Annotated in this window: 50 protein-coding genes and 1 pseudogene (1 of these 51 running past the window's edge); 31 read left to right on the top strand and 20 right to left on the bottom strand. The window is 42.6% G+C overall.

The genetic code is table 11. The features are described from left to right. Positions 1-1,208, top strand: part of the annotated coding region (locus ACED60_RS15265) for a VWA domain-containing protein (RefSeq protein WP_371727904.1) (this coding region is incomplete at its 5' end). 2,817 nt of the annotated region lie to the left of the window's left edge; 1,208 of its 4,025 annotated nt are in view. Positions 1,209-1,302: 94 nt separating this feature from the next. Here ACED60_RS15265 and ACED60_RS15260 read toward each other — a convergent pair. Further along, entirely contained in the window at positions 1,303-2,496 is a 1,194-nt protein-coding gene (locus tag ACED60_RS15260) for a class I SAM-dependent methyltransferase (protein ID WP_371727903.1), read from the bottom strand. 129 nt (positions 2,497-2,625) lie between these two features. After that, positions 2,626-4,029, bottom strand: a complete 1,404-nt coding sequence (locus tag ACED60_RS15255) for a methyl-accepting chemotaxis protein (RefSeq protein WP_009846635.1) — start codon at positions 4,027-4,029, stop codon at positions 2,626-2,628. 88 nt (positions 4,030-4,117) lie between these two features. Between ACED60_RS15255 and yccX the strand changes: the two genes are divergently transcribed. Continuing rightward, positions 4,118-4,405, top strand: coding sequence for an acylphosphatase (yccX, locus tag ACED60_RS15250; protein ID WP_009846636.1), 288 nt, complete (start codon positions 4,118-4,120; stop codon positions 4,403-4,405). Between the two features lie 54 nt (positions 4,406-4,459). Here yccX and ACED60_RS15245 read toward each other — a convergent pair whose 3' ends face one another. The 6 genes from ACED60_RS15245 to ACED60_RS15220 form a co-directional block, all read right to left on the bottom strand. Then, positions 4,460-4,789, bottom strand: coding sequence for a TusE/DsrC/DsvC family sulfur relay protein (locus ACED60_RS15245; protein WP_029225525.1), 330 nt, complete (start codon positions 4,787-4,789; stop codon positions 4,460-4,462). A gap of 159 nt (positions 4,790-4,948) precedes the next feature. Further along, positions 4,949-5,614 carry a Bax inhibitor-1/YccA family protein gene (locus tag ACED60_RS15240; protein ID WP_012603870.1) on the bottom strand — a complete coding sequence of 222 codons (666 nt, stop codon included), beginning with the start codon at positions 5,612-5,614 and terminating at the stop codon, positions 4,949-4,951. 313 nt (positions 5,615-5,927) lie between these two features. After that, positions 5,928-6,692, bottom strand: coding sequence for an amino acid ABC transporter ATP-binding protein (locus ACED60_RS15235; protein WP_009846639.1), 765 nt, complete (start codon positions 6,690-6,692; stop codon positions 5,928-5,930). 22 nt (positions 6,693-6,714) lie between these two features. Continuing rightward, positions 6,715-7,812: an amino acid ABC transporter permease gene (locus ACED60_RS15230; protein ID WP_371727901.1), complete on the bottom strand. Its 1,098-nt coding sequence runs from the start codon at positions 7,810-7,812 to the stop codon at positions 6,715-6,717. Position 7,813: 1 nt separating this feature from the next. Further along, on the bottom strand, positions 7,814-9,019 hold the full coding sequence (locus ACED60_RS15225; protein WP_009846641.1) for an amino acid ABC transporter permease: 1,206 nt from the start codon (positions 9,017-9,019) through the stop codon (positions 7,814-7,816). Between the two features lie 71 nt (positions 9,020-9,090). After that, complete coding sequence (locus tag ACED60_RS15220) at positions 9,091-10,119, bottom strand: amino acid ABC transporter substrate-binding protein (RefSeq protein ID WP_004733634.1); 1,029 nt, start codon at positions 10,117-10,119, stop codon at positions 9,091-9,093. Between the two features lie 492 nt (positions 10,120-10,611). Between ACED60_RS15220 and ACED60_RS15215 the strand changes: the two genes are divergently transcribed. After that, a complete protein-coding gene (locus ACED60_RS15215; RefSeq protein ID WP_009846642.1) occupies positions 10,612-11,553 on the top strand; it encodes a bifunctional precorrin-2 dehydrogenase/sirohydrochlorin ferrochelatase in 942 nt (313 codons plus the stop codon). A gap of 188 nt (positions 11,554-11,741) precedes the next feature. Here the strand turns inward: ACED60_RS15215 and ACED60_RS15210 are convergent, their stop codons facing one another. Together ACED60_RS15210 and ACED60_RS15205 are read right to left on the bottom strand one after the other, a co-directional pair. Beyond that, complete coding sequence (locus ACED60_RS15210) at positions 11,742-12,224, bottom strand: YajQ family cyclic di-GMP-binding protein (protein WP_004733632.1); 483 nt, start codon at positions 12,222-12,224, stop codon at positions 11,742-11,744. A gap of 12 nt (positions 12,225-12,236) precedes the next feature. After that, entirely contained in the window at positions 12,237-13,295 is a 1,059-nt protein-coding gene (locus tag ACED60_RS15205) for a 3-deoxy-7-phosphoheptulonate synthase (RefSeq protein ID WP_009846643.1), read from the bottom strand. Positions 13,296-13,502: 207 nt separating this feature from the next. On the opposite strand from ACED60_RS15205, the gene ACED60_RS15200 reads away from it, so the two are divergent. After that, positions 13,503-14,390 carry a putative PEP-binding protein gene (locus ACED60_RS15200; protein WP_122047524.1) on the top strand — a complete coding sequence of 296 codons (888 nt, stop codon included), beginning with the start codon at positions 13,503-13,505 and terminating at the stop codon, positions 14,388-14,390. 176 nt (positions 14,391-14,566) lie between these two features. Continuing rightward, positions 14,567-15,049, top strand: a complete 483-nt coding sequence (locus ACED60_RS15195; RefSeq protein WP_009846645.1) for a PaaI family thioesterase — start codon at positions 14,567-14,569, stop codon at positions 15,047-15,049. A 122-nt stretch (positions 15,050-15,171) separates the two neighbouring features. Here ACED60_RS15195 and ACED60_RS15190 read toward each other — a convergent pair whose 3' ends face one another. Then, complete coding sequence (locus ACED60_RS15190) at positions 15,172-16,527, bottom strand: hypothetical protein (RefSeq protein ID WP_012603874.1); 1,356 nt, start codon at positions 16,525-16,527, stop codon at positions 15,172-15,174. 28 nt (positions 16,528-16,555) lie between these two features. Between ACED60_RS15190 and ACED60_RS15185 the strand changes: the two genes are divergently transcribed. Continuing rightward, positions 16,556-17,464, top strand: a complete 909-nt coding sequence (locus tag ACED60_RS15185; RefSeq protein WP_009846647.1) for a S1 RNA-binding domain-containing protein — start codon at positions 16,556-16,558, stop codon at positions 17,462-17,464. 323 nt (positions 17,465-17,787) lie between these two features. Here the strand turns inward: ACED60_RS15185 and rsmF are convergent, their stop codons facing one another. The 4 genes from rsmF to ACED60_RS15165 all read right to left on the bottom strand — a co-directional run bounded on the left by rsmF (position 17,788) and on the right by ACED60_RS15165 (position 25,200). Beyond that, a complete protein-coding gene (gene rsmF / locus ACED60_RS15180; protein WP_371727900.1) occupies positions 17,788-19,209 on the bottom strand; it encodes a 16S rRNA (cytosine(1407)-C(5))-methyltransferase RsmF in 1,422 nt (473 codons plus the stop codon). Positions 19,210-19,379: 170 nt separating this feature from the next. After that, positions 19,380-22,037, bottom strand: coding sequence for an MlaD family protein (locus tag ACED60_RS15175; protein ID WP_371727899.1), 2,658 nt, complete (start codon positions 22,035-22,037; stop codon positions 19,380-19,382). Continuing rightward, entirely contained in the window at positions 22,024-23,325 is a 1,302-nt protein-coding gene (locus ACED60_RS15170) for a PqiA/YebS family transporter subunit (RefSeq protein ID WP_371727898.1), read from the bottom strand. The genes ACED60_RS15175 and ACED60_RS15170 overlap by 14 nt, the downstream gene beginning before the upstream one ends. 78 nt (positions 23,326-23,403) lie before the next feature. Next, complete coding sequence (locus ACED60_RS15165) at positions 23,404-25,200, bottom strand: ABC transporter ATP-binding protein (RefSeq protein WP_065678351.1); 1,797 nt, start codon at positions 25,198-25,200, stop codon at positions 23,404-23,406. Between the two features lie 89 nt (positions 25,201-25,289). On the opposite strand from ACED60_RS15165, the gene ACED60_RS15160 reads away from it, so the two are divergent. The 14 genes from ACED60_RS15160 to rmf all read left to right on the top strand — a co-directional run bounded on the left by ACED60_RS15160 (position 25,290) and on the right by rmf (position 46,863). After that, entirely contained in the window at positions 25,290-25,781 is a 492-nt protein-coding gene (locus ACED60_RS15160; RefSeq protein WP_009846653.1) for a GAF domain-containing protein, read from the top strand. 97 nt (positions 25,782-25,878) lie between these two features. Continuing rightward, on the top strand, positions 25,879-26,502 hold the full coding sequence (gene proQ / locus ACED60_RS15155; protein WP_009846654.1) for an RNA chaperone ProQ: 624 nt from the start codon (positions 25,879-25,881) through the stop codon (positions 26,500-26,502). A gap of 17 nt (positions 26,503-26,519) precedes the next feature. Further along, entirely contained in the window at positions 26,520-28,514 is a 1,995-nt protein-coding gene (prc, locus tag ACED60_RS15150; protein WP_371704950.1) for a carboxy terminal-processing peptidase, read from the top strand. Positions 28,515-28,790: 276 nt separating this feature from the next. Continuing rightward, positions 28,791-29,474: a hypothetical protein gene (locus ACED60_RS15145; protein ID WP_009846656.1), complete on the top strand. Its 684-nt coding sequence runs from the start codon at positions 28,791-28,793 to the stop codon at positions 29,472-29,474. Between the two features lie 217 nt (positions 29,475-29,691). Then, the gene (gene pepN, locus ACED60_RS15140; RefSeq protein WP_371695077.1) at positions 29,692-32,298 is read left to right on the top strand and encodes an aminopeptidase N; all 2,607 of its coding nucleotides are present in this window, start codon (positions 29,692-29,694) and stop codon (positions 32,296-32,298) included. A gap of 221 nt (positions 32,299-32,519) precedes the next feature. Next, entirely contained in the window at positions 32,520-32,738 is a 219-nt protein-coding gene (locus ACED60_RS15135; RefSeq protein WP_004733645.1) for a DUF2835 domain-containing protein, read from the top strand. Between the two features lie 228 nt (positions 32,739-32,966). After that, complete coding sequence (locus ACED60_RS15130; RefSeq protein WP_371727897.1) at positions 32,967-37,808, top strand: NAD-glutamate dehydrogenase; 4,842 nt, start codon at positions 32,967-32,969, stop codon at positions 37,806-37,808. Positions 37,809-38,154: 346 nt separating this feature from the next. Then, entirely contained in the window at positions 38,155-39,165 is a 1,011-nt protein-coding gene (pyrD, locus tag ACED60_RS15125) for a quinone-dependent dihydroorotate dehydrogenase (RefSeq protein ID WP_009846660.1), read from the top strand. 257 nt (positions 39,166-39,422) lie between these two features. Further along, positions 39,423-39,977 (top strand): cell division protein ZapC, encoded by a 555-nt coding sequence (locus ACED60_RS15120; RefSeq protein ID WP_017099303.1) that lies wholly within the window; start codon positions 39,423-39,425, stop codon positions 39,975-39,977. A gap of 509 nt (positions 39,978-40,486) precedes the next feature. After that, positions 40,487-42,607: a bifunctional 23S rRNA (guanine(2069)-N(7))-methyltransferase RlmK/23S rRNA (guanine(2445)-N(2))-methyltransferase RlmL gene (rlmKL, locus tag ACED60_RS15115; protein ID WP_371727896.1), complete on the top strand. Its 2,121-nt coding sequence runs from the start codon at positions 40,487-40,489 to the stop codon at positions 42,605-42,607. A gap of 25 nt (positions 42,608-42,632) precedes the next feature. After that, the gene (locus ACED60_RS15110) at positions 42,633-42,893 is read left to right on the top strand and encodes a glutaredoxin family protein (protein WP_012603885.1); all 261 of its coding nucleotides are present in this window, start codon (positions 42,633-42,635) and stop codon (positions 42,891-42,893) included. Then, positions 42,871-44,787 (top strand): ABC transporter ATP-binding protein, encoded by a 1,917-nt coding sequence (locus ACED60_RS15105; protein WP_009846664.1) that lies wholly within the window; start codon positions 42,871-42,873, stop codon positions 44,785-44,787. Before ACED60_RS15110 ends, ACED60_RS15105 begins: the two co-directional genes overlap by 23 nt. Before the next feature lie 9 nt (positions 44,788-44,796). Next, on the top strand, positions 44,797-46,527 hold the full coding sequence (locus ACED60_RS15100) for a DUF3466 family protein (protein WP_371727895.1): 1,731 nt from the start codon (positions 44,797-44,799) through the stop codon (positions 46,525-46,527). A 162-nt stretch (positions 46,528-46,689) separates the two neighbouring features. Beyond that, on the top strand, positions 46,690-46,863 hold the full coding sequence (rmf, locus tag ACED60_RS15095) for a ribosome modulation factor (protein ID WP_009846667.1): 174 nt from the start codon (positions 46,690-46,692) through the stop codon (positions 46,861-46,863). 315 nt (positions 46,864-47,178) lie between these two features. Here rmf and fabA read toward each other — a convergent pair whose 3' ends face one another. Beyond that, positions 47,179-47,694, bottom strand: a complete 516-nt coding sequence (gene fabA / locus ACED60_RS15090; protein WP_010440782.1) for a bifunctional 3-hydroxydecanoyl-ACP dehydratase/trans-2-decenoyl-ACP isomerase — start codon at positions 47,692-47,694, stop codon at positions 47,179-47,181. A gap of 70 nt (positions 47,695-47,764) precedes the next feature. Further along, entirely contained in the window at positions 47,765-49,417 is a 1,653-nt protein-coding gene (locus tag ACED60_RS15085; protein WP_371727894.1) for an AAA family ATPase, read from the bottom strand. Between the two features lie 189 nt (positions 49,418-49,606). Here ACED60_RS15085 and matP point away from each other — a divergent pair, with 189 nt between their 5' ends. The 3 genes from matP (at position 49,607) to ACED60_RS15070 (ending at position 50,810) form a co-directional block, all read left to right on the top strand. Continuing rightward, a complete protein-coding gene (gene matP / locus ACED60_RS15080) occupies positions 49,607-50,062 on the top strand; it encodes a macrodomain Ter protein MatP (protein ID WP_009846670.1) in 456 nt (151 codons plus the stop codon). A gap of 23 nt (positions 50,063-50,085) precedes the next feature. Next, positions 50,086-50,394 carry a DUF3634 family protein gene (locus ACED60_RS15075; protein WP_012603889.1) on the top strand — a complete coding sequence of 103 codons (309 nt, stop codon included), beginning with the start codon at positions 50,086-50,088 and terminating at the stop codon, positions 50,392-50,394. Positions 50,395-50,498: 104 nt separating this feature from the next. Continuing rightward, on the top strand, positions 50,499-50,810 hold the full coding sequence (locus tag ACED60_RS15070) for a hypothetical protein (protein WP_017101103.1): 312 nt from the start codon (positions 50,499-50,501) through the stop codon (positions 50,808-50,810). A gap of 159 nt (positions 50,811-50,969) precedes the next feature. On the opposite strand, the gene ACED60_RS15065 is transcribed toward ACED60_RS15070, so the two are convergent. Both ACED60_RS15065 and ACED60_RS15060 read right to left on the bottom strand, forming a co-directional pair. Then, the gene (locus ACED60_RS15065; protein ID WP_029224091.1) at positions 50,970-51,572 is read right to left on the bottom strand and encodes a DUF2971 domain-containing protein; all 603 of its coding nucleotides are present in this window, start codon (positions 51,570-51,572) and stop codon (positions 50,970-50,972) included. A 354-nt stretch (positions 51,573-51,926) separates the two neighbouring features. Further along, positions 51,927-52,526, bottom strand: coding sequence for a porin family protein (locus ACED60_RS15060; protein ID WP_065678359.1), 600 nt, complete (start codon positions 52,524-52,526; stop codon positions 51,927-51,929). Between the two features lie 220 nt (positions 52,527-52,746). Here ACED60_RS15060 and ACED60_RS15055 point away from each other — a divergent pair, with 220 nt between their 5' ends. The 8 genes from ACED60_RS15055 to ACED60_RS15020 all read left to right on the top strand — a co-directional run bounded on the left by ACED60_RS15055 (position 52,747) and on the right by ACED60_RS15020 (position 56,681). Next, the gene (locus ACED60_RS15055; RefSeq protein WP_371727923.1) at positions 52,747-53,103 is read left to right on the top strand and encodes a hypothetical protein; all 357 of its coding nucleotides are present in this window, start codon (positions 52,747-52,749) and stop codon (positions 53,101-53,103) included. Then, a complete protein-coding gene (locus tag ACED60_RS15050; protein WP_371727922.1) occupies positions 53,103-53,297 on the top strand; it encodes a hypothetical protein in 195 nt (64 codons plus the stop codon). Before ACED60_RS15055 ends, ACED60_RS15050 begins: the two co-directional genes overlap by 1 nt. Before the next feature lie 313 nt (positions 53,298-53,610). Continuing rightward, positions 53,611-54,420: a TIR domain-containing protein gene (locus tag ACED60_RS15045; protein ID WP_371727893.1), complete on the top strand. Its 810-nt coding sequence runs from the start codon at positions 53,611-53,613 to the stop codon at positions 54,418-54,420. 128 nt (positions 54,421-54,548) lie between these two features. Continuing rightward, positions 54,549-55,157 carry a hypothetical protein gene (locus tag ACED60_RS15040; protein ID WP_371727892.1) on the top strand — a complete coding sequence of 203 codons (609 nt, stop codon included), beginning with the start codon at positions 54,549-54,551 and terminating at the stop codon, positions 55,155-55,157. Between the two features lie 119 nt (positions 55,158-55,276). Further along, a complete protein-coding gene (locus ACED60_RS15035; protein ID WP_132970261.1) occupies positions 55,277-55,852 on the top strand; it encodes a DUF6338 family protein in 576 nt (191 codons plus the stop codon). A gap of 13 nt (positions 55,853-55,865) precedes the next feature. Next, positions 55,866-56,015 (top strand): hypothetical protein, encoded by a 150-nt coding sequence (locus tag ACED60_RS15030; protein WP_371727891.1) that lies wholly within the window; start codon positions 55,866-55,868, stop codon positions 56,013-56,015. A gap of 118 nt (positions 56,016-56,133) precedes the next feature. Next, positions 56,134-56,391, top strand: coding sequence for a type II toxin-antitoxin system Phd/YefM family antitoxin (locus ACED60_RS15025; RefSeq protein WP_371727890.1), 258 nt, complete (start codon positions 56,134-56,136; stop codon positions 56,389-56,391). Beyond that, positions 56,379-56,681 carry a type II toxin-antitoxin system RelE/ParE family toxin gene (locus ACED60_RS15020; RefSeq protein WP_371727888.1) on the top strand — a complete coding sequence of 101 codons (303 nt, stop codon included), beginning with the start codon at positions 56,379-56,381 and terminating at the stop codon, positions 56,679-56,681. The genes ACED60_RS15025 and ACED60_RS15020 overlap by 13 nt, the downstream gene beginning before the upstream one ends. Before the next feature lie 66 nt (positions 56,682-56,747). Here the strand turns inward: ACED60_RS15020 and ACED60_RS15015 are convergent. Then, positions 56,748-57,311, bottom strand: a pseudogene (locus ACED60_RS15015) (helix-turn-helix domain-containing protein); the annotation flags it as partial. Positions 57,312-57,671 lie beyond the last annotated feature (360 nt).

Below are 57,671 nucleotides of genomic sequence, written 5' to 3'. Positions count from 1 at the left end.
ATTTTGATGGTTCAACTATCAGTTCTACAGGACAGAACTCTAAGATCAGCTTTACCAAAAATGAATCAACAAACGAGTTAAAAGTTACGGTCGATGGCAAGTACACTTTGAGTATCGATATGGATACGGGTTCGTACAAATTTGGTGGCAAACCACAAGCTAGACCTGAAACCGTAGACTTCGATTACACATTAAAAGATGGTGATGGTGATACAAGTAGCAGTCATATTTCATTTGATGTAATGGGTTCAAAAGGCAGCGTAGATGTGTCGTCTACAGGCAAGATGATCGATTCTGTTAAAGTTCTTCATGATAATTTGAGTTGGATAGGATCACCTGCAGTAACCAATGGACAAGCGGGTTACAACAAGATTGTAGACAATGTTGATATCAACAAAGGTGTTTCAATCAATGTTGGTGATGCTGGCGATGCTGTTTGGACTGGCCAGGGCGATGATGTGATTTATCTTGGTGATAGTCATGCTGTCTTGGACCAAAATACTGGGCAAGCGTCTAACCAAGATGCGATAAACACTTATATTAAAGATGTTTTCACTCAAGGTCGCGATTCGAACGTAATACTTAACCCTAACCAAGGTGAAGATAGTGAGATAGCTGCTACTAATAACAGTACAGCAAACTTGGATGTTGCTCATGGTGGCGGCGGTAGTGACTATATCTACGGAGAAGGTGGCTCAGACGTTATATTCGGCGGGTCAGGCGATGACGTCATTGATGGCGGTGAAGGTAACGATGGTCTTCGAGGCGGTACGGGTCACGATACACTTAAAGGCGGATCTGGCGATGATATTCTTATCGGTGGTATTGGTAACGATATTTTAACCGGCGGTAGTGATGATGATATCTTCAAGTTTGTCGACCAAGGTTCTGGTGTTCGTCATGGTGAGAAAGACACAATTACAGACTTTACTAAGGGTGATGATAAAATAGATATTTCCGATCTACTCCATACAGATTCTTCTGACAGTATTAATAGCCTACTTCAAAGCAGTAAGATTGGTATTTCTCTTGAAGGTGCAGATAATATGTCAACGGCAGATCTTAAGTTGACTGTGACAGATGGTGGAAAAACTCAGGAGATCATATTGCAAGATAGCGCTGAACAATTTGATAGTTATATCACTAACGGTTCAATTTCAGATGTGAGTGGACTATTAAACGATATATTGAAAATTTACGATAACTAAACAAAAAGGGCCGAAAGGCCCTTTTTTTATATCTTAATTTAGTAAAGTAATCGCGCTGAAGAAGACCTTACATTGAAGTTATAACACGCTTCGGTTACAACACTTTACAGGCAAAACCTTTCAGATAGAAACCTTCTGGGTAGGCGGTGTCTGTAAGGTGATCGGCTGCTTGCTCGAAGCGCTCGACAAATTTTACTGTTCTGCCAGCGTCTAGAGCAGCGTCAGCGATGATTTTTTGGAATAAATCAGTGCCCATCAAGCCAGAGCAAGAGTAGGTGAGTAGAGTGCCACCAGGATTTAGGATTTGCATTGCAAGCATGTTTACATCTTTGTAGCCGTTAGCACCTGATGTTAGGTTGTTTTTGCTTGAAACGAACTTTGGTGGGTCCATGATCACGACGTCAAACTTAGTGCCTTGATCTCGGTATTCACGAAGTAGTTTAAATACGTCTGCGTTTAGGAATACAGCACGCTTTTTCGAGATATCAAATTCATTGAGTTCAGCGTTGAACTTAGCTGTATCAAGAGCTAATTGAGACACATCTGCGTTGATTACACGTTTTGCGTCACCTTTCAGTGCGTAAAGACCAAAGCCGCCAGTGTATGAGAAACAGTTAAGCACATCTTTGCCTTTAACATACTTCATTGACTCTTTACGGCTATCACGTTGGTCCATGTAGAAGCCAGTTTTGTGGCCTTCCATGATGTTTACGCTGATTTTGACGCCGTTTTCTTCAATGACGATAGATTTTGGTGGCTCTTCACCGTGAAGTACACCAACAACTTGTTCTAGGCCTTCTTTTTTACGAACTGCTACGTCTGAACGCTCGTAAATATTACAGTCTGGGAAGCATTCAATTAAAGCTTCAACCAATACGCTCTTATTGAATTCAGCGCCCGCACTTAGTAGTTGGCAAACTAGGTAGTCTTGATATTTGTCGATAGTGATACCTGGCAGTCCATCAGACTCTGCAGCGGTAAGGCGGTAGCCAGTTAAACCATCACGCTCAATGATGTCTTCACGCAGTGATTGCGCGTCTTGAATTCGTTTTACGAAGAACGCTTTGTTAATTTCTTCTTTTTCAAATGTCCAAACACGAGCTCGAATTTGAGATTCTGGTGAGTAAGCCGCTTTTGCTAGCCATTGACCATTCTGAGCATATACGTCTACAGTTTCACCTGGTTGTGGTTCGCCTTCGACCTTATCGATACCGCGTGAAAATACCCAAGGGTGTTTACGGCGTAGTGATTTATCTCGGCCTTTAGCTAGATGAATTGAAGGAGTCATAATTTACTCTGTTTGTTGAATTTGAAGGAGGGGTATTGTCGGGGAAGTACAAGGGAAAAGCAAATAAGAAAGGGCTGCAAAAGCAGCCCTTGTATTGAACCATCATTAGATGGTGGTTAGATGTCAGTATTAAGCTTTAAGACCTGTCAGCAAACCTTCCATCGTATCGCTCTGCTTACGAAGTTGGTCAACGTTAGAGTTACTCTTACTGATCATCTCGCAGATGCCGTCTGATTGATGACGAATCTCTTCAACACTTTGTGCAATGTTATCCGCAACGACACCTTGCTCTTCTGCAGCAGTAGCAATTTGCGTACTACTATCAGAAATAGACTGGTTTTTCTCAGCTAAAGAACCGATCTCAACGTTCACTTCCGACATCAGTGTTTGGCCTTCATTGGCATTGTTTACTGTCACTTCCATCAGTTTTGTTAATGATTGACTGTTACGCTGTAACGACTCGATCATGCTCTGGATTTCAACTGTCGCTTGTTGAGTTCGTCCGGCAAGAGCGCGAACTTCATCAGCAACAACTGCAAAACCACGGCCTTGCTCTCCAGCTCGAGCAGCTTCAATCGCAGCGTTTAGCGCTAACAGGTTAGTTTGTTCAGAGATACCATTGATGGTTGCGACTACTTCATCGATCTGCGCTGCATTAGCATCGAGTTCTTCTACTGCTTGCGAAGCCGATTGAATCTCTTGGGATAAGCTAGAGATCGATTCCAAAGTATTAGAAACCTTAACTTGACCACTTTGTGCGACACCACGAGCGTCCATTGTTTGAGTGCTTGAATCATGGGCAAGGGTAGCGACTTCGCGAATCGTTGCTGCCATTTGTTCAGTTGCGCTGGCGAGGCTATTCAAGTGCTCTTGTTGATTACTTGAGATATCTGAGCTTTGTTGCGTTGATTGGTTCAAATCCGAGCTGATTTGCTGCATGAGAGCAACGGACTCTTGGATTGAGAGAACCATGTTTTGTTCACGCTCGGCTACCTTATCGATAGTAATAGCAATTTCACTGAACTCATCGCGAACTAAAAAGTAGTTCATGCGACAAGTTAAATCGCCACTCGCAAGTGTGCTGAGTGCTTTGTTCATCGAGAACATAGCACCACCAATGAAAGTCATGATGTAGTAAACCCCCAGAGCTATCAGCGTGAGAGTTACTGCAATAATCGATACCTGAGTAGTAGACAGAGCTGACCATAAGTTTTGGTCATGGCTTGCGACTAAACTGAAGGCGCCATTCATGACAGAAACAGATGCTGCGCCATATCCTAAAGAGATGGTGTCAGAATTGCTAACGAGTTGAGCGACCTGATCTTTGGTGAGTTGTCCAGCTTCAATCAGACCTTTCATCAGGAGCAATTCATCCTGATAAAGGTGAGCAAGTAAAGAGTCCGCAGCGCTATCTAAAACTAAAGTCAGTATAACCAGGGCGATAAGAGGTAATAAGAATAGTAGATAGAACTTTTCTTGGATTTTTAGGTGAATGAGATATTTGTCAATCCAACGAAACGGGATTTCTTTCATAATTGTAATACTCGAAGTAAGCCCACCAATAAATGGTGAATGAATAGAATCGCAACTATATCATCCATATAATTTATGAGGCAACGTTATGGATACTCTGCAGTATATTTTTGTCGTGTCAGGCGTAGTTCAGTGTGTTGGATTTCGTTATCACACCAGTAGGCAGGCGCAGGATTTGGGCATTTCCGGCTATGCAAAGAACCTAAATGATGGTCGAGTTGAAGTGTTAGCGGTCGGAGAGGTGCTGAAACTTGAGAAGTTACACGCTTGGCTTAATCTTGGACCACCGAGCGCAACAGTAGACAATGTCGTCATGCATCAAGTTAAAGATCATGAGCGGCAGGACGTACGTGTAGGGGAGTTTAAAATACTGTAGGACACTACAGTATTTAACTTTTTACGTTGAGATCAACCTAGCGCTATTTTAGTTCTACAAGCATTTTGCTGGTTTAGGTAAACCGGCGAGCTTGGTTGCTTGTTTGGCAGGGCCTTTTTTGAATAATTTGAAAAGGTACTTACTGTTGCCTTTTTCTGGACCGTGAGCTTTTTCCATTGCTTTCACGAGCATGCGAACCGCTGGTGAGGTGTTGAACTCTTCGTAAAAGCTTCTTACAAAATGTACGACTTCTAAGTGTGCATCAGTAAGTTCAATTTCCTCATCTTGAGCAAGAATTTCAATCATACCTTCTTCCCATTGAGTGTAATCCAACAGATAACCTTGAGCGTCGGTTTCGATTTGCTTGCCGTTATATTCAAACATGTTTAATCCAGAGTCCAATTAACTATCCGGATAGAGTACATGACCAAGTTTATCTTTCTCAACAGAAATTGTAGCTATCTCAAAAAATATTGCACTTATGGATAAAAAAAGCCCAAGAGATAGGCTCTTGGGCTAGATATGATTCAGTGATGGAAGCGATTAGTCGTCGTTACCCATAATGCCTAAGATGCTTAGTAGGCTGATGAAGATGTTGTAGATAGAAACATACAAGCTAATCGTTGCAGAGATGTAGTTCGTTTCACCACCACGAATGATGCTTTGCGTTGTTAGCAAGATTACACCAGTCGAGAATAGGATAAACATACCGCTCATTGCCAGTGATAGTAGTGGCATTTGTAGGAAGATGTTTGCAACCATGCCGACTAGCAGAACAACGAAACCAGCCATTAGCATACCGTTAAGGAATGAAAGGTCACGTTTAGTTGTTAGGGCGTAAGCAGATGCAGCCATAAATGCCAGTGCAGTACCGCCAAGTGCAGTTAGGATGACATCACCCATGCCTGCGCCAACGTACATGTTTAAGATTGGACCGATGGTGTAGCCTAAGAAACCTGTAAATAGGAATGTGAAGACTAGACCCATGCTGTTGTCACGGTTCTTTTCTGTTAGGAATAGAAGGCCGTAGAAACCAACTAGCATAATGATAAGACCAGGGCGAGGAAGGTTCATCGCCATAGATACGCCTGCTACTACAGCAGACCAAAGTAGTGTCATAGACAGTAGTGCGTAGGTGTTACGCAACACTTTATTGGTTTGCAGAGCACTTTCTTGAGATGCTGTGCGTGAAAACATAGGGCTGTTCATAATCTTCCTCGTAAGGTGACTTCAATAGTTATTAGTACATTTATGGGGCTGAAAGTTCGAAAAATCAAGTCTTTCATTCCTCTTGTATACCTAAAATAATAATCAAAATAGTCGGTTAAGTGTTTCTGAAGGTGTAACAAAGTATTTCTAATGACGATAAAGTGTCGCTAACACTCGATGTTCAAACTTTTATAGTTACTGGCTAATGATTTATAACCTTTGGAAAACGAACGATAACATCGAAAAATAAAAAGAACATCGAAAAATAAAGAGGCGACCTAAGCCGCCTCTGTAGTTTATGCATCATAACATATTAATGGTGCAAGATTTGGCTCAAGAAGTTCTGCGTCCTATCCGATTGTGGGTTTTCAAAGAAGTCGACAGGGTTGTTCTCTTCTATGATTTCACCGGCATCCATAAAGATAACGCGATCTGCGACCTCTTTAGCAAAGCCCATCTCGTGCGTTACACACAACATTGTCATCCCTTCTTCGGCCAATTCGACCATTACGTCTAATACTTCACGAACCATTTCTGGGTCTAGTGCCGATGTTGGTTCATCAAATAGCATAACCTGAGGGTTCATACACAAAGAACGAGCGATTGCCACACGTTGCTGTTGTCCACCTGACAGTTGGCCTGGGAATTTATCCGCTTGTTCAGGGATTTTTACACGCTCAAGGAATTTCATCGCGATGGCTTCGGCTTCCTCTTTAGGCATCTTTTTGACCCAAATAGGGGCTAGAGTACAGTTCTCTAATACCGTCAGATGTGGAAACAAGTTGAAGTGTTGAAAACACATACCAACATCTCGGCGCACGGCTTCAATGTTTTTTAGGTCTTCCGTCAATTCATTACCTGAAACGAAGATATGACCCTTTTGGTGTTCTTCCAACCGGTTGATACAACGGATCATCGTTGATTTTCCTGAGCCAGAAGGGCCACAGATAACAATTTTTTCGCCTTTCTTAACCTCTAGATTGATGTTTTTAAGTACGTGGAATTCGCCGTACCATTTGTTCATGTCTTTTAACTCGATCATAAGACCTTGAGAGTTGTTTTCTGTTTGCTGCGTCATAATACGTCCTTGATCTTGTTAATTATCGTTTGTGACCGGTGTGAAGTCTGTTTTCCAGCCAAATCGAGTATCTCGACATGCCAAAACAAAACACCCAGAACACTAACGCGACAAATACATAACTTTCTGTTGAATACCCAAGCCACTCAGGGTCGGTATTCGCGGCTTGGCCAATCCCTAGTACATCAAACATACCGATAATCAAAACTAGACTGGTATCTTTGAACAAACCAATAAAGGTATTCACAATTGAAGGAATCGTGATTTTAAGAGCTTGAGGCAGAATGATAAGCCCCGTTTTTTTCCAATAGCTCAACCCTAGAGCGTCAGCGGCTTCGTATTGACCTTTTGGTATTGCTTGCAAACCACCACGGATTACTTCCGCCATATAAGCAGCACTAAACAGTACTACCCCAACAAGCGCACGTATCAGTTTATCGGTCTCCATCCCCTCTGATAAAAAGAGCGGAAGCATTACCGAGGCCATGAATAGAACCGTAATCAGTGGTACACCACGCCAGATTTCGATGTAAACGGTACACATACTGCGGATGATTGGCATCTCTGAACGACGCCCTAGCGCCAGTGCGACACCGATAGGCAGTGATACAACGATACCAACAAGTGCGATGATTAGTGTAACCAGTAGGCCGCCCCATTTATGGGTATCAACAACCTCTATACCAAATACACCACCGTATAGTAAGCCTGCAATGATAAACGGGTAGATGTTTACGAAGAATAACCAAATCCACGTACGCTTAGGTGTTTTTTCGTAAGCTAACAAAGCAACAAAAATAGCTAATGTTGCGTAGAAAAAGCGAGGACGCCACAGTTCCGCTTCTGGGTAGAAGCCGTACATGAATTGGTCCCAACGGACGCTAATGAAAACCCAACAAGCGCCTTCGCTAGTACAGGCATCGCGTGTTGTTCCTATCCAGTCAGCGCTCAAGAATGCCCAATCAGCTATTGCCCATAATAAAGTGAAAGCAAAGTAAGCAAGCACCACAGTGACGACACTGTTAATTGGTCCATTAAATAGATTTTTTCTTAACCAACCGACAGGTCCAACAGTATTCGCTGGAGGCGGAAGATCAGGTTGAAATTGATGTGTACTCATCTTATCTCTCCACCAACGCTACTTTGCGGTTGTATATGTTCATTAGAGCAGATGTTAATAGGCTTAGGGTTAAGTAGACGCCCATTGTCATCGCGATTACTTCGATAGCTTGTCCAGTTTGGTTCAATGTTGTCCCTGCAAAGACAGATACAAGATCGGGATAACCAATGGCCATCGCAAGTGATGAGTTTTTGGTCAGGTTTAAATACTGACTAGTTAGTGGTGGGATAATAATTCTTAATGCTTGCGGAATAATGACTAGCTTAAGAGTTCTTGTTCGCGGGAGCCCTAGAGACATAGCAGCCTCTGTTTGCCCATGGTTTACCGCATTAATACCTGAACGCACAATTTCGGCGATGAATGCTGCTGTGTAGATACTTAAAGCGAGCATCAATGCTGCCAATTCAGGAATGATGCTGATACCACCTTTGAAGTTAAACCCTTTCAGAACAGGGTACTCCGCAGAGATAGGCATACCCATAACAAAGTAAGTGACTAATGGTAAGCCCACAATCAGCGCCGCAGCAATTCGCAACATTGGTGTTTGTTGGCCGGTTAGTTTTTGTTTGTTATTAGCCCAGATGTTGATAACAAAAGTAGCGATGATACCGACAATCAATGATGCGATGACAATGCTACTGCCTTGTTCTAATACTGGAGCTGGGAAGTACAAACCACGTACATTCAAGAAAATAGCTTCACCCAGGCTCATACTCTGACGAGCGGAAGGCAATGCTTGTAGAACGGCGAAATACCAAAAAAATATTTGTAGAAGAAGAGGGATATTTCGGAATATCTCAATGTAGACAGCTGCAAATCGGCTAACTAGCCAGTTTGAAGATAGCCTAGCGATACCCATACTAAAGCCCAGTACTGTGGCTAACATGATGCCTAATACTGAAACTAAAGCGGTATTGAGAAGACCGATAAAGAATGTACGACCGTATGAGAATGTTTCGTCGTATTCAATCAGTGTTAAGCCGATACCAAAACCAGCTTCTTGGGAGAGAAAATCAAAACCAGTGGCGATACCACGGGAGTCTAAGTTTGTGAGTGCATTATTTACAATCGTGTAAAAGAAAGCACAAAGCGCCGCGACGGCGAGAATTTGGAAAACAATTGAGCGAAAAGTGGGGTTGTAAAAAAGGTTGGCACTTTTGGGCTGTGGTTTTTCTTGAGTTGGAGAAATAGTTTCATTAGGTTTCATACTGCTATAACCTCAAATCCATTTAATAAATAGGGCGGAAAAGTCCGCCCTAATTGATGCTTGTAAATTTATTAACGGATTGGTGGAGCGTACATAAAGCCGCCCGCATTCCATAGTGCGTTTACGCCACGAGAGATCTGTAGTGGTGAACCTGTACCCACAGTACGTTCGAAGCTCTCACCGTAGTTACCAACTTGTTTAATGACTTGGTAACCCCAATCGTCACGAATGCCAAGGCCTTTACCTTTAGGACCGTCAACACCAAGAATACGCTTGATGTTTGGATCTTTTGACTTAAGCATTTCGTCAGCATTCTTAGAAGAGATGCCGTACTCTTCTGCGTTAATCATTGCAGAAAGGGTCCATTTAGCAACGTTGAACCACTTGTCATCATCTTGACGAACAACAGGGCCTAGTGGCTCTTTAGAGATGATTTCAGGAAGTACCTGTGCAGATTTAGGATCAGCTAGATTTAGGCGAAGTGCATATAGACCAGATTGGTCAGTTGTAAGAACATCACAACGACCCGCATCGAAACCTTTTGATGTTTGTGCTGCCGTATCAAATACCACTGGCTTGTAAGACATGCCACTGTTACGGAAGTAATCGGCTAGGTTAAGTTCAGTCGTTGTACCTGATTGAACACACACTGAAGCGCCATCTAGTTCTTGAGCACTTGTTAGTCCAAGTTCTTTCTTAACCATGAAGCCTTGACCATCGTAGTAGTTAACGCCTACGAAGTTCAAACCTAGAGCAGTGTCACGATGTAGCGTCCATGTTGTGTTACGAGATAGTACGTCTATTTCACCAGATTGAAGCGCGGTAAAACGCTCTTTTGCTGTTAGCGGTACATACTTAACTTTAGTCTTGTCACCGAGTACAGCCGCTGCAAGAGCTTGACAATACTCAACATCAATTCCTTCCCATTCACCTTTTGAGTTAGGGTTAGAGAACCCTGGAAGACCTGTACTTACACCACAAGTAAGAAAACCTTGAGATGTGACTTTGTCCAGAGTGCTTTCTGCCGCTGATGCTGATGTTGCCATCATCGCAGTTGATGCAGCTACTACTGAAGCAAGAAGTGTTAGTTTATTTGTCATTTGTATCCTTCCTTGTTAACCAGGTGACACCTGATACTCATACTCATACTCATACTCGTTTGAGTGTCTCTTGTGTGTTGCGTTGTCTATGACCTTGTTGCTCAAATTAAGCGAGTTGCATTTTGCAAATGAAACCGTGTGCGATTTAAACAACTGTTTATAAGGTTAGGAAAGGATCCGTAGTTTCACAAATGTATAATTTAAAAAGAATTTTGAATGAAATCACAAATCCGAACACAATTAGAATGACCAAATGTTAACTGAATGTAAATAGTGCAACGGTTCACACTGTTGGTGCAACGAGATTTAGGTTTTTATATTGATGGTGGGCTAGGTAAATATTCTGAATTAAAGTCGTATTGGTGGCGCATTAGCCTTAAGAAAGGTGGAAATTTGGTCAATAAATATTTTTATTACGCTTGGATAGTTATGAATATGCTCCAAATTTGGTAGCATGTCTGAATAGTTATTGAAGTAGTCTCAAGGAAGAACATGCGTTATTTCCCAATGTTTTTGGATGTAGAGAATAAGCCAATTCTAGTGGTTGGTGGGGGCGAGGTTGCTTGCCGAAAAGTCGACAGTTTGCTGCGAGCGGGTGCTAATGTAACTTTGGTTTCTCCTAAGGTCGCACCTTACTTAAAAGAGCTAGCCGATGAAGACAAACTTCGTTGGGTTCAAAATTTTTACTCGTCACAGCTTATCTCGAAAAACTACTTACAAGTGTGGGCAACTACAGATAACCCAAACCTAAATCATCAAGTACATAATGATGCAAAAAAAATGGGTATTCTTGTCAATGTGGTCGATGACTTACCCTATTGTGACTTCATCACACCCTCAATGATAAATCGCGGACGAATCCAAATAGCGATCTCAAGTGGGGGAGCATCACCTGTTTTGGTGAGAAATATTAGAGAAAAACTCGAAACTGTATTGCCACAGAACATAGGTTTGATAGCGGACTTCGGTGCATCAAAACGCAATTCAATTAAAGAGTCCTTTCCTACTGTTGATGAACGCCGAAAATTCTGGGAGCGCTTTTTGTCGTCCAGTTTTATTAATCAAGTGACGGATAGGGATCAACTTGAATCGTACTATCAACAGTCGTTGACTGAGCAAGTTGATAGTGAAGGGCAGGTCACTTGGATCGAATTTGAAGAAGATGTTGAGCTACTTTCTATGAAGGCTTTACGTCTGATGCAAGAGGCAGAGCTAGTACTTTCACCAATCGATTGTCCATTCGAATTTATAGACTTATGCCGTCGAGATGCAGAAAGAGAGAGCTATGTTAATAGCGGAGAGCTATCAACCAAGCTTGAGCAAGCCAGAGCTGAGAAATTACGAGTGTGTGTGTTTATTCCACCAGCAAGCGTAGAGTTTAATCTATTGGTAGGTAAAGACCTGAAACTGTCTGCTGCAAAAGTGCTCAGGTGAGTGGTAGTTGATAGATTTTAGTTGAAGTGAGCGCTTTTTAGTTGTTTGCAAATCGGCTAGAGACCCTGAATAAGACTGACCGATAAATAAAAAGCCACTTCCTAAAAGAAGTGGCTTTTTGTGATTTTAAACACGACATTGTGCTGATGAATGAGCAACCACAATAAGCAGTCGCTCAAACTCGAAAATTAGTCGCGGAAGTTGTCAAACTGGAAAGGTTGACCAAGTTCACCGCTGCGAACTAGAGCCATAACAGCTTGTAGGTCATCACGCTTTTTACCCGTTACACGAACTTTGTCGCCTTGGATAGAAGCTTGAACTTTAACTTTGTTGTCTTTGATTAGCTTAACGATCTTCTTAGCAACATCCGTTTCGATACCTTGCTTAAAGATAACCGTTTGGTGCCAAGTGCGACCTGTTTGGTCTGCTGCTTTCGCTTCCATCGCGTTAGGATCAACATTACGTTTTGTTAGGTTGCTACGAAGGATATCGCGCATTTGCTTCAGTTGAAAATCGTCTTGAGCAGTCAATTTTACTGATTCATCTTTGTAATCAAAGCTTGCTTCAACGCCGCGAAAATCGAAACGAGTCGATAGTTCACGGTTTGCGTTGTCTACCGCGTTACGCAGTTCTACTGCTTCTACTTCAGAGATAATGTCAAATGATGGCATTGTGTTGTTTCCTTAAGCTAAGTTTCTATCTTTAATTGCTGTTGCAAGCATATCGAGCATTGTCGCAGTATCTTCCCAGCTTAGGCATGGGTCAGTAATAGACTTGCCGTATTCTAGGTTGTTGATATCTGTCATTGGTTGGTTACCTTCAACAATGAAGCTTTCCGCCATGATGCCTGCAATTTGATTCTTGTTAGATTTGATTTGTTCACAAATGTCTTGCGCTACTTCTAGCTGCTTACGGTGCTGTTTTTGACAGTTAGCGTGGCTAAAGTCTACAACTAAACGTTGAGGCAGATCGAATTCAGCCAACTGCTTACATGCGTTATCCACAGATTCAGCATCGAAGTTAGGACCTTTATCGCCACCACGTAGAATTACGTGACCGTATGGGTTACCAGAAGTACGGTAAACCGTCATGCGGCCGTTCTTATCTGGAGAGTAGAAGTAGTGTGAAGCATGCGCAGCGCGAATCGCATCAATGGCAATTTTGATGTTGCCGTTAGTTGCATTTTTGAAGCCAACTGGGCAAGACAGTGCAGAAGCCATTTCACGGTGAATCTGAGATTCAGTCGTGCGAGCACCAATTGCGCCCCAAGTGATAAGGTCTGCAATGTACTGGCCGGTGATCATATCAAGGAATTCAGTCGCGGTAGCTAGGCCAAGCTTGTTGATATCTAGCAATAGCTTACGTGCTTTATTCAAGCCTGTTTCAAGTGCGTATGAACCATCGAGGTTCGGATCGGTAATCAAACCCTTCCAACCTACAACAGTACGAGGCTTCTCGAAGTAGGTTCTCATTACAACGAACAGTTCGTCTTTGTATTGATCTTGAATCTGGCTTAGACGTTCAGCGTAATCAAGTGCCGCATCTGTATCGTGAACAGAGCAAGGACCAACGATAACTAATAGGCGATTATCACGACCCGTTAGGATATCTTCGATTTGGCGGCGAGAATTCTTAATGCGCTCAGCAACGTCGTCAGTAATAGGGTGTGCATTGCCTAGTTCGGCAGGAGTTGGCATAGGACCCAGAGCTTGGGTTCTCAACTCATCAGTTTTTAATGGCATGTGATAGCTTTTTTATTCTATTGCGAAGTGGTTAAGATAACGGAATTGAACAGAGGAATAAACTCTCTTAAGTCAAAGTTATCTCTGTTATTGCTAATATTCTCATTTTTATCAGCAGGCCAACGTCAAATGGGGGATTTTCACTTGTATTAACAGGCAGCTATCGGTATTTTCGTTTGAACACAACATAAAAATGCTGGAGCAGCAATGACTCAAGAAAATCAAAGCACTTTGCACCCAGAACTTGTCTTAGGTGATGTGCTGCCTTCTTACAACGATAATAATAATTCCAACCATTTATACGTTTCATTATCTGAATTGGTCATGGATCGTGTCTTCTATCATCCAAGTATTGAAAGTCATTTAGAAACACTGACTGATATCGAAAAAACCTCTTTAGATGCGATCCTTGGCGATAAAACAGTCGATGAGCATTTTGTTTCGACCTTGGTTATTGCCATTCAAGCAGCCGTTCAGCCAAACCACGCCACTGTTCGTATTGCGTTAAGTAGTGCTGATAGCTATGGCTTCCGTTCGCTACTTGGTGGTAGCTGTGAAGCCGAAGAGATAAACCCGGCACTAGGTGTTCGTGGGGTTGCGCGTTATGCGACAGCCGAGTACAGCAAGGCTTTCGCTTTAGAGTGCCAGGTTATTAAAGCGCTGCGAGAGCAGGGTATTAACGTTGAAGTGGTTGTACCGTATGTACGAGCATTAAGCGATGCTGCTAAGATTATTGATTTGCTTGCAGAGCAAGGCTTACCACGCGGGCTTAATGGTTTGAAAGTTCTGTTCTCGTGCGATGTGCCGTCTGCAGTGCTACTAAGCGAAAGATTACTGCATTATTTTGATGGTGTTGTGGTAAACGTTGATAGCTTAGCGTCTTTCACTTTAGGTGTAGACAAGCACAATGAAGCTCAGCAACACGCTTTTGATCCTCAAAACGAGGCAGTTATTACCTTGTTGAGTATGATTGTTAAAGCAACACTGAACGCGAAGAAGCCCGTCCTGCTTGTGACTCAAGGCCTGGTGGACTACCCGCGCTTACAAGGGTTCATTGCGGATCTCGAAGGTGTAGAAACAGTTATCACTGCATAAACCAGCTTATTGTCTAGATAAATCAACTTGCTGTATGAGTTTATCTAAGTCACTAAAGCTTAGAGAAAAAGGGAGATATCATTATGCGATGATATCTCTTTTTTGTAACATTTTTTTGACATGCACATCGCTAATCGATTAACTGGTCTGATGACTTATTTGACTAGGTAATCCGAATGCTGACCCCTCTACAAAAAGCAAATTTCTACTTGAGCATGTTTGGCTTTTTCAAAGTACCTCTGATCTGGCTATGTCGACCAAAACTGCTCGCGCTGGATAATCAACATGTTGAAGTGAAAATTCCTCTCAAAAGGCGAACTAAGAACCACCTCAATAGCATGTATTTTGGTGTGTTAGCTGTGGGAGCTGACGTAGCAGGTGGTTTCCTTGCTATGAGTAAATCTCAGCAGCAGGGCGAAAAGATTTCTTTGGCATTTAAAGAGGTGACAGGTAATTTCTTGAAGCGTCCAGAAGGTGACGTACACTTCACTTGTAACGATGGTGAGCTGATCAACACTATGTTGGCAGAAACCATGTCTACTGGCGAGCGTGTGAATCAACCAGTGACCATCATAGCGACCTGCCCGTCTTTGCATGGCGACGAACCAATGGCGGAATTCACGCTAACACTTTCGATTAAGAAAGTCCCAGCTAGATAATAGCTCCGAAGTATAAGGTTGGGCTGAATCTGAAGATCATAGTTCGACAGAAGTCGTTGAACAAGTGGAAGAGCGGTATGTGAATTGAATACCCACATACCGTACCGCATGTCCTAACAATGTTATGATTCTTGAGTGATTTGCTCGATATCAACGATTTTTGAACGGTTCATGACTATTTTCCAGCGGTAATAGGTAGGCTCATCATCGTGATTGTTCTCTTTGATGATCAGGTTGAGCAGGTGGCGTTTTTCTACTGATTCTCGGCTTACTTGCCCTTCATTCATGCGATATACGTTATTCGAACCCTTGTCCATTAAGCGTGTCAGTGCTCTGAGGCTGATCGATACCGTTTCACGAGTCTCTTCGTAACCACTCATGAATGTCGATGTCGACATTTCTGTATGCGAACGATAGTGCAAAATTTGCTCTTCACGTTGAACAACACGCTTCTTGCGTATTGATTGAATACGGTCTGCTAACTTAGAAAAATTCGCGTAGTCCAACCATTCAAGCTTATGGCCGACAGATTTATTGGTTGTTGGATCAAAGTAGCGACGCTTCCACTTGGGTTTGCCTTTACGCAGCCAACGCCACAGTATGTCTCTTAAATCATCTTTGAAGATTTCACGCAAAGCGTAAATGAATGACATCGATACGATGAAAGATGCAGTAATCTCTCCTAGAAAGTCGCGAGCTAATATAACGGTTGTGGTTACTACCACCATGACCAAGCCTGTGGCGATGCCTTTAACAGCTCTCTTCACGTTCTTACCCATTGATGTCGTCTTTTCTTTGAGGACGATAGGGTGTTCGATCAAACGTCGCAACAGTCGCATCTTGTTGCTCAAACGTGTTACGTCTTCTCGTACCTTCGCTGAGTTATAGCGATTAAGTTTTCGATGGGCGGTCTCTTTTTCACAAAGCGTCAAGAGTCGCTCTTTTATCGTCGAGTATTCACTGCCACGTGGCATATGTGATACCAAAGATAAGAACTTTTGCTCCGTGTACCAAGAAAGGTAATTATCAATATTGGCATAATAGCGCTTTAGGTTTTCTTCATAAGGAATACTACGACGAAGCTTCTTGAGGATATCCAAAGCCAGTTCGATGACTTCATCGACGTCATCAGCCGTTACGTCGTCACTATCTGTCTTGTTCAAGCTGCTCACGGCTTTATCTAAAGCAATCACGTATTGATAGGCGAACAAACTCAAACTCACACGATACTGTGTCGTCGATAAGCGTCCGCGTTTTGCCAAGCGGCTGTGTACCAATGGTAATAGTGTCTTATCACTGTAGTAAGCGCGCTTTTGAGTAATTGAACTGTAGAAGAAGGCACTTTCAGAAAGTACTTCCGGAGTCAGTCCGAGTTCACCGGGAATGAATAGATAAACGTCCATATCGAGCTTTTTGGTCTTCGCCATCGCATGGTTAATTTTAAGTGTTATCGCATCTTGTTTATCAACGGTGATCAACGATGTCTCCTAGAATATAAAAATATGAATGAAACTAGCGAAAGCATATCAGAGATCACGTATAATCACCGCCAAATTTAAAGTAGAGACAATCTTGATGATTAATATTGGTCAAATAAACAACCTAGAAGTAGTAAAACAAGCAGACTTCGGTGTATTCCTTGACGCGAGCGACTATGGAACGGTGTTGCTGCCGAAACGATTTACTCCTGAAGGTGTTGAAATTGGTCAAAAGCTAGATGTTTTCTTATACATTGATTCTGACAACCAGATCGCTGCCACAACTGAAAAACCAATCGCTCAAGTAGGGCAGTTTGGCTTGATGACGGTTGAAGGTGTTAACAGCACTGGTGCATTCATGAGCTGGGGCGTGAAAGGTAAGGACCTTCTTGTTCCTTTCAGCGAGCAGCGCGGCCGTTTAAACGAAGGCCAGTCAATCTTAGTATATGTGTATATCGATAAAGCATCGAGCCGTATCGTTGGTACAACGAAGTTCAACAAATGGTTAGACAACACGCCTGCGACTTATAAGCAAAATGAACAAGTTGATCTCATTATCGCCGAGCGCAGCCAACTTGGTTACAAAGCGATCGTGAACGGTGAACACTGGGGTATGATTTTCCCATCAGACATCATCGGTAAGCTGTTTATTGGTAAGACACTAAAAGGCTACATTAAAAACGTTCGTGAAGAAGACGGTAAGATTGATTTGTCTCTTCAGAAAATTGGTGTCGCTAAGATGGATGACCTAAGCACTAAGGTTCTGGATCTTCTTGAGAAGAAGGGCGGTTACCTGCCTTTGAATGATAAGTCTTCTCCTGAAGCTATTTTCTCTGCATTCAGAACAAGTAAAGGTACGTTCAAGAAGACAATTGGTGGTTTGTACAAATCTGGCAAGATCACTATCGACAAAGAAGGTATCAGCTTAGTTAAATAAGCGATCCTTTCGGTCAAAAAAAAGCCCAAACCTTCCTGTTTGGGCTTAGGGGAAAGGGCTCCGAAGAGCCTACGCTAATCGTTTCAATCTTTTGACTATTAGATTGAAGTCTAGTTTAGATTTCCTAAAGTGCGATTTTTCTTATTTTAAATAGTGACTTGAATTGATGTTTGTATAATTAGTCGTTGATTTATAAGCGCTCGCACACAGAGTTACATGACCGGTAGAATAGAAAAAGCCCAAACAATTAACATTGTTTGGGCTTTTTGTTTGTGCGATTCTTTAAGCCGTTAAGCCGTTAAGCCGTTAAGCCCGAAAGCTATTTAGAATAGGTTCTTATCGCGCACGAGTTCGCGTGGTAAACCGTTCTTCACTCGGTTGCCAACCCACTTACCAAGGCCGATGATCGCACCATTGTACTTCACTAGTACTTCACCTTTGCCTGACAAGCCTTCAGGGCGAACATCGCGTCCCATGAACCATTCACGAGCATCTTCAATGCTAAGGTCTACAATGTTGGCTTCATTGCCTGTTGCGAGCGTTGTCGCGACTTGGTGCTGCCAGCGGTAACCTTTTTTATGGGTTTCAGCGATCTTGATGCCCATGCGAGAGAAACGGAACTCACCGATCATAGGTTCTAGCGCTTCCGGGAATAGCCAAACGTCTTTGTCACGAATCCAAACTTGAGTATCACTTGGTAGTTCTATATCAAGTGCGCCCAGCAGTTGTTCAGCGACTTCTTGTTGAGCTTTCTTTGACGCTTGTTCAAATGGGAATTTGCCCAGACGTTTTTTCACTTCTGGTGGTGTCACAGACGCTAGTTTACGGATGCGTGCAACGAAGAAGCCTTCTGAATCATACACTTGTGGGAAAATGTGTAGAAAGCCTTCTTCTGTCGTGGTTGCTTTAGCATTGTCGAATAAGTTTTCTAAAGACTCGAACTCAACCGCATCACCAAAGGTCTCTTTTAGGTGATGACATACTTGTTGGTTCTCTTCCGTGCTTAACGTACAGGTTGAGTAAACCAGCACGCCGTTAGGTTTGAGAGCATGAAAAGCACTTTCGATCAGATCTTTTTGAGTGTCAGCAATATCGACTACAGATTGATACGTCCAGTTCTTCATCGCATCAGCGTCTTTGCGAATCGTACCTTCACCAGAGCAGGGCGCGTCTAGCAGCACAGCATCAAACTGTTCTGGTAACCACCCACCGAAAACTCGACCATCAAAGTTACTGAGTGCAGCATTACGAACGCCACAACGTTCGATGTTGGCATGAAGAACTTTCACGCGGCTTGCTGCGTATTCATTGGCAACCAATACGCCGCGATTATTCATTAGCGCCGCGATTTGTGTTGTTTTTGAACCGGGTGCAGCCGCAGTGTCTAATACGGCTTGGTAGTCAGCCTCACCTTGGAAAAGTGCTGACGGTGGCATCATAGAACTGGCTTCTTGGATATAGAAAAGGCCAGACATGTGTTCTGCCGTATTACCTAGTGGCGCTTCACTTTCATCAGCTGTAATCCAAAACCCCGTTTCGCACCAAGGTACAGGTTCCAGTTCCCAGCCTTTCTCTTTTGCTCGCAGTAAGAAGTCCTCAACACTGATTTTCAATGTGTTGACTCGAATACTTTTACGAAGTGGTTTTTGGCATGACGCGACAAAAGAAGCCATATCTAGATGACTAGGCATGATTGATTCGATGTGCGTTAGGAATTCTTCAGGAATATATACGTTAGCGTGCAAAAGAGTGTCTCGATTTATTGCATTAATGCGGGGGAGTTTAAAGCAAAATGAGGCCGTCCTAAACCATATTTATAGCAAACAACAAAAATGCAGCCGAATGGCTGCATTTTGATGATGAATTATTCTTTGTTAAGCGGTATTAATTTGCATGGAGCTTCTGAGGGTTCACTTTATGGGCGAGGAATTGCGGTTCTCCATGATTTCCACTCATCTTCGGCTTTAGGATAGAGATAGAAAGACTGATCTTCGTTTGCCACTGGCTGAAGTTCATTGGTCGGTGGCGTTGAGAATGTAATACCACCTCTTAACAAGCTGTCTACCGTTCCAGCTTTGATGTTTGCGCCAGAGAGACCGATAGAGACATCGACACCAGATACGTTCCAGAACACGGTGTTTGCGCGGATCAGATACGCGTAGTCAGGTTCGATTTGAATCGTAGAGATGATTCGGTCAGCAAACTCGCCTAACTGAACATCAATAACACTGCCGATTTCTAGCTCACGGAATAGGATAGGTGTGCCTTCTGATACCGAGCCTCGCGTTTCGCTTTGTAGCTGGAATATCTTGCCTTCAGGCTGTACAGGCCCCTTGCTAAGCTTAAATTTCGTATTTCTGTCACCATTGCCCGGGTCTACGTTGATGTGCTTAGAGAGCAGTGCAGAGACGTTCTTGATGCCATTAAGGCCGATTTCAGGTTCTGCTAACCAGAAGTGACTCTTCGCAACGGCAATCTTGTCTACGTACTCAGGTAAAATACGCGCAGTAATTTCAATACCGCCTTTATTGAAGTTAGGAATCACCAAGGTAACCTCACCGACGGTGACGCCTTGATATTTGATCGCCATGCCTTTGCTGACTTCTTGATCGCCAGAAGAGGTAATCGTAATCGCACGACCAAATTTTCGCGCGGATTTCGAATCTTTATAAAGTTTCCACACATCACCGAGTTTGTTGTCGATTCCCGGAAGAGAGTCAAAAGCAATACCGCCTTGAATAAGCGTTTTAACGGGTGCTGCTTTAATACTGATACCCGATAGCGACGCATCAATCTCAACGCCTGAGCGGTTCCAGAAAACAGTATGTTCATTGAGTAAGTGTGTGTAACGATTTTCGATCGTGACTTTGATTCTCACGCCACCATCGACAAGCTGAAAATCAGAAATGCTACCCACTTGTAGGTTGCGGTAGAGTAGTGGGCTTCCTTTAGAAATTGAAGGTAGCTCGCTCGCAAACAACGAAAGCGTCTTTGAGCCAGACTGATTAAACTTGGCGATTTCTGCTAACGATTTGCTTTGGAAAAGCTGATAGTCAGTTCGTGCTTTCGACTGACCTTCGCTAACAAAGCTAATTGAGCCAGTAAGAAGTTGTTTTGCTGGTGGAACTGTTACACTTAAGCCAGATTCGGTTAGCTCTGCAGTTGCACTGCCTGTCACAAAGAAACGGTTATGGCTTTTGATTAGGTGAGCATATTCGTTATCGATAAGTGCATCCAAAAACACTTCGTGCTTATCAGAGCCAGTACCTACACCATCGACTAAACCTACTTGGATGATAGAGCCAACAGCAATGCCTTTGTAGAGTAGCTGTGTACCGACATCTAACCCGAATGAATTGTTCGATGTTAAGCGAATCGCAACGGATTTTTCTTGTTCCTGACTGAACTCATTTTTGCGAATCGCAGTAAATCGACGCGCTTTTTCACCCTCACCTGGAACCAAGGTTAGAAAGTTCCCCGTGACTAAGTTGGCAATATTTTTCATTCCAGTAAGTGATAGTTCAGCTTCCTCTAAAACGAATTGACTGCCGCTATTTAAAAAGTCACTGAATGCCGGTTGGATTGCAGCCGATGCCACGACGTTTTCACGCCCTTCGCTTAAAGATAGGTCAGTGATTTGACCGATTTCGATGCCTCGATACATGATCGGAGCGCCCGTTGCACTGATCTTGTTGTCGTCGGGTACGGCTATCTTGATCGAGATACCACGACCGGCTGTTTTCAAATCTGGGTAAAGTTTGAATTTGGTGTTCATCTCTACGGGTTGACCCTCTCCAGGAGAGTCGACCGCAATTGAACCGCCAAGCAGAGCACTGAGGCTTTCTAAGCGTACGTCGACACCAGAAAATCCGATACTGGCACCTAAGCCACTGACATTCCAAAAACGGCTTTGGTCGGTAATGATATGGCTGTATTCATCTTTAATCGCCGCTTGAATCGTCACGGATTTTGCGTTGTCGTTTAGCTGATAGTTGTAAACCTCACCAATTGGAATTTTACGATAAACGATCTGAGAGCCAACAGACACACCCCCCAGGTCTTTGGTCGTCAATGAAATATTCAGGCCTTCCGAAGCCAATAAGTCAGAAGGGGATGATTCTAAGGCCTGGAAAACGGTTTCTGGTTCTTGCTTGGTTTCGCTAGGATGGATAGCAATATAGTTACCTGAAACAAGCGCATCTAACCCTGAGATACCAGATAAACTTGCTGTTGGTTTTACGAGCCAGAAACGCGTGCCTTTTGAGAGTAGCTTTTTCGCTTCTGGGTAGATGTCAGCATCGACATAGATGCTCGATAAATCTTTGGACAAGGTAATGTCGCGCACCATACCTACCTCTAAGCCTTGGTAGCGAATTGTCGTTCGACCTGCGACTAAACCTGCGGCATCTGAGAAATATATCTGCACACGTTGTCCTGCATCGTGTATCGATTTCATGACCAACCAACCCGCTAATGCGACGGTTAGTATCGGCAGGATCCACAAAGGGGAAATACCTTTGTTTTTCCTGACTTCTGGTGAATATGACGTTTGTGATTGGTTATCGTTGTTCATTCACTGACTCATCTTTAGAGGTATAGTTATCCCAAATTAGCCTAGGATCTAAGCTTTCCGCCGCTAGCATCGTGAGAACAACCACGACGCCAAAAGCGACTGCACCATAACCTGGTGTAAAGTTTAAAATTTGTCCACGGTCGACCAAGGTCATCATGATCGAAATAACGAACAGATCCATTACCGACCACTTTCCCACCCATTTCACAATGAAATAGATGGTCATACGTTGTCTATGGTAAACCGCACGCTTCATTTTGATACAAATTAAGATATACGTTAGACCAAGTATTTTCGCGACAGGCACGACGATACTGGCAATAAAAATGATTGCTGCGATGCCATACATGTCGCTATTAATTAGCGAAGCGACACCGGAGATGATGGTGTCTTCTAGTCTTTGCCCGTTTGTTATCACGATAGAAATTGGAATGACGTTGGCCGGCACGATAGCCACTGAGGCGGCAAAAAGTAGAGCCCATGTCTTTTGTACAGAGTAGGGTTTGCGATGATATAAGTCATGGTGACAACGCACGCAAGTGTGCCCGTCAGGCTGAGACAGGTGACAGTTATGACAGTGTACGTTCTTACTTTGATCGAAAGAGTAGTCAGACTCTTGAGCCCAAGCTTCCCAGTAGCGACGCACACTGATTCGGCTTACCAGTAACACACTGAAAAGCTGCAGTAGAATCAGACCAACTAAACCAGGGCCGACGAAAATATCTGAGTAATCTTGTAATTTGAAGCATGAGATTGCCACGCTCACCAGAAACACATCCAACATCATCCAGTGCTTAAGTGTCTGAATGATAGCTAATGCATAACGAAATGGTGTAAAAATCTTAAAGCGCAATGATAAATGGGTGATGAGTACCGAGGTACAAACAAGTAACGGGGCGATCGAACTGCAGAATAAGATCAACAAGCCAAGTAGAGGGAAGCCTTCACCCATTAAAGTAAATACGCCAGATGGTAACGTTGCAGGTATCATGACACCAATCAGGCGAATACTGATGAATTCAAAAAAGTGTGAGGGGATAAACAGCAATAAGCAGGTAATAGCGATTGCAAGGTTTCCAGACAGGCTAGGGGTGCCGCCTCTATAAAGCTGAGTACCGCATCTTGGGCAGTAAGCGGATTTCCCCAAAGGGATGTCCATTTTATCAACGGGAAGTTCGCAGCCCTGACAAAGACGTACAGAGCTACTGTCGCACTGGTGCTGAGTCGATAGCTGCTGCTTAGTTGATAAAGGGTTGGTTACGGATGGGGAGGTCACGCGACCTCCCAAGTTGAAACACTAATCAGACTTTTAACCTGATTTAAATGCCTAGAACAACACTGATTTAAGTCTCTAGAACAATAAACATCAGGCGTGCGATTGCACACTGCCATAGAGTGTTTGATATAATCCTTGTTGTTCAACCAATTCACCATGTGTTCCTGTCTGTGTAACTTGCCCATCTTCTAAAACATAGATTAGATCGGCCTGTTTCACCGCTGATAATCGATGAGCCACTATCAAAGTTGTGCGATCTTTCAAAAACTCGCTCAGCGCTTTATGCAGTGCTGACTCTGTTGCTGTATCGAGTGCTGATGTCGCTTCATCTAGAATAACAAACTTAGGATTGCTCAGCACCATTCGGGCTATAGCTAAGCGTTGTCGTTGCCCGCCAGACAGTCGAACGCCATTCCTACCAATTTGTGTATCTAAGCCATTACTCAGTTGCTTGATGACATCTTGCATTTGAGAGACTTCAAGTGCACGCCACAACGACATTTCATCGTATTCAGCACCAAGGGTCAGATTATGCCTTAATGTATCGTTAAAAAGTATAGGTTGTTGTAAAACAACGGCAATTTGACTACGTATAACATCGAAACTGATGTCGTCGGTGGTTTCACCGTTATAACGAATGCATCCAGAATCCGCTTGATAAACACCAATCAGTAACTGGATTAACGTAGATTTACCACCACCACTCGCACCCACCAAAGCGACTTTCTTACCTGCTGGAATGTGCAGCGACAGCCTATTTAAAACAGTGTTTTCTAATGTGTAAGAGAATGTAACGTCTTCAATGTCGACTGTCACTTCTTGATCTTCATTAAATGGGTTCACTTTACTGATAGGGCGCTTCTCTTCTTCTAACTGAAGAAGGTCGTTGATGCGCTGAAGTGCTGCTTTTGCGCTATACCAAGAGAATTGAATCCCTAACAACTCTTGTACCGGGCCTAACATGAACCACAAGTAACCAAATACCGCGAAAATCTGACCAATCGTTAAGTCACTGAATAACACCATTAGCATCGCGACGGCACGGAAAAGCTCGAAACCTAATAAGAACAGCAGAAACGAAACACGGCCAGCAGCTTCTGATTGCCAAGCGTATTTGTCTGCATCGACTCTCACTTGGTTTGCTTGAACCTTAAGTTCATCGAGAAAGATACGTTCCTTGTTTGCCGCACGCAGTTGGTAAATGCCGTCTAAGGTTTCCACTAAACGGTTTTGAAAGCGCTCGAAAGATTGGTTCTCATACTTTTTAAGGTGTTTGACTCTGCTACCTAGTTTACGGGAGAAATAAATCACAACAGGATTGACCAGTAAAATGAACAGTCCTAAACGCCACTCTAACCATAGCAACACGATAGCGGTACCGAAAACGGTTAAGAAGCTAATTATGAACTTAGATAGAGTCGAACCAATGAACTTATCTATTGTCTCTATGTCTGTTATCAGGTGAGCATTAATACCGCCACTGCCTTTGGTCTCGTATTGTCTAATACTAATGCGGCCAAGCTTATCTATCATCTTACTGCGCATTTGATAGGTAATTGTTTTTGAGACAAGCGTGAATTGACGCCCTTGTAGAATGTTCAACGCTTGGCTAACAGTCCGCATGATTATGACTAACAGCAAAGTCAGTGCAATATAGCCAGTTGGTGTCTGCAACGATGTTGGAAGTAGATGGTTCATCATCTCTAAGCCAGAAGCCGGCTTATCAAGTAATACTTCATCAACCATTAATGGCATGAGCAACGGGATAGGGACACTAATGAGAGTTGCAAGTATGGCAATAATGTTAGCAAACAGTAATTTGGACTTGTGTTTTTTTACTTGAGTTATTAACCAAGAACGGCTAATAGTGTCTTCTGAATTGGTCATTGTAATGAGAATAAGTCCTATTTAGTTTGATGGCCGCATTTTACTGCGTTCTCTTGATAATGGAAGTCTCAATTTAATTGGAAGTTAATATGAAAATAGAACATTACCAACGCTTAACCAAACAAGCCGTTGCATTAATTGAATCAGAACCCGATCTAACTGCTAATCTAGCTAATATCAGCTCATTATTATTCATGGAGTTGGATGAATTAAATTGGGCAGGCTTCTATTTAATGAAGCAGGACCAATCTAAGGAAAAAGACGAACTTGTGCTTGGCCCATTCCAAGGTCAACCGGCTTGTGTTCGAATTCCGGTAGGGCGTGGTGTGTGTGGAACTGCGGTCGCGACGAATACAGTTCAGCGCATTCATGATGTTCATGAATTCGAAGGACACATCGCTTGTGACGCTGCAAGTAACTCAGAAATCGTTATACCATTTTCGATTGACGGGAAAATTGCGGGCGTTCTTGATATCGATAGCCCAAATGTTGGCCGTTTTTCTCAAATTGACGAGGACGGATTAACATTTTTCATGGCAGAAGTGGAAAAGCTGCTTAATTCGCACGCGAACAAGGCATAAATTATTCTCTTACTGTGGTTTTTCCCAAGCATCTCTCTATAATACGTAAAAATATTTTCTTAATGCTCGCGGAAAACCGCAAAAACCAGGAACCCACATGGAAAACACTGAAAAGTTAAAAAACAGCAAAGAAGTTATCGCATATGTTGCTGAATGTTTCCCTAAATGCTTTACTCTAGAAGGTGAAGCGAAACCACTTAAAATTGGTATTTTTCAAGATCTTGCTGAACGTCTAAATGAAGACGAAAAAGTAAGTAAGACTCAGCTTCGTGCAGCGTTAAGACAGTACACATCATCATGGCGTTACCTGCACGGCGTAAAAGCTGGCGCAGAACGTGTTGACCTAGACGGCAACGTATGTGGCACACTAGAAGAAGAGCACGTTGAGCACGCTAAAGCGACACTTGCAGAAAGCAAAGCGAAAGTTCAGGCTCGTCGTAAAGAACAAGCACAGAAAGCTCGTGACGAAGGCAAAGCTAAAGCTAAAGCGAAGAAAGCTCAACAGCCTCGTCGTCAAGCGCCTAAAGCACCGAAAGTAGAAAAGCCTGTAGAAACACGCGCTTTGAACGCCGATGAATTTATCACTGGTAAAGAAGTAAATGTGAACATGGGTACAGGAAACATGGCTGCGACCATTGTTGAAATCAATAAGGAAGATGTGCGTGTTCAGTTAGCAAACGGCCTACAAATGGTTGTTAAAGCGGAGCACTTGCGCGCTTAAAGGAGATACTCCTACGCATGAAATGCCGTTCAAAATTGACACTGATTGCTGCTGGCTTTTTGCTAGCAGCTTCAGCTCAGGCTCTTGAAGCCAAATTAAATCAGGACGATTTACCTCTACTCGCTCCTGAGGTTCAACACGAAACTGCTAGTAAACGTGTTACTTCTCGATTTACTCGTTCCCACTATAAACACTTCAATCTCAACGATGATTTCTCCCAAGCTATCTTTAATCGTTATTTAGAGATGTTGGATTATAACCGTAATATCTTCACTCAAGCTGATATTGATTCTTTCGCTACTTCATCCAAACAAATTGATGATCAACTGAAAGCCGGTAATAACCAAATAGCCTTCGATGTTTATAATTTGTCCATGCAGAAGCGTTTTGAACGTTTCCAATATGCGCTGTCTTTACTAGATACTGAGATTAAGTTTGATACTGATGAAAGTATTGAGCTCAATCGTAGCGAAGCGGAATGGCCAAAAGATATCGCTGAAGTGAATGAGCTTTGGAGGAAGCGTGTTAAATACGACGCGTTGAATCTAAAACTTACAGGTAAAGAGTGGCCAGAGATTCAAGAAGTTTTGGAAAAGCGTTACAACAATGCGATGAAGCGTATTACGCAATCGCACAACGAAGATGCTTTCCAGATCTACATGAACGCATTCGCGCGAGAAGTTGACCCTCATACCAGTTACCTTTCTCCAAGAAATGCAGAGCAATTCCAGTCTGAGATGAATCTATCTCTAGAAGGCATTGGTGCTGTACTTCAAATGACAGACGACTACACCGTTATCCGATCTCTCGTTGCTGGTGGCCCTGCGTCAAACAGCAAACAATTGAGTGATGGTGACCGTATTGTTGGTGTCGGCCAAGATGGCGAAGATATTGTTGATGTTATCGGCTGGCGTTTAGACGATGTAGTGCAATTAATTAAAGGACCGAAAGGGACTAAAGTTAAGCTACAGATCTTGCCAGATGGTAAAGATGCAAAAAGTCACGTTGTCACAATTGTACGCGATAAGATTCGCTTAGAAGACCGCGCTGTTAAATCAGAAGTTATCGAGAAAGATGGCAAGAAGATTGGCGTACTAGAAGTACCAAGCTTCTATGTTGGCCTTTCTAAAGATACTGATAAACTGATCACCGAACTTAAAGAGCAAGGTGTCGAAGGTATCATTGTTGATCTGCGAAACAACGGTGGTGGTGCACTAACGGAAGCAACCGAACTCTCTGGTTTGTTTATCAAAGAGGGGCCCGTTGTTCAAGTTCGTGATAGCTACGGTCGTGTAAAAGTGAACAGTGATACTGATGGCGAAATTAGTTACCAAGGTCCATTAACGGTATTGGTGAATCGCTACAGTGCTTCAGCATCTGAAATCTTTGCAGCAGCGATGCAAGATTATGGTCGTGCAATCATCCTTGGTGAAAACTCTTTCGGTAAAGGAACGGTGCAACAACACCGCTCTTTGAATCATATTTATGATTTGTTCGATAAAGAGTTAGGCTACGTTCAATACACCATCCAGAAATTCTACCGAATCAATGGCGGAAGTACGCAAAACAAAGGTGTAGTGCCTGATATTGCTTACCCAACGGCAATTGATCCAGCAGATACTGGTGAAAGTGTTGAAGATAATGCTCTGCCTTGGGATAGCATAGATAAAGCTAACTATTCAGTGTTACAGCGTAACGATGAGCAAGTTGCTGCTTTAACCGCTCAACACCAAGCTCGTATTGCGACAGACATGGAGTTTGGCTTTATCGCGCAAGATATTGAAAAATATAAGGCTGATAAAGATGATAACGACCTTTCTTTGAACGAAAAAGTACGTCAACAAGAGAGTGATGATGGGGATGTGCTTCGTCTAGAGCGTATCAATCAACGTCAAAAAGCGGCTAAGTTAGAGGTATTTAAAACGTTGGATGATATCCCTAAAGACTACGAAGCCCCGGATGCTTATCTTGATGAATCTGTTGCTATCATGCTGGATATGATCAAGAAATAGAGCAAATACCTGTTAAAAGGTGATTGTTTAAAGATGCACAATTTAAAAAGCGAGCCTAGGCTCGCTTTTTTTTGTGTCTATGATTTGACAGGAATACCTGATTGTAACCGTTGAGACTGTCGCAAAGAACACTCAATGTTCAGGGTTATTTAGCTCTGTTTTGTGTCGAATAATGACATTTAAGTTACTTTGCACTTAAAATTTAGTGACTTGGATCAAATTTTTTCGCTTTCTATTCATTACCTGCCTAAGCTTAAAGAAAACGAGGGGGCGCGTATGAAATGGATTCTACTATTTTTATCTTGTTTAAGTTTTGTTGCTTTTGGGAGTGAGGTCGCTTCAAGCGATCAGCAATCAAAAAGTGACAGCAATCTATCTCATTTTGACCTTCCTTTACTGCTTGGTGATTGGTATTTGATGAACCCAGATCCTGAACAAGGTACTGAAAATTTTAGAGCGATAAAGCTAACCCTTGATTCAAATTATTCATTCTCCATTGATATTCAAAAGAAAGACTACAGTGTCGACCATTGGGAAGGCTTGTATAATGCCAATGAAGATACCATTATTTTGGGTTTAAACACCTCTGAACCTCAAGTTTACGCCTATAGCAGTAACCATAATATGTTGAACCTCAACGGTGTCATGTTTACCAAAGCCTTACCGAATGCACTGGCAGGTATTTGGTCGAGTGCTGAGCTTTCAGGTAGCGACCTGCGCGCGAGTAACATTCAAAAAATGGATTTAGTGCTTCAACCTGACTTTGTATTTATGTTCAGAGTGTCCGATGAAGTGGGGAGTGAGGTTGTTCGTCGTGGGGTGTATTACACCGAAGGCGATCAATTGGTGCTTCTGTATGAAAATGGCGAGCACGGCACTCGTTACACATTAAACAGCGACGTCTTGACGCTTCAAGGTGAAGAAGGCGACATGTTTGCAGTACTCAATCGTATTCGATAATGCGGGTTGGATGCGCAAAGTCAGGTTTGTTGATAATATGGCTCACAGTTCATTTATTAGCCGTTCCTTTCTTATTTGGTTGATAAAATAGCAAAACATGGAGGCGTTTTACTACAATGCCTCCTTTTTTCAATATTCCCCTTGTGTTCTTGGCCCTCAACCTTTAGATATATACAGTTAAAATACAATTACGTATAACGATCAAAAGGAACCCGTCATGGCATATACACCTCAAGCCAAGTATCGTAAAGATTATCAATCACCATCTCACACTATTTCTCAAATCGATCTTACTTTCGATTTGTACGATTCAGCGTCCATCATTACGGCGGTGTCTAGTGTTAAGCAAGAGAAAGATAGTTCGACCTTAGTACTTGATGGTGAAGGTTTGACGTTGGTTTCTGTTTTAGTTGAGGGTCAAGAGTGGACGCAATTCGAGCAATCTGAAACTCAACTGACACTGAGCGGACTACCGAAAGATTTCACACTCACGATCGTGACGGAAGTAAATCCTGAAGGGAATAGTGCACTTGAAGGTTTGTATAAGTCGGGTGGCGCATTCTGTACTCAGTGTGAAGCTGAAGGTTTCCGCCGCATTACTTACTATATGGACCGCCCTGATGTATTGGCAAAATTCACCACAACGGTAATCGCAGACAAAGCTGAAAATCCATTCTTACTCAGTAATGGTAACCGTATAGATGAAGGTGATGCTGAAAATGGTCGTCACTGGGTTAAGTGGCAAGACCCACATCCAAAACCTGCTTACTTGTTTGCTCTTGTTGCCGGTGACTTTGATGTACTTCGTGACGCTTACACCACACAATCAGGCCGCAAAGTTGACCTGGAAATCTTTGTCGACAAAGGCAATCTAGACCGCGCAAACCACGCGATGGTTTCTTTGATTAACTCAATGAAGTGGGACGAAGAGCGTTTCAATCTTGAGTATGACTTAGACATCTACATGATCGTAGCTGTTGATTTCTTCAACATGGGCGCGATGGAAAACAAAGGTCTGAACGTATTTAACTCTAAGTTTGTTTTAGCGAACGACCAAACAGCAACCGACACCGACTACCTAGGCATCGAAGCGGTAATCGGTCATGAATATTTCCATAACTGGACGGGGAACCGAGTGACATGTCGCGATTGGTTCCAGTTAAGCTTGAAAGAAGGTTTAACCGTATTCCGTGACCAAGAATTCTCATCTGATCTTGGTTCTCGCGCAGTAAACCGAATCAACAATGTTCGTATTATTCGCGGGCCACAATTCGCTGAAGATGCGAGCCCAATGTCTCACCCAATTCGTCCTGAAAAAGTGATAGAAATGAACAACTTCTACACGTTGACAGTATACGAAAAGGGCAGTGAAGTGATCCGAATGATCCACACATTGTTGGGTGAGGAAGGTTTCCAAAAAGGCATGAAGCTGTACTTTGAACGTCACGATGGTACCGCTGCAACTTGCGAAGATTTCGTTGCTGCAATGGAAGATGCGTCGGGCGTTGACCTGTCTCAGTTCCGTTTATGGTACAGCCAATCTGGTACGCCGACGCTTTCTGTTGAAAGTCACTACGACGCAGACAAAAAAGAGTACACGTTAACAACTCGCCAAGTAACGGCTCCAACTCATGAGCAAACGGATAAGCAAGCTCTGCATATTCCTCTAGACATCGAGCTATACACCGCGTCGGGTGAAGTGATTGGGTTACAATGTAACGGTCAGCCAGTTCACAATGTATTAGATGTGAAAGAAGCGGAACAAACGTTTGTGTTTGAAAACGTTTCAGAGCAACCGATCCCATCGCTACTTCGTGAATTCTCTGCGCCAGTGAAATTGGAATACGATTACTCAGATGAAGAGCTGATCTTCCTGATGGTGAATGCTCGCAATGAGTTCTCTCGTTGGGATGCGGGTCAAATGCTGCTAGCGAAATACATCCGTAGCAACGTAGATAACGTTCAACAAGGTCAAAAGTTTGAACTTTCTGCTTCTGTTGTTGATGCATTCCGCGGGGTACTGCTTAGTGATTCACTAGAACCTGCGTTTATTGCAGAAATGCTTTCTCTACCGAGCCATAACGAAGTGTCGGGTTGGTATGAGCGCGTTGATATTGATGCGGTCGCATCTGTTCTTAACTCAATGAAAGTAACACTAGCTGCAGAACTTGAAGACGAGTTAGCGGCGGTTTATCACAGCCATGCACTAACAGAATACACGATCGATCACGATTCGATTGGTAAGCGTACTCTACGTAAAGTCTGTCTAAGTTACTTAGCGCATACTGAAAAGGGTAATGACTTGGTTGTTGCTATGTACCAACAAGCAAACAACATGACAGATACAATGGCAGCGATGGGCGCGGCGAACAGTGCGCAACTACCATGTCGTGAAACCTTGATGGCGGATTACAGCGACAAGTGGAAACATGATGGTCTTGTCATGGATAAGTGGTTTGCATTGCAAGGTTCAAACCCAAGCTCTAATGCACTTGAAGTGATTAAAGCGTCGATGTCGCACCAAGCGTTCAGCTTGAAGAACCCGAACCGTACTCGTAACTTGGTTGGTTCGTTCTTAAACATGAACCCGGTTCAATTCCACGCCAAGTCAGGACAAGGTTACGCGTTTGCTGGCGAGATCCTACGTGAACTGAACAGCAGCAACCCGCAAGTGGCTTCACGTTTGATTGACCCGCTACTTAAGTTCCGTAAGTACGATGATGAACGCCAAGCTCTAATCAAAAAAGAACTTGAGACGCTGAAGAACATGGACAACCTTGCAAAAGACTTATTCGAGAAAGTGGCAAAAGCACTAGAGGCTTAAGTCAGCCGCTTATTCAGGAAACTGTTCGATCATAAGCGGTTGGCTAATAAACAGTTTACTAGTAACGAAAAGTCATCAGTGGTAGAGAATATCTGCCACTGATTTTTTGTTTCTGGTTTATCGAATTTTCGATAAGCTAGAGCAGTTTCAAGTTAAGTTTCACTTTCAGACATCGTTAAGTGCCAAAAATCACCGGCACTGTATATATATACAGGTATCGTATGAATCGCTATATTTTCCAACTTAACATCTCATATCAGCAGTTTTTGGCTAGCTACTCGGGTGCCGCAAGTAAAGTTCAAGTGATAACAACAACAGGGTTACGCTTACAGCTACCTGCAACTCGCTTCAGACCATTTCTTACACAAATAGGGGTTAGAGGACAGTTTAGGTTAACAACTGACCAAAAAAATAAGTTTATTAAGTTGGAAGCTCTGTAAAGCTTGGCGTGCCTAGTGAGTTAAAGGGAATCTTAATCACATAATCAAACATTTCACCTCTTACCACCTCTAAAACAATTAACTATTTATCAATAATGCTTTTACAATAAATGAATGCATTACCTTTGCTTAACTCGTTAGTAGAACTGGCCTTGAAGGCTTGATTCAAACGCAAGCTTAAGTAAGCCCCCTAATAATAAAATAAAATTCTAATTGTGGAGTGTGACTATGACCGCACGTGAAACTGTGGTTCCAGTTTTACTTGAAAAAGTGTACAAACTGATTCAAGACAAACTTGACCTTGCTCATCGACCTCTCGTAACTCAACTTGCTCAACACTTGTTTAGTAACGTTTCTCACGACGATCTAACTCAGAGAAACGAATCCGATTTATACGGTGCTGTAGTTAGCTTATGGCATCACATCAATGAAAAGAAAGCTGACCAAATCTCTGTTCGTGTTTTTAACCCGACAGTAAGTCGTCAAGGTTGGCAATCTACTCACACTATCGTAGAGATAGTCGTACCAGATAGCCCATTCCTTGTAGACTCTGTAAAAATGGCGCTGACTCGCCTAGACCTTTCTTCTCACCTTATGCTTCACAATCCAACACAAATCTCTCGCTCTGATAAGGGCAGTGTTGTCGGCGTTAGCAATAACGAAGGTGCATTCCAATCACTTTTCCATATCGAAGTAGACCGTCTTAGCAGCAAAGCTGAAATGACAGCGCTCAAAACGGAACTACTGGATATCTTTACCGATACTGGTTTAGTTGTGAACGATTGGCTGAAGATGGTTGAAAAACTAGAGGAAGTAACCAATCAAGTTGAAAAGCAAAAAGAAAGCATTCCTGTAGACGGCCAACGCTTTGATGAGACGTTGGCGTTTCTTCGTTGGTTAGGCGAGCACAACTTTACGTTTATGGGCTACAAGGAATATGACCTTGTTTCTGTAAATGGCGACACAGAACTACAACCGACCAAGGAGCAAGGTCTTGGTTTGTTTGCGAATTCAGATCGTGTGCGTAACGTTAAGCTGTCTGAGTTTTCTGATTCGGCACGTCTTGAAGCCAAAAAGCCTTATGTACTTATCGTAACCAAGGGCAACACGGCTTCACGCATTCACCGCCCAGCTTACAATGATTACATTGGTATTAAGAAGTTCGATAAGAACGGTAAGGTTATTGGTGAACACCGCTTTACTGGTCTTTACACCTCTGCCGTTTATAACCAAACCGTTGAAACGATTCCTCTTGTTCGCGAGAAAGTAGAGCGTATCTTAGACGCGAGTGGTTACCGTGAAGGTTCATACTCTTACAAAGCTCTGCACAACATTCTAGAAAACTACCCGCGAGATGAACTGCTTCAAGCTCGTGAAGAAGAATTGCTAGAAGTCGGTACTGGCGTAGTTCAAATGCAAGATCGCGATCTTCTGCGTTTGTTTGTTCGTAAAGACCCGTTTGGCCGTTTCTTTAGCTGCATGGTTTACGTTACCAAAGATCGTTACAACACCGAGCTTCGTCGTCAAACCCAACGCATCTTGAAGCAGTATTTCGGTTGCGAAGAAGAGGTCGAATTCACGACATACTTCTCTGAAAGCCCACTGGCAAGAACGCACTATATTGTTCGTGTTGATAACAACAACATGGATGTGGACGTGAAAACAATTGAGCAAAATTTAATGGAAGTATCGTCTACATGGGATGACCGCCTGTCTGAATCAATCGTTGCTAACTTCGGTGAGAGCAAAGGTCTTCCGTTATCGAAAGAGTACATGCGTGCATTCCCACGTTCGTACAAAGAAGACATGATGCCTGGTTCTGCAGTTGCAGACATCGAGCGTTTAGAAGCACTAAGTGAAGACAACAAACTGGGTATGCTTTTCTACCGTCCTCAAGAAGAGGCTGCAGACTCTAAAGCTGTTCGTTTGAAGCTGTTCTACCACAGTGATGAGCCGATTCACCTGTCTGATGTTATGCCAATGCTTGAAAACTTTGGCCTGCGCGTTATTGGTGAATCACCTTATGAAGTACGCAAGACCAATGGGGTGACTTATTGGATCCTTGATTTCTCGATGCTGCATAAGAGTGACAAGGCGATTGATCTTCGTGAAGCGCGCGATCTATTCCAACAAGCCTTTGCTGCGATTTGGGAAGGTGAATTAGACAGCGATGGTTTCAACCGCTTGGTGTTGGGTGCGGGTCTTTCTGGACGTGAAATCTCAATCTTACGTGCATATGCTCGTTACATGCGCCAAGTTGGTTTCCCATTCAGTCAACAATACATCGAAGACACATTGTCTCATTACCCAGATCTAGCGAAAGGGTTAGTGAGCTTATTCGGCAAGCGTTTTGATCCTAAATTAAAGGGCAGCGCGAAAGGCCAACAAGATCTTATTAAGAAGATCACTGAACAGTTGGATCATGTAGAAAGCTTGGATGATGATCGTATCATTCGTCGTTACATGGAAATGATCACAGCAACGCTTCGTACTAACTACTACCAGTTAGACGACAACAAACAGTCTAAACCTTGGTTGGCTCTGAAAATGAGACCAAGCGAGATCCCAGATATCCCAGCGCCGGTTCCTGCGTTTGAGATCTTCGTTTACGCACCAGACATTGAAGGTGTGCATCTACGTGGCGGTAAAGTCGCTCGTGGTGGTTTACGTTGGTCAGACCGTCAAGAGGATTTCCGTACTGAGATTCTAGGCCTAGTTAAAGCACAGCAAGTTAAGAACACAGTAATTGTACCGGTTGGTGCAAAAGGTGGTTTCGTTTGTAAGCGTCAGCATACTATGTCTGGCCGAGACGAGATCTTTGCTGAAGGTCAACGTTGTTACAAGCGCTTCATCCGTGCACTACTAGACGTATCAGACAACATCATTGAAGGTGAGGTTATTCCACCTAAGAGTGTTGTTCGTCACGATGAAGATGACCCGTATTTGGTTGTTGCCGCCGATAAAGGTACCGCAACGTTCTCAGATCTAGCAAACTCAGTATCTGCTGAATACAATTTCTGGTTAGGCGATGCATTTGCCTCTGGTGGCTCTAACGGTTATGACCATAAAGCCATGGGTATCACGGCGAAAGGTGGCTGGGAATCTGTTAAACGTCACTTCCGTGAAATGGGCATCAACTGTCAAACAACGGACTTCACCGCTATCGGTGTAGGTGATATGGCGGGCGATGTGTTTGGTAACGGCATGCTGTTGTCTAAGCATATTCGTATGCAAGCTGCGTTTAACCACATGCATATCTTCATTGACCCGAATCCAGAATCAGCATCAAGCTGGTTAGAGCGTGAGCGCTTGTTTAATCTACCTCGCTCAAGCTGGGAAGATTACAACAAAGACTTGATTTCTCAAGGTGGTGGCATCTTCTCTCGTCGAGCGAAGTCTATCTCTCTGACGCCTGAAATTCAGAAAATGCTAGGTACTAAGAAAGCATCAATGGCACCGAATGACTTGATCAAAGCGATCTTGTCTATGCAGGTTGATCTTCTTTGGAATGGCGGTATCGGTACTTACGTTAAGTCTTCAAACGAGACTCATACAGATGTTGGTGACCGTGCAAATGACGTGCTTCGTATCGATGGCCGTGACCTAAAAGCTAAGGTTGTTGGTGAAGGCGGTAACTTGGGTATGACTCAACTGGGTCGTATTGAATACGCACTGACGGGTGGCCGCGTTAATACTGACTTCGTTGATAACGTTGGTGGTGTTGACTGTTCGGATAATGAAGTAAACATTAAGATCTTCTTGAATGGTTTGGTGTCTAATGGTGATCTAACCGTTAAGCAACGTAACCAAGTACTTGAATCGATGGAAGATGAAGTGGGCGAAATCGTACTAGACGACGCATATTGCCAAGCTGAGTCTATTTCGGTTACGGAGCATCAAGGTGTTGGCTTAGTAAAAGAGCAAATCCGCTTTATTCATACAATGGAAAAAGCAGGGTACTTGGATCGTGGTTTGGAATACATCCCAGATGACGAAACACTGCTTGAGCGTGAAAAGCAGGGCCAAGGCCTAACAAGACCTGAGCTTTCTGTACTTGTCGCTTACGGTAAAATGGTGCTTAAAGAAGATCTTGTTAGTGATGATATCGCTAATGATGAATTCCATGCTCAACAGCTTATGCAGTACTTCCCAACGGCGTTACGTCGTAACTACTCTCAGCACATGGACAATCATCCACTACGTTCTGAAATCATTGCGACGGCACTGGCTAACCAAATGGTTAACGAGATGGGTTGTAACTTCGTTACTCGTCTGCAAGAAGAGACGGGCGCAAATATTGTTGATATTGCCAATGCTTACGCGGCATCACGTGAAATCTATGGTCTTGGCAAAGTTCTGAAGAGCATCCGTGAACTGGACAATGTTTCAAGTTCTGAAGCTCAATATGAATTAATCTACCATGTTCGCCGTACACTTCGTCGCTTGGCTCGTTGGTTGTTAAGAAACCGTAGTGGTAAACAGTCAGTGAAAGCATTGATTGAACTTTACCAAGGTGATGTTCTTACTATCACAGAGAAACTGGATGAAAACCTAGTGGCTTCTGAAGTAGAAGAGCATAACGCAATGGCACAGCTATGGATTGACCAAGGCGTAAACGCTGAGTTGGCTAATTCGGTTGCGCGTTTGTCTAGCTTGTACTCGGCACTGGATATATCCACAGTAGCTCGTGAGACGGGTAAAACAGTACAACAAGCGTCGAAGCTTTACTTCAACCTTGGCGATCGTTTGTCTCTGCACTGGTTCTTGAAGCAAATCAATGGTCAAGCTGTAGATAACAACTGGCAAGCACTAGCGCGTGCAGCATTCAGAGAAGATCTGGATTGGCAGCAACGTCAGCTAACTGGCCAAGTGCTTAACTGCGGTTGTGCTTCAGACATCGATGTGATTAAAGCGCTTGATGATTGGATGGAAAGTAACTCTGTTTCTCTACATCGTTGGGAAAGTATCCTCAATGAATTCAAAGTGGGTTCGGTTCATGAGTTTGCCAAGTTCTCAGTAGCATTGCGTGAATTGATGTTATTGAATCTAAACTGCATGTCGACAGATTAGTGATTAGATAAAACGAAAGACACAAGGGCAGACCATAAGGTCTGCCTTTTTTGTTTCTATAAAGTGGCATCTATAGGTCTAACGATTTTTGACGGACCCACTTCTTTTGACGGACCCACTTCGTGGACACCTTGTTTGTTGTTAAAAGAGTGGGTGGCTGTAATATGGTAGAGACTAGAAATGAGTAAACTGACTGCAGAAACGATAACGTTTGCTTAATAAAGAACCTCATTCGCTAACAAACTCGATTATCTTACCCTTACAGACAGTAATAGATTGAATAGTTGGGTAAATAAGTAAATAATATCGCCCCGTTTACACGGGGCTTTTTTCTATCGGAGGCACAATGCTCTACCGTCTAGCCAGAACTGGCTTTTTCCAACTTGATGCCGAAAAGGCACATGATCTTGCAATTCAAAATTTCAAACGCTTCACAGGCACTCCTATTGATCTTTTGTATCGCCAACAATTACCTAATCGACCTGTAGAATGCATGGGTCTTACTTTTAAAAACCCAGTTGGCCTAGCGGCTGGCCTAGATAAAAACGGCGAATGTATTGATGCATTTGGCGCAATGGGTTTTGGTTTCGTTGAAGTAGGAACGGTAACTCCTCGTCCACAAGCCGGTAATGACAAACCACGTCTGTTCCGTCTTGTTGAAGCTGAAGGTATCATCAACCGCATGGGGTTCAATAACCTAGGCGTCGACAATCTTATTGAGAACGTTAAGAAGTCGAACTACGACGGCATCTTAGGTATCAACATCGGTAAGAACAAAGACACACCAATTGAAAAGGGCGCTGAAGATTACTTGATCTGTATGGAGAAGGTATATCAATACGCTGGTTACATTGCTGTGAACATCTCTTCACCAAATACTCCAGGACTTCGTTCTCTACAATACGGCGAAGCTCTAGACGATCTATTGTCTGAACTTAAAACGAAACAATCTGAACTAGAAGAGAAGCATGGTAAATATGTTCCTCTTGCTCTTAAGATTGCTCCGGATCTAAGTGATGACGAAATTAGCCAAATTTGTGAATCATTGATCAAAAATAAGATCGATGGTGTGATCGCAACAAACACAACATTGGATCGTTCAATCGTTGAAGGCATGAAACATTGCGATGAAGCGGGTGGCCTAAGTGGACGTCCGGTTCAATCTCGCAGTACTGAAGTGGTTCGTAAACTTCACGAAGAACTTGGTGACGCATTGCCGATCATTGGAGTAGGTGGCGTTGACTCTTACGTTGCTGCAAAAGAGAAAATGATGGCAGGCGCGAAGCTTGTACAAGTTTACTCTGGTTTCATCTACAAAGGCCCAGGTCTTGTAGGCGACATCGTTAAAAATTTATAGTCCCCGAAAACCAGATCTTTTATAAACCCAGAGCTTTTATAAACAGAGTTATCAAAAAGATTTGGTTATTTTAGGAAAGCTATAATTTGGCATCGTCTTACTAAAAGAGACACTGTAACTCACTGAGTTGTAGACAGAAGCGATAAGAAAGAGGAATTCATTTCCTCTTTTTTTTTGCCTATTGCTCAGTAAAATTACTGTAATTGAAGGTAATTTTGCGTTTTACCTAATGGAATGGTTCAACAGTGTGAGACGAAATGATGCTTAAACCTAGCGATACATGGAGTTGGTATTACGATGAGCAGCAATGTTCATTAATGCTAAACCTCGGAGAGGATATGATTTTCAAAACGAATCTGGTCCGCAATAAGCTGGTGGACTGCGCGTTTAGAGATAATGAATTCACCGTTGATGACGCATCTTCATACCAAACCTTCAAAGAACAAATTTCTGGCTTAGAACTGTCTGAGCCTCGCCAAGCTGAACTCGCACTATATTGTGTGGCAGCAAAGCGCTTCCACAAGCCTGTACAGCCTAAAAGCTGGTTCTTCGATTCACAAGGCGCTGGCCACGAATCTCCTCAAGAAGGGGATATCGTACAAATGAATAACGAGCATAGCCTAGGTTACTTCATTGTATTGGAAGTGGGAGAGTGTGCGAGCCTATGTGCATTTGTCGACTTAGAAGAGTTTCTGCTCACACCTTCAAAAGGGTTAAGCTTTGGAGACTCGATTAAAGTGATGCACGATAGGATGGTAGACGCGAACTCTATTCTTCATTTTCACCATACACATATTGCAATGGTCGGTTAATTCCCCAGTTTAGTTCATCATTTCTAACACACATTGCAACGCATAAACCTATCAAACCTTCCTTAGAATCGGCTCAATAGCCGATTTTTTTGTGCCTAAAAAACCTCATCCAGATAAATACATCACCGCTTAACTATTTAATTAGTGAACTTGTGACTGTTTTTTCATCTTAATTTCTGCCTATTTTCATCGGCAGAAGTGTAAATTACCTCCCTTTATTCCCTGTTTTTGTGCTTTTGTAGCTAACTTTCAGTCTTAAATTGGCCCTGGTATATACCAATTTTAAGGTGAATATAAATTCACACCGCCGCATTGGCCGATGTTTGGTCATAAATTGTGCTGATTTGATAAGTCTTATGTTCTAAGGGGATGTGGGTAAGCGATCGCTTCATGACTGTGTGTTTGCTAGCCAGTTAGTCGAAAGATTCAATGAAAAGACAAGTTTAGTGTGATGCTCTAATAACAAATTCAGGTATAATCGAGCTAATTTTTATCAATAAAAGAACACTATGAATCAATATCTAGCGGTTACCTCAAACGGCCTTGAGAATTTATTAGTTGAAGAACTAACCCAACTAGGGATTACAAATGCAAAACCTGTTCAAGCAGGTGTTAAATTCAAAGCGACCAATGAGCAAATTTATCGTTGTTGTTTATGGAGTCGTTTGGCTTCTAGATTTGTACGTGTCCTTTCTGAATTCACTTGTATGGACGACATGGATTTGTACCTATCAACCACCGCGGTTAACTGGGTAAATCAATTCCATAGCTCTAAGCGTTTTGTTGTTGACTTTAACGGTACAAACAACGAAATCCGTAATAGCCAATACGGTGCGATGAAAGTAAAAGATGCCGTTGTTGATAGCTTTGAGAAAAAGTCTTTGCCTCGTCCGTCTATCAGCAAAGAAAATCCAGATATTCGTATTCACGTTCGTCTACATCGTGATAAAGCGATTCTTGGTGTTGATATGGTAGGTAGCGGTCTTCACCAACGTGGTTACCGTCCAGAATCAGGCCGAGCACCATTGCGTGAAACCCTTGCTGCTGCGATTCTTCTTCGTAGTGGCTGGGATGCGACTAAGCCTTTCCTAGACCCAATGTGTGGTTCAGGTACGTTAGTGATTGAAGCGGCAATGATGGCTGCGAACATGGCTCCAGGTGTTAAACGCCAGAAGTGGTGTTTTGAATCACTAGAAGATTTTGAACCAGAACTGTGGGCTGAAGTGAAAGCTGAAGCGAACGTTCAAGGTCGTCGTGGCGTTAAGAAAGTAGAGTGTAAGTTCTATGGCTACGACAATGACGAGCGCATGATCAAAACAGCGCGTGACAATGCTCGTCGTGCTGGTGTTGAAGAGCTGATTGAATTCGAAGTAGGCGATGCTGCAAAGCTTAAGCGTCCTACAGAGTTTGCTGATGGTGTGATTGTTTCTAACCCACCTTATGGTGAGCGTCTTGGCACAGAGCCGGGTTTGATTGCACTTTACACGGCATTCGGTGCACAACTTAAAGCGGAATTTGGCGGTTGTAACGCGTCTATCTTCTCTAGTTCTGACGAACTGCTTAGCTGCTTACGTATGCGTGCAGACAAACAGTTCAAATTGAACAATGGTGCGTTACCGTGTCACCAAAAGAACTACTCAATTTCGGACCGTCCGATGTCAGAGCGTCCAACGGGTGAACAAGAGCAACTTATTGCTCCAGACTTCGCAAACCGTCTTAAAAAGAACATCGGTAAAATTGGCAAGTGGGCTAAGAAAGAGCAATTAGATTGTTACCGTATCTACGATGCGGACTTACCAGAATACAATGTAGCGATTGATGTATACCCAGGTCACCTAGTGATTCAAGAATACGCAGCACCTAAAGATGTACCGGAAGAGAAAGCAAAACGTCGCTTAACCGATATCATCCGTGCTTCTATTCAAGTCACTGGCGTTGAAGCAAACAACGTGGTTCTTAAGGTTCGTCAGAAGCAGAAGGGTCGTTCTCAATATCAGAAGATGGCTCAAGACTCTTCTAACCTAGAAGTAAACGAATACGGCGTTAAGCTGATTGTTAACCTTCATGACTACTTAGATACAGGCTTGTTCTTGGATCATAAGATCACTCGTCGTCGTATTGGTGAGATGGCTAGTGGTAAAGACTTCTTGAACCTGTTTGCTTACACAGGCAGTGCTTCTGTTCATGCTGCAGTCGGTGGCGCTCGCTCTACAACGACTGTTGATATGTCGAACACGTATCTTGAGTGGGCAAAAGAGAACATGGAACTGAACGGCCGTGTTGGTCGTCAACATCAATTTGTTCAAGCTGACTGCTTACAATGGTTGGCGAAAGAGCAAGGATCTTACGATTTGATCTTTATTGATCCACCAACATTCTCGAACTCTAAGCGTATGGATCAATCTTTTGATGTTCAACGTGACCACATCCAGTTGATGGAAGATTTAAAGCGTCTTCTAAGAGAAGAAGGCACGATTGTGTTCTCTAACAACAAGCGTCATTTCAAGATGGATATGGAAGGACTGGAAGAGCTGGGTCTTAAAGCTCAGAATATCTCGTCTAAGACGTTACCTCTGGATTTCTCTCGCAACAAGCACATTCATAACTGCTGGTTGATTACACATAAGTAATTAAGAGATTGTATAAGGATATAGCGTGCTGACTCTCTACAGTACAGAAGGGTGCCATCTATGTGAGATGGCATTCAAACTCACGGAACAGTTAAACATTAGCCATCACGTCAACGTTGTCGACATTGCATTTGATGATGAGCTCTTTTCCCGTTACGGGGTCACTATTCCGGTGCTCAAATTTGAAAGCTCTGACTTTTCTCAAAGCTCAGAGCTTAACTGGCCATTTGGCTTGTTAGAACTTAATGATTGGTTAAAAAAGAATGGCATTACTTACAATTCATAACGGGCAATTAGCGTTTGGCGATCACCCGTTATTAGATCGTGCGGACTTTGCACTGCAAGAAAACGAACGTGTGTGTTTAGTAGGGCGCAATGGCGCGGGTAAGTCTACGTTGATGAAAATCCTGTCAGGGAACATCATCATGGACGACGGCAAGATGCAAATCACACAAGATGTGGTTGTGTCTCGCCTTGAGCAAGATCCACCGCGTAATGAAGAAGGCACCGTTTATGATTACGTTGCTGGTGGCCTAGCGGAAATCGGCGAACAGTTGAAGATCTACCATGATCTTTTGGATCTCATTGGTACTGACCCTAGCGAAAAGAACTTAAATCGTCTTACTCGTGTGCAAGAGCAGTTGGATCATGCCAACGCATGGCGTTTCGAAGATCGCGTAAGTAACGTAATGGCGGCGCTTAAACTCACTGCTGAAACAAAACTGACGGATTTGTCTGGTGGTTGGCAACGTAAAGCCGCGCTTGCTCGTGCGCTTGTATGTGACCCAGACGTGCTTCTACTCGACGAACCGACTAACCACCTAGATGTTGCGACAATCGAATGGTTAGAAGGCTTCCTGAAGGACTTCCGTGGTTCAATCATCTTTATCTCGCATGACCGTGCTTTCATCAAATCGATGGCAACCCGCATTGTTGACCTTGATCGCGGCAAGCTGAGCTCGTTCCCTGGCGATTACGAAAACTACTTGCTAGAGAAAGAAGAAGCGTTACGTGTCGAAGAGATGCAGAACGCTGAATTCGATAAAAAGCTTGCTCAAGAAGAAGTGTGGATTCGTCAGGGCATTAAAGCTCGTCGAACGCGTAACGAAGGCCGTGTACGTGCACTTAAGAAGTTGCGTGAAGAGCGCATCAATCGTCGTGAAGTGCAGGGTAAAGCGGTTATTCAGATCGATGATGGCCAACGTTCAGGCAAGATTGTATTCGAAGCAGAGAATCTTAACTTTGGCTTTGAAGGCAAAGAGATTGTTAAAGATTTCAGCTTCAACATTATGCGTGGTGATCGTATTGCTCTGATCGGCCCTAATGGCTGTGGTAAGAGTACCGTACTTAAACTGCTTCTTGATCAGCTGAAGCCTGATTCTGGCCGTCTGCATTGTGGTACTAAACTTGAAGTGGCTTACTTCGACCAATATCGCGAAATTCTAGACCCTGAGAAGTCAGTAATTGACAATCTGGCGGATGGTAAGCAAGAAGTGACAGTAGGCGGCCGTGAGCGCCATGCACTTAGCTACCTACAAGATTTCTTGTTCTCTCCTAAACGTGCTCGCACTCCTGTGAAGGCACTGTCTGGTGGTGAGAAAAACCGTCTGTTATTAGCTCGTATTTTCCTTAAGTCGAATAACTTATTGATTCTCGATGAGCCAACCAACGATCTAGATATCGAAACTTTGGAACTTTTAGAAGATTTGCTTGCCAACTATCAGGGTACGCTTCTTTTAGTGAGCCACGATCGACAGTTTGTTGATAACACGGTTATGACAAGTTGGATATTTGAAGGCAACGGCGTTGTTGAAGAATTTGTTGGTGGTTACCACGATGCTCAGCAACAAAGAAAGCAGGCTATAGAGTACCGACAGGTTGAAAAGCCATCAAAGCCAGAGAAAGTAGTTGAGGAAACTCCCAAAACTGCGCCAGTTAAGGCTAAAGCTAAGAAGTTATCGTATAAGCTACAACGAGAACTAGAAGCGCTACCTTTGCGTTTGGAAGAATTGGAAACTCAAATTGAAACTCTTCAGGAAGAAGTCAACGATCCTAGCTTCTTTTCAAAATCTGTAGAGCAGACACAACCAGTATTAGATAAGCTATCTGCAGCAGAGCAGGAGCTTGAAGTTGCTTTTGAGCGCTGGGAAGAGCTCGAGGCACTACAACAGGAAAGTTAAGAAGTAATCATGACTTGTAATAAATTTAAATTAACAACAGTTGCAGCCTTAGTTTTGGCTGCAACTAACGCGAATGCTGCACTGTACAAGGTAGTTGAAGTCGCGACTCCTAGCTCAATTGTCGGAGCTTCTGAAACGTTTGGTGTCGCGATTCAACCAGCTGCGGTTACCGGAACTGAAAGTTGTTTTACCAATGCTACTATCGGTGGTGTCGCATGTGATAGCTTTAAGCTAGCAGGTGAAACTCGTAATTCGCTTGAAGCCATTAGTTACCGTGAAGAAGTTCCTTTTGCTATGGATGCTGTCTTCCAATATTTACAAGAGTTCGATGACTTCAAAAACTATTGTAACCGTGAGCTAAGATATTCCACATGTGAAAGCTGGGCGAAAACTCGCTGGGAAGATACTTGGTTTAAGGAAAGAAACAACCTGAGTTATGTAAATGCAAAGGCATTTATAGAAGGCGGGGCAATACTCGATACTCGCAATACAGTGATCAACTCTCTAGATAAAGATGCCAACCCGCTCGGTGTTAAGTCTGAGGGAACCATCCGAAACAATGCAATATTTACAACGACAGCCAAGCCTGCAGGATCTTCTGAGACTCGAGCATGGAAAGCCATCACAGCGAGTAATGGTACTGTTTACAATGTAGGTAGTGTTTCTACTAGTGAAACCATTACGGAGACGTCAACGCCGGATCCTGTTTTTAGTTCAAAAGCTGCTATTTGGGATGGTACGAATACCAAGCCAATCGATTGGACTCGTGGTGGAACTGCTAGACAAGGCGATTACTATGCTCAAGGTAGCATGCGTTCAATTGCCGAATCGGATACTAAGTTTTATGGCGTAGGCTACAATACTGTTGATGGTAGTGGTGATCTGCAAGATATGAATGCATCTGTATTCATCAGTAAATCTCTGGACTTAGCTGACAGCGCGAATACTTGGACGACCAAATCAATTGAGGGGGCTAAGGTCAACTCTAACTCGTCTAATGATTACAAATACAGTAACTCTGTAGCGACCGATATCAACAAAAACTTGTTTGTTATTGGTAACTCTAAGCGTAATGGTCGAGTGCCTGAAAATGGTAGCGCAGGCAGTAAGATGTTCGTTGTTACTGATGCTTCAGTTGCGACTCCAACAGCGACATACCTAACGGGTGGTATCTTCTTTGCTGGTTCGAGTGGTGAAGCTAGAGCCGTTAACAACTTCAATGAAATTGTTGGTCAAGTTGACGCAGAAACAACGCGTGAAGTTGATGGCAGTGAGCGTAGACACCGTGGCTTTATTTATCCATATCAAGCAACGGGTACTGACCCATCAAGAATTGATCTGTTTCAGAACAAAGCTTGGTTTCTAGATGATCTAACTAACGATGGCAACGTTTCTGGAGAGAACAACAAGTTCCGAATCATTGATGCTTCAGGTATCAACGATGCGGGTGTTATCTCTGCAACAGCTATAAAATGTATGATCGATACAAATGGAGACGGTAGAGGTAACGATGAACGAGCCTACGATACAACGTCTCACAACTCATACTGTGCTGGTGCTGCGTCTAATGCAGTAGAAGAGGTTGTTGCGGTTAAATTGATTCCTATCGAAGGTAAAGGTAAGAGTGATATCCAAGCTCGTAGTACTGATACAGCAAAGGTCGATCGTAAAGGCGGTAGCTTAGGTTGGTTCGCTTTGACTGTACTCGGCTTATTAGGGTTCCGTAGAAAATTTAAATAATTTCATCTCTTGAGCCCGAGTTCACAATTCTGAATTCGGGCTTTTTTTTCGCATTGAGAAAAGTGAAAAACTGGTCGATTCTTAGAGTTGGAGTCACAAAAACTCCGCAAAGTTGTAATCATTGTATGTTAGTAAATAGAACACCCGTATGAGGACTGCACTATGAAGAGACAAAAGCGTGATCGACTAGAACGAGCACAATCTCAAGGCTACAAAGCTGGTATAAACGGTAGGTCACAAGAAGCTTGCCCATATAGCCAAATGGATTCTCGGTCTTATTGGTTAGGTGGTTGGCGTGACGCCAAAGGTGATAAGCAATCAGGTCTCTATAAATAGATAGGGCGGAACATATTCAAAGATCAAGGCTCCATTGTTGTAAAGCAGTGGAGCCTTGTTAGTTTCTGAATGGGACATAATACCAATCGTAGAATAATGGCGTAGAGAGCTAATGCTTTAAACTGATACTGATACTGATACTGATAGCGGAATACACAGTTGCTGGTGGACTAATACAGTACAGTTTCGGGATAAGAAAGTTTGTTTAATCAGTACACTCTAGTGCACTATAACTAAATGTGTTGGAGTGAAAATAAAGCAGCCAATGGCTGCTTTATTAAAATCTAACTGCGTTACTCTAATTAAATGATTAGATTAGAATGCTGACGTATCTTGGAAAAGGCCAACTTTCAAATCTTTAGCAACATAAATCTCTTTGCCATCAACAAGTACGCGACCATCTGCAAGGCCCATAACTAGGCGACGGTTAACAACACGCTTCATGTGGATTTCGTAAGTCACTTTTTTCGCAGTAGGTAGGATTTGACCAGTGAATTTCACTTCGCCTACACCTAAAGCACGGCCTTTGCCTTTGCCGCCAACCCAACCAAGGTAGAAGCCAACAAGCTGCCACATTGCATCAAGTCCTAGACAACCAGGCATTACTGGGTCACCAGGGAAGTGACAGTCGAAGAACCATAGGTCAGGAGTAATATCCAGTTCAGCAAGAATCAAACCTTTACCGAAATCACCTTCAGTCTCAGACATTTTAGTGATGCGATCCATCATCAACATGTTCGGTGCTGGTAGTTGAGGACCTTCAGGCCATAGTTCGCCTTGGCTTGATGCTAGAAGATCTTCGCGAGTGTAAGAATCACGTTTGTTTTGCATTATCAATTACTCCAATTTTTGATAGGTGCATATTAGTGAACAGGTGTACGCTAAACAAGTCCGATCAGTACTAGACAAACCAGTTTTTAATGCGTCCAACAATTCCAATAGGGTGCTCATGTCTTTCAAAGTTTTCAATACGTTCCGCAATTTTGCTTAGAACGCTTTCTTGTTCATCGTCTCTAAATGGTTTGTTCATAATAAGAGGAATAGCTTCATCTACATTAGAGACAGACCAAATATGGAATTCTTTGTTTTTGATGCTTTCAATTAGGTCTGGCTTCAGAGCAAGATGTCGTAAGTTAGATCTTGGAAGGATCACACCTTGTTCGCCAGTTAACCCGTTGTGTTTACACACATGATAGAAGCCTTCGATTTTCTCGTTTAGCCCACCAACTGCTTGTACACGACCGAATTGGTCGACAGCACCAGTTACCGCTATTTGTTGATTGATAGGGTATTCCGACAAAGCACTGACCAGAGAGCAAAGCTCAGCAAGAGAAGCACTATCGCCGTCAACTTCGCAGTATGATTGCTCAAACACAACAGAAGCAGCATAGGGCAACGGATCTTCAAGGTTTAATGCGCTGCTTACAAATGCTTGCATGATCATCATGCCTTTGGCGTGAAGGTTACCACCGAGTTCCGCTTTGCGTTCAACGTCGGCAATATCACCATCACCAAAGTGGATAACACATGAAATTCGGGCTGGTTCGCCATACGATACAGGGTGTCCTGGTACATCGATAACCGTCAGACCATTAACTTGTCCAACTTGTTCACCCTCGGTTTCGATAATAACTTGGCCATCTCGAATATCATCAAGAGCACGTTCAGGTAAGTACGATTCGCGGTTGTATTTGTGTTGTTGTGCTTGCTGAATATGGTGACCATCAATCTCACCATGGTCGGCTTCAATCAAAGCTTCGTTCAATAACGCATTGTGCCAAATCGGGCATAACGGTATATAGCTTTGGTCTTCAGTTTCTCTCGCACCAGCAGTAAGAATGCCTGTCACCGCCTGTTGCGTGATGTTTGGCAATTCATAACGTTTTTGGAGCCATTTAAGGTAACCAAGATATTGCGTCAACGTCTCTTCTGTTAGCTTTATGTCTTGTTCAATTTCACTGAATAGGCAGAAACCAGTTTGAATATCACTGTCTAGATAATCAAGATCGCCGAGTTGAGCTCGGTCTCCAACCACAATCAACTTAATATTGTAGGTAAGCGGTAAAGATGGAGATTGGTTTAAGTGTTCTGGGTTGCTACTGATGGGCTCTACGGCCTCACCAAGAAGTGCAGACTTAAGCAGTAACCAGCTTCCCGGGTTTGCTAGAATCAAGTTGGCTGAAACAATCAGATAACCATTGTTCGCTCTAGCCAGTAAGCCAGGCTTTGTCGCAACGACTTGGCCGTCTTTTGATTGAACTTGGTCAAACAAAGAGACAGCATTTAAAGACTCAGTTTTTATTACTGGTAACGTGTGATCATCTAGAGCAGTAACTAAAGATTCAACAATCATTTGACGATAGATCGAATTGTCCGGAGCGTTGACAAGTAAAACACGCGAAAGGTTGGACAAGCGGACAAAGCGGGTTAACGCATCGTTGAATCTATGTTGAATGTCTGAAAATGGGAAAGGCGAGATGTCAGGGAATTGCTCTAATTGAGCGCTATATTCGTCGTACTGAGGCGTAACATGTCGCCAATCTACTAGAGTCATTTAAGTTTCTGATTATGATAATGAGGTAGGGAGTATATAGAAAAACCGATCTCGCTTGTAGCTCTATGTTGTAGTTACTAATCACTAAGCTAATATAAGTATGATCTTGGTCTATTCTTTCAAGACAACAATTGTTAAATAGCCTATTTTGGGTTACGCTGTCACTAGGATTAACTCTCGAGATTAGACATGAAATATCAGCAACTTGAAAACTTGGAATGTGGTTGGAAATGGAACTATCTGGTCAAAAAATGGAAAGAAGGCGAGTCGATCACCTGCCATATTGATTCAAGTGAAGCTGACGTTGCTGTACAAGCCTTATTGAAGCTTGAACACCAACCAACAGGTGTTCTTGAGTGGATATCTGACAACATGTCTCCTGAGCTCGATAACAAGCTCAAGCAAGCGATTCGAGCTAAGCGAAAGCGTCACTTTAATGCTGAACAAGTTCACACCAAGAAAAAATCAATCGACCTTGATTATCGTGTATGGGAAAAGCTATCCCAGCGTGCGAACGAGCTAGGTTGTACGCTATCAGATGCTATTGAGTATTTGGTAAGCGAAGCATCTCGTAGTGAACAGGCCAGCAAGACAGTAACCAATCTTAAAGAAGATTTAAGCAAGCTCCTTTCTGACGATAAATAATCATCAACAGTAGTGGTGACATTATGATGTATGTAATCTTAATCGGTGCAGCGTTGGTTTTTTGGTTAGTTGCGGTTGATAGGCCGGTATTGAAAATCAAATTTAACGATGGGGCGATCGAACAAGTTAAAGGTCATCTTCCACCGAGCTTTAAGCACAACCTTCAAGAGATTGGCCACAACAACACTTTTAAAGGTGAATTAAAAGTGTACGCAAAGCGTTCTGGTTATAATCTCAAGTTCACAAAGGATGTACCTAAGAACGTGCAACAACGTATCCGTAATGTATTCCCGCATAACGGCTTCAAATCTAAAGGCTCAAAGAAGGCGTAATGGTCAAGAATTACGTCTTATCTTGTCAATCTTCATACTAAGTTAGTTCTTCGCTTGCCTTAGCCATCGTCATACTGTTCTCAGTTCCAATAAAGGAGAACAGTATGAGATATCTAATCCTTTTGTTGTTTTTTTCATCCCCAGTCGTATTTCCCGACGATGCATTGGTTAATCCCGTAGCCAAAAAAATCAAAGCCACGGTCATGAAAGGACTAAAAAAGAGCAATGTTGAAATCGATGGTTATTGTGACCTGATGATTGAAATGAAGCACTCCAAAGGTTATACAAAAATCAAGAGAGTGAGAACGTCCGGCGATAGTAAAGCTTGTAGACAGGCGAAACAGCACTTACCAACCAAGAAAAAGTTCAAATATAGTTTTCCAGAAAAGTACATCCGACTTCATATCACAAACTGACCATTATAATGCACTATAACTAAATCATATTAATATGATTGTCTAAAACGCCAGTGAATACGAGTGAATTACGGTGATCTGACTAAGATGTTAATTTGTTGCACTGTCACCTTGTATAAGCAATATGTCTCGTAGGGCGTTCATTTTACTGATATCTATTTAACAGAAGGTGCCAAATGTACACGAATCTTGTTTAGCGACAGCGTGTTTAACGGGGATGCCGAGGTGTTGGCAAGTCATTAGTACCTTTAGTTTTCTATCGGCAGGAGCGTGTTCTGAGAGAATCACAGAGCTTATACACTCTTTATTCAGATACAGCTTGTTGCCAATAATCTCTTCATTGGGCAGTACCCAGCGATATTCTTTTTCGTAACGCCAGTTTGAATGTTTGATTCCAAGTACGCTCGCGGCTAATTTCGATGCTTTTAAGTCAACTAGCGAAGGAGAACTAAGCATGCTTGGGTTGTCAGTATACTGAACTTCAAAGCAATTGAGATCTGCCTCACCGTGATAACAGTTAAGATCATACTCAATACACATACCTTTAAAGTTATCGCCATACTGAGACCAAAGTATGGGATGGTCATTCGATTGAGAGAAGCACATAACCTTGAAGTCGTTCTGAAGTTCTTTGTTGAACAGGTGATGAGATTCAAAAGGGTTATTAAAGGTCTTAGCGGAATCAAACCACAACGAACACTCGGATATCGATTGTATGTTTCTATCGTGAAGAGATCTGAACTTATAAAGTTTAGGCAACATATCAAACACCTGGTTTACAACATTGTCTGATGTTAACACTATAATTCATAATGTAAGCGTGAATGCATAGTGTTTGCTTGCTTAGTCACCAAGTTTAATCATATAACTGATTGATAGATCAAAATTTAAACACGAAATAGAAGCCTGTTTGAGTGATTTATCTTGCAATAGCGCTGGTTTTTTTAATAAGTTGCAACGTAACTTTATATTGGTGGAAGAATAGGTCTATATTTGGAGGCAATGTAAAGGAAGTTAAGTGAACCAATAATGATAAATCCGACCTCAAAGAGATCGGACTATTTGCAATGTTAGGCTAGTTGACCGCAATAAATTGGTCTAGCCATTGAAGGAACTTTAGAAATGGTACCTTGCACCAATGTATGCTGTTTTGGATGAAACATCGATGGACTCTATTTCAATATGTGCAGAGCGGTAACCGATATGAACGTCGATGTTATCGGTAATTATTGCGCCAAATTCTCCACCGATTTGGTAAGCGGCCTCAGATTCAGAAGCTGAGAGCCCAAAGGCTTTGATTTCCGTATCAATAGATCCAACGCCTGCTAACAGGGAGACATACAAATCCAAGACGTCGCCTTTAACGATGAATTTGGGTTTAACATTCACGAAGAAGGCTTGGCCTTCCATATCCATCATTTGAGCAAAGTTAACTTTGCCAATTTTTCGGTACTCCGCTTCTAATCCCAGCTTTACTACATCGTGTGTATTGAATTCATAACCGCCAACTAAGTTATAACTCAAGTCAGCTAGATCAGAAGAATCTTCAATTTTGCTACCGCGGTATTCTAATTCGGTTTCATTATAAAACCCGATATCTACACCTGCATAAAAATGACCAAGCTCTTTAGCTGCTGTGTCATTTTCATTAGCAAGCGCGTATGAACTCATGCCAAAAGCGGTGAATAGTGATAGGGCAACCATACCGATTTTCATATTAAGCCTTTTATATAATAAGTTATTGATTCCTTGAATACCTTACCAAATGTAGAGCTTTTAAACTAATAATGGTTTTGTGTAACCATCTGATTTTATGAACTTATTATCGATATAAACATCAATACGAAGCAACATGATTTGATTTTAGCCGTATCGCTTTATATTTACACAATCAGTATGCCCTTAGCCAAACACAACAAGGTGGCGGGTAGGGAAACTGCTAAATCAAAACAAAGCTGAGGCGTTAAAGCGTAAAGATGAACTCGAAAATGAGAAGCATCAGGCAAGGGTACGGCGATTACAAAATGGTGAAGAGCAGGCCAGTAGCCTTGATGACATCAGCATTAGAGATAGGGGATTTAAGGATGAATTTATCCTGTTAGTCGTCTTCGTACCAATCATCTTGTCTTTCATTCCCAATTACGCGCCATATGTAGAACAAGGATTCAATGCACTGCAGAACACTAACCCTTATTGGTTTGTAGTCGGTGCCGTTGTTGTCGATACGCTAGGCATGCGTGCCATGGTGCGATACCTACTTGAATACTACGCATCTCGATGGAAAACGAAGTGATGGCGTTCCTTGATGCGTTAATCATCGCTCTTATTACAGGTGGAGTCTCAAGCCTTGGCACAATTGCGGCTTTGAAAACGGACATCAACTGGATAAAGCGAGTGCAACAAGACCAAAAGCAACGGATACGAAAACTGGAGATACCGAATGAAAGGACACAAGTGCAAAGGCCGCCGACCAAACGGCCAACTTAAGAAAGGTTACACACTCAAGAACGGGCACGTGGTAAGGGCGAATACCACACGAAAACGCTACAAGAAACGTCGATAAATCATATCAAGCAAAGGGCCATTTCCTTAGGAAAGTGGCCCTTCCTGTATTTCTTAAGACAACAATCTGCATTTTAGTCATCCAGTTTCACAGTTAATGATTTAAATCACTGTTATAACAAGGGTTGATGATTATAATCCCTTCCCATAAATCAGACTAGACAGAAAAAATTTGTTTTTAAATGCAGAATTTTCTGTCTAATAGTTGTTGGCCATTTCATTAATATTAGGAATGTAAATGAACAAAATAGAAGAGTTACAGCTGAACGTGGAAGCTTTGTATCATGCGGTTATACAAGACAAGACGTTTTTTTCTTCGATTTTTACATATGTAGAAAAGATGCACTCTGAACTTCAGAACAAATCTAACGTTATCTCTGCAGCACGTTTGTTAATGTTGGCTGGAAAAATTGAAAAGTTTTTTTCTGAGTACCGTAATGACGGCGATGGATTGTATATTCCTCCGAGTCAGGCTTGGCAAAACGATGATAATGTAAAAGTTATCTTCAAACTTACAAAAGAACTTTCTCAACTAGATGATGATAGTTTCAATCAACTACTGCCTCAACCTGAAGTGAAAGCTGCAACATCCGAGAAAATTACTTTTGACAATCGAAAAGTATTTATCGTACATGGCCGTGAAAATGAAACCAAAATCGAAGTTGCTCGTTTTATTGAAAAGCTAGGTTTTGAAGCAATTGTTCTTCATGAACAAGCAAACGGTGGTAAAACAATTATTGAGAAAATTGAGAGTTACACAGATGTTGGATTTGCCGTAGTTCTTTATACACCTGATGATGTTGGTGCGCTTGCTACTGAGCAGAAAGATCTTAAGAGCAGAGCAAGACAAAATGTTGTATTTGAGCACGGTTATTTAATGGCTAAAATTGGACGAGATAGGGTAGCTCCTCTAGTCAAAGGCAACATTGAGCTGCCTAATGATATCAGTGGAGTGGTATATGTTAGCAACGAAAGTTGGCAAGTCGATTTGGCAAAAGAACTCAGCTCTGCTGGTTATAATGTTGACTTCAATAAGTTGTTTAAATAACAAATAAACTGTTTAAGAATGATTGGTAATGCGATTGCAATTAAACTCATACAAAGCAATTAAGAAATAATGCTTAGGTTGGACTGTTGTTCGCAGCGTTATGTAAATAGTTAAATTTCGGAGACAAAATGAAAGCATTGATTCCTGCGAGCGAAAGAGCTTTTAGGCTATACCAAGCACATTGTATCAATCCAAGCTTGGACACATTATTCAATTTTCTAAATGCAGTCCATAGTCTTAATGACAAATTGGGGAAAGCAAAGCTGGGTGGTTTCTTTGATATACAGGAATTTATTGCTTTAAAGGCACTTAGAAACCTTTTTCACCATCAAGAAGAGCTAGTGAATGAATTACGTATTATCCCTGTCCAGAATCTTCCTCCGATTACAACTGATCTGCTGTATTTATGCCTAGTCCCAACCAACCTTGTAGAAGATGCTATCTCAACAATTCCTAACAAGTACCGTGCTGATGAAGAAGTAGTTATTAGGTCTGTTTTAGGTTGGTACGGTGACGTCGTAAACATTAATCCATGTATATTTAATTTCATGGTTAAAGTCTATGAATACTTGGGAAATAAAGGTATCGAGATATCTGGAGAAGAGTATTTAGATTTTGCTAGTTCCTATGAATTCGAAGTTAAAAATGGACATTCTCATTATGTTACGGGTGAAATTAGTTGTCATGCTGGTAGCGTAGAAGAAGTTCTAAGAAAGGCTTTTGCATCAGTTACATAAAAAACTGCTCAAGAGTGATTCGCAACGCGTGGCAGATTTTTGTTTACATTGATTTTAGTATTACGGTGCAATAGATGATGCTGTTTACCTAAGCTAAAGTTGGTTTAAGGAGGGTGGGAGTGAGTATTTGGGAAGTTGACAAGCTATTTCTTTTTATAGCATTCGTAATACCAGGCTTTATTTCAATACGGGCTTACGAACTTTTCTTTCCGGGAAACAATGAAGAGTCGTCAAAAAAATTAATCGACGCGGTAACATATAGTTGTATTAACTATGCTTTACTCTTTCCTTTGATTTATTGGGTTGAACAGTCTCAGGTGAGTACTGTTTTCCAAGGGGTTTTCTACTCTTTGGTTCTGTTTTTTGCCCCGGTGCTGTGGGTTTATATTTGGAAATTGATTAGGCAAACCCAGTATGTACAAGACCGACTACCTCACCCGGCTAATAGACCTTGGGATTATGTATTTTCTCAACGTAAATCATATTGGATTATCGTTACCTTAAAGGATGGGACTAAATTGGGTGGTATGTATGGTGGAAACTCATTTGTATCAAGTTCACCCTGTAAGGAGCAAATATATCTTGAACAATCTTGGGAGCTAAATGATGACGGTGGGTTCGAGAGGGTACATGAGCAATCCGGTGGTATACTAATCATTACCGATGAAATTAATTATTTAGAGCTGTTTGAATAAGAAGGAGATCTTCATGTCTAGTAATAAACAAGGTTATAAAGATGGCTATCAGCCTAGAAAAGATGGTTATCAACCTAGTCTAACTGAAAAAGTAAAGGGTGGTTATCAACCAAATAGGAGTGAGGGAGGTAGTCCTACTAACCCACCTCCTAAAAGAAAATAGCCAACGCATAACAAGCGGTTTAGACTAATCACGAACGCTTTGTACTTCTCTACGCTAAACTTACAAGGTATAAAGTGATACAATAGTGTCACTTTAATCTTCTATTGGAGTCATTCTCATGAAAGTCGAGCTCGTTACTTCCCTTAAGCGTCAAGCGACCAAAATTCTTGCCGACCTACACGACACCAAAGAGCCCGTGTTGATCACCGAGCATGGCAAACCTTCTGCGTATTTGGTTGACGTCGATGACTATCAGTTTATGCAAAACCGCTTGGCTATCCTCGAAGGGATCGCACGCGGTGAGCGCGCCATTTCTGGAGGCAAGGCGCTGAGTCATGACGAAGCCAAAGACAAGATGTCAAAATGGCTGAAGTGATTTGGAGTGAACCCGCGTTATCGGATCTCAACGATATCGCGGAATACATTGCCCTTGAAAACCTAGTCGCGGCCAAACAGCTGGTTCAAAACATTTTCGACAAAATTGAACGCCTCAGCGACTTTCCCGAGTCTGGGCGTCTGCCTCCAGAGCTCGAGCACCTGAATTATCGCGAAGTCGTAGTGAATCCATGTCGGGTTTTCTACAAGCAAGAAGGTGACAAAGTGTACATCTTGTTTGTGATGCGCGCGGAGCGAGATTTACGTCGGTTTTTACTGAGCAAACAGTAAAGATATTATGCCACCTCGCGATTGATTTCGTGGCTTACGATGCAAAAAGGCTAACTTATTGATTGAGCGCGTCGCTAACATGTAGTCAAACGCGGATTCCTTCTCGCTGAATCTTAGGTTCATCAAGCGGCCAGTCGCATCGTCAATGAACACCAATAGGCAGCATTTGTCGCTGCGACCTTCAAACCAGTCATGATGGGAGCCGTCAATTTGGATAAGTTCACCCAAGCAATCACGACGGTAACGAGGCTGATAGATCCGAGGTTTTCGTTGTGAGTGCGGGATCCAAAGGTTATCGGCAATCATCCATTGGCGAAGTGTCTCTAACGAGATAGCTAAATTATGATTTTCTATGATCTTTTCACGTGCAAATGTGGGCGAGAAATCAGAATAGTGTTTATGGATAGTCGAAAGAATCTCTTTGCGATATTCGTCAGAATAACGTCGATTACTGGGTTTACCTCTAGAAGCATGGGTTAAACTAGCCGCACCATGTTCACGTAGTTTGTTCATTAACCTTTGAACTTGACGCTCACTTAACGAAAGTATCTCTGCCGCATCAGTACGACGCAAACGATGTTCACAGACGTCTTGAATAACTTTGAATCGACTAATTTCTTTTTCACTCATGGCAATCAACATCTCAGTAGTCCTTAGTAACCGAAGCTGGTACATGAAATGTAGTCAGCAACCAGTGCTAAGGTGACATTTTAATCTGGCTCAAAAGTGACATTACTATCTGGGGCTTACAAGTCAACTGCGTATTATGTGGTTAGATTTATGTTGAGTGGTTTGCTGAAAGCCTGAGAGCTTCAAAGGGTGGGCGAGAGAACTGCTCATTGTCGGAACTTGTTTCGTACATGCGAAGAGCGAGAATCGCTTTTAGAACGAAGCCCGTAACATAAATCCTGTAATACGCATGAAGCTTACAATCCATCTTCCATGAGATTGCAGTAAACACATTGACAGTATGCCGGTATTTTTACTAAT

Origin of the sequence: Vibrio sp. 1F279 (genome assembly GCF_041439815.1) — a bacterium.
Taxonomy (GTDB): domain Bacteria; phylum Pseudomonadota; class Gammaproteobacteria; order Enterobacterales; family Vibrionaceae; genus Vibrio; species Vibrio tasmaniensis_A.
This window is presented reverse-complemented; position numbering and strand designations above follow the sequence as displayed.

Bases quoted from the DNA above. Each gene is read 5' to 3' on its own strand.
- yccX (WP_009846636.1), top strand. From the start codon at position 4,118: ATGGATACTCTGCAGTATATTTTTGTCGTGTCAGGCGTAGTTCAGTGT.
- ACED60_RS15165 (WP_065678351.1), bottom strand. From the start codon at position 25,200: ATGACCAATTCAGAAGACACTATTAGCCGTTCTTGGTTAATAACTCAA.
- ACED60_RS15260 (WP_371727903.1), bottom strand. From the start codon at position 2,496: ATGACTCCTTCAATTCATCTAGCTAAAGGCCGAGATAAATCACTACGC.
- ACED60_RS15195 (WP_009846645.1), top strand. From the start codon at position 14,567: ATGCTGACCCCTCTACAAAAAGCAAATTTCTACTTGAGCATGTTTGGC.
- ACED60_RS15220 (WP_004733634.1), bottom strand. From the start codon at position 10,119: ATGACAAATAAACTAACACTTCTTGCTTCAGTAGTAGCTGCATCAACT.
- ACED60_RS15245 (WP_029225525.1), bottom strand. From the start codon at position 4,789: ATGTTTGAATATAACGGCAAGCAAATCGAAACCGACGCTCAAGGTTAT.
- ACED60_RS15255 (WP_009846635.1), bottom strand. From the start codon at position 4,029: ATGAAAGAAATCCCGTTTCGTTGGATTGACAAATATCTCATTCACCTA.
- ACED60_RS15105 (WP_009846664.1), top strand. From the start codon at position 42,871: ATGGCATTACTTACAATTCATAACGGGCAATTAGCGTTTGGCGATCAC.
- ACED60_RS15120 (WP_017099303.1), top strand. From the start codon at position 39,423: ATGATGCTTAAACCTAGCGATACATGGAGTTGGTATTACGATGAGCAG.
- ACED60_RS15160 (WP_009846653.1), top strand. From the start codon at position 25,290: ATGAAAATAGAACATTACCAACGCTTAACCAAACAAGCCGTTGCATTA.
- ACED60_RS15230 (WP_371727901.1), bottom strand. From the start codon at position 7,812: ATGAGTACACATCAATTTCAACCTGATCTTCCGCCTCCAGCGAATACT.
- ACED60_RS15100 (WP_371727895.1), top strand. From the start codon at position 44,797: ATGACTTGTAATAAATTTAAATTAACAACAGTTGCAGCCTTAGTTTTG.
- rlmKL (WP_371727896.1), top strand. From the start codon at position 40,487: ATGAATCAATATCTAGCGGTTACCTCAAACGGCCTTGAGAATTTATTA.
- fabA (WP_010440782.1), bottom strand. From the start codon at position 47,694: ATGCAAAACAAACGTGATTCTTACACTCGCGAAGATCTTCTAGCATCA.
- ACED60_RS15130 (WP_371727897.1), top strand. From the start codon at position 32,967: ATGACCGCACGTGAAACTGTGGTTCCAGTTTTACTTGAAAAAGTGTAC.
- ACED60_RS15240 (WP_012603870.1), bottom strand. From the start codon at position 5,614: ATGAACAGCCCTATGTTTTCACGCACAGCATCTCAAGAAAGTGCTCTG.
- ACED60_RS15210 (WP_004733632.1), bottom strand. From the start codon at position 12,224: ATGCCATCATTTGACATTATCTCTGAAGTAGAAGCAGTAGAACTGCGT.
- ACED60_RS15215 (WP_009846642.1), top strand. From the start codon at position 10,612: ATGCGTTATTTCCCAATGTTTTTGGATGTAGAGAATAAGCCAATTCTA.
- ACED60_RS15045 (WP_371727893.1), top strand. From the start codon at position 53,611: ATGAACAAAATAGAAGAGTTACAGCTGAACGTGGAAGCTTTGTATCAT.
- pepN (WP_371695077.1), top strand. From the start codon at position 29,692: ATGGCATATACACCTCAAGCCAAGTATCGTAAAGATTATCAATCACCA.
- ACED60_RS15225 (WP_009846641.1), bottom strand. From the start codon at position 9,019: ATGAAACCTAATGAAACTATTTCTCCAACTCAAGAAAAACCACAGCCC.
- ACED60_RS15060 (WP_065678359.1), bottom strand. From the start codon at position 52,526: ATGAAAATCGGTATGGTTGCCCTATCACTATTCACCGCTTTTGGCATG.
- ACED60_RS15040 (WP_371727892.1), top strand. From the start codon at position 54,549: ATGAAAGCATTGATTCCTGCGAGCGAAAGAGCTTTTAGGCTATACCAA.
- ACED60_RS15235 (WP_009846639.1), bottom strand. From the start codon at position 6,692: ATGACGCAGCAAACAGAAAACAACTCTCAAGGTCTTATGATCGAGTTA.
- pyrD (WP_009846660.1), top strand. From the start codon at position 38,155: ATGCTCTACCGTCTAGCCAGAACTGGCTTTTTCCAACTTGATGCCGAA.
- ACED60_RS15070 (WP_017101103.1), top strand. From the start codon at position 50,499: ATGAGATATCTAATCCTTTTGTTGTTTTTTTCATCCCCAGTCGTATTT.
- ACED60_RS15025 (WP_371727890.1), top strand. From the start codon at position 56,134: ATGAAAGTCGAGCTCGTTACTTCCCTTAAGCGTCAAGCGACCAAAATT.
- ACED60_RS15085 (WP_371727894.1), bottom strand. From the start codon at position 49,417: ATGACTCTAGTAGATTGGCGACATGTTACGCCTCAGTACGACGAATAT.
- ACED60_RS15020 (WP_371727888.1), top strand. From the start codon at position 56,379: ATGGCTGAAGTGATTTGGAGTGAACCCGCGTTATCGGATCTCAACGAT.
- ACED60_RS15065 (WP_029224091.1), bottom strand. From the start codon at position 51,572: ATGTTGCCTAAACTTTATAAGTTCAGATCTCTTCACGATAGAAACATA.
- ACED60_RS15175 (WP_371727899.1), bottom strand. From the start codon at position 22,037: ATGAACAACGATAACCAATCACAAACGTCATATTCACCAGAAGTCAGG.
- matP (WP_009846670.1), top strand. From the start codon at position 49,607: ATGAAATATCAGCAACTTGAAAACTTGGAATGTGGTTGGAAATGGAAC.
- prc (WP_371704950.1), top strand. From the start codon at position 26,520: ATGAAATGCCGTTCAAAATTGACACTGATTGCTGCTGGCTTTTTGCTA.
- ACED60_RS15185 (WP_009846647.1), top strand. From the start codon at position 16,556: ATGAAACTAGCGAAAGCATATCAGAGATCACGTATAATCACCGCCAAA.
- ACED60_RS15205 (WP_009846643.1), bottom strand. From the start codon at position 13,295: ATGCCATTAAAAACTGATGAGTTGAGAACCCAAGCTCTGGGTCCTATG.
- proQ (WP_009846654.1), top strand. From the start codon at position 25,879: ATGGAAAACACTGAAAAGTTAAAAAACAGCAAAGAAGTTATCGCATAT.
- ACED60_RS15200 (WP_122047524.1), top strand. From the start codon at position 13,503: ATGACTCAAGAAAATCAAAGCACTTTGCACCCAGAACTTGTCTTAGGT.
- ACED60_RS15145 (WP_009846656.1), top strand. From the start codon at position 28,791: ATGAAATGGATTCTACTATTTTTATCTTGTTTAAGTTTTGTTGCTTTT.
- ACED60_RS15135 (WP_004733645.1), top strand. From the start codon at position 32,520: ATGAATCGCTATATTTTCCAACTTAACATCTCATATCAGCAGTTTTTG.
- ACED60_RS15030 (WP_371727891.1), top strand. From the start codon at position 55,866: ATGTCTAGTAATAAACAAGGTTATAAAGATGGCTATCAGCCTAGAAAA.
- ACED60_RS15075 (WP_012603889.1), top strand. From the start codon at position 50,086: ATGATGTATGTAATCTTAATCGGTGCAGCGTTGGTTTTTTGGTTAGTT.
- rmf (WP_009846667.1), top strand. From the start codon at position 46,690: ATGAAGAGACAAAAGCGTGATCGACTAGAACGAGCACAATCTCAAGGC.
- ACED60_RS15050 (WP_371727922.1), top strand. From the start codon at position 53,103: ATGGCGTTCCTTGATGCGTTAATCATCGCTCTTATTACAGGTGGAGTC.